The sequence below is a fragment of the Flavobacterium sp. CR10 genome (assembly GCF_055814415.1).
This window is the reverse complement of the sequence record NZ_CP185985.1, coordinates 689,837-747,507: the sequence shown is the minus strand read 5'-3', so window position 1 is coordinate 747,507 and position 57,671 is coordinate 689,837. Positions and strand designations below refer to the sequence as shown.

General features: G+C 34.4%; 51 protein-coding genes (2 of these 51 running past the window's edge). 30 read left to right on the top strand and 21 right to left on the bottom strand.

Annotated features, from left to right (window positions below; translation table 11 throughout):
- The 3 genes from lepA to ACNRYB_RS03540 form a co-directional block, all read right to left on the bottom strand.
- Positions 1 to 1,473 carry the 5' portion of a translation elongation factor 4 gene (gene lepA, locus ACNRYB_RS03550; RefSeq protein WP_473729251.1) on the bottom strand. It extends 324 nt beyond the left edge of the window, so 1,473 of the gene's 1,797 nt are visible here — the first part of the coding sequence; it begins with the start codon at positions 1,471 to 1,473; its stop codon lies beyond the left edge, outside the window.
- A 163-nt stretch (positions 1,474 to 1,636) separates the two neighbouring features.
- Positions 1,637 to 2,338 carry an NUDIX hydrolase gene (locus ACNRYB_RS03545; protein WP_473729250.1) on the bottom strand — a complete coding sequence of 234 codons (702 nt, stop codon included), beginning with the start codon at positions 2,336 to 2,338 and terminating at the stop codon, positions 1,637 to 1,639.
- A gap of 33 nt (positions 2,339 to 2,371) precedes the next feature.
- Positions 2,372 to 3,088 (bottom strand): NUDIX hydrolase, encoded by a 717-nt coding sequence (locus ACNRYB_RS03540; protein ID WP_473729249.1) that lies wholly within the window; start codon positions 3,086 to 3,088, stop codon positions 2,372 to 2,374.
- A gap of 387 nt (positions 3,089 to 3,475) precedes the next feature.
- Here ACNRYB_RS03540 and ACNRYB_RS03535 point away from each other — a divergent pair, with 387 nt between their 5' ends.
- The 12 genes from ACNRYB_RS03535 (at position 3,476) to ACNRYB_RS03480 (ending at position 27,108) form a co-directional block, all read left to right on the top strand.
- Entirely contained in the window at positions 3,476 to 3,721 is a 246-nt protein-coding gene (locus tag ACNRYB_RS03535; RefSeq protein ID WP_129746706.1) for a hypothetical protein, read from the top strand.
- Complete coding sequence (locus tag ACNRYB_RS03530) at positions 3,699 to 6,827, top strand: SusC/RagA family TonB-linked outer membrane protein (protein WP_129746705.1); 3,129 nt, start codon at positions 3,699 to 3,701, stop codon at positions 6,825 to 6,827. Before ACNRYB_RS03535 ends, ACNRYB_RS03530 begins: the two co-directional genes overlap by 23 nt.
- Before the next feature lie 11 nt (positions 6,828 to 6,838).
- Positions 6,839 to 8,413, top strand: coding sequence for a RagB/SusD family nutrient uptake outer membrane protein (locus ACNRYB_RS03525; RefSeq protein WP_473729248.1), 1,575 nt, complete (start codon positions 6,839 to 6,841; stop codon positions 8,411 to 8,413).
- 22 nt (positions 8,414 to 8,435) lie between these two features.
- Complete coding sequence (locus ACNRYB_RS03520; RefSeq protein ID WP_129746703.1) at positions 8,436 to 9,308, top strand: hypothetical protein; 873 nt, start codon at positions 8,436 to 8,438, stop codon at positions 9,306 to 9,308.
- Positions 9,309 to 9,441: 133 nt separating this feature from the next.
- Positions 9,442 to 11,928 (top strand): glycoside hydrolase family 2 TIM barrel-domain containing protein, encoded by a 2,487-nt coding sequence (locus ACNRYB_RS03515; protein ID WP_473729247.1) that lies wholly within the window; start codon positions 9,442 to 9,444, stop codon positions 11,926 to 11,928.
- 129 nt (positions 11,929 to 12,057) lie between these two features.
- Complete coding sequence (locus tag ACNRYB_RS03510) at positions 12,058 to 14,457, top strand: glycoside hydrolase family 31 protein (protein WP_473729246.1); 2,400 nt, start codon at positions 12,058 to 12,060, stop codon at positions 14,455 to 14,457.
- A 319-nt stretch (positions 14,458 to 14,776) separates the two neighbouring features.
- Positions 14,777 to 16,783, top strand: a complete 2,007-nt coding sequence (locus ACNRYB_RS03505; protein ID WP_473729245.1) for a glycoside hydrolase family 97 protein — start codon at positions 14,777 to 14,779, stop codon at positions 16,781 to 16,783.
- A gap of 132 nt (positions 16,784 to 16,915) precedes the next feature.
- Positions 16,916 to 18,481 carry a GH39 family glycosyl hydrolase gene (locus ACNRYB_RS03500; protein ID WP_473729244.1) on the top strand — a complete coding sequence of 522 codons (1,566 nt, stop codon included), beginning with the start codon at positions 16,916 to 16,918 and terminating at the stop codon, positions 18,479 to 18,481.
- 87 nt (positions 18,482 to 18,568) lie between these two features.
- Positions 18,569 to 20,806: a glycoside hydrolase family 3 C-terminal domain-containing protein gene (locus ACNRYB_RS03495; RefSeq protein WP_473729243.1), complete on the top strand. Its 2,238-nt coding sequence runs from the start codon at positions 18,569 to 18,571 to the stop codon at positions 20,804 to 20,806.
- Positions 20,807 to 20,901: 95 nt separating this feature from the next.
- A complete protein-coding gene (locus ACNRYB_RS03490; RefSeq protein ID WP_473729242.1) occupies positions 20,902 to 22,392 on the top strand; it encodes a cellulase family glycosylhydrolase in 1,491 nt (496 codons plus the stop codon).
- 114 nt (positions 22,393 to 22,506) lie between these two features.
- Complete coding sequence (locus ACNRYB_RS03485; protein ID WP_473729241.1) at positions 22,507 to 24,453, top strand: sialate O-acetylesterase; 1,947 nt, start codon at positions 22,507 to 22,509, stop codon at positions 24,451 to 24,453.
- A gap of 258 nt (positions 24,454 to 24,711) precedes the next feature.
- Entirely contained in the window at positions 24,712 to 27,108 is a 2,397-nt protein-coding gene (locus tag ACNRYB_RS03480; RefSeq protein WP_473729240.1) for a glycoside hydrolase family 95 protein, read from the top strand.
- Between the two features lie 249 nt (positions 27,109 to 27,357).
- Here the strand turns inward: ACNRYB_RS03480 and ACNRYB_RS03475 are convergent, their stop codons facing one another.
- Positions 27,358 to 27,903 carry a CvpA family protein gene (locus ACNRYB_RS03475; RefSeq protein WP_473729239.1) on the bottom strand — a complete coding sequence of 182 codons (546 nt, stop codon included), beginning with the start codon at positions 27,901 to 27,903 and terminating at the stop codon, positions 27,358 to 27,360.
- Between the two features lie 243 nt (positions 27,904 to 28,146).
- Here ACNRYB_RS03475 and ACNRYB_RS03470 point away from each other — a divergent pair, with 243 nt between their 5' ends.
- The 4 genes from ACNRYB_RS03470 (at position 28,147) to ACNRYB_RS03455 (ending at position 30,708) form a co-directional block, all read left to right on the top strand.
- Entirely contained in the window at positions 28,147 to 28,503 is a 357-nt protein-coding gene (locus tag ACNRYB_RS03470) for a hypothetical protein (RefSeq protein ID WP_091494339.1), read from the top strand.
- A 146-nt stretch (positions 28,504 to 28,649) separates the two neighbouring features.
- Complete coding sequence (locus ACNRYB_RS03465) at positions 28,650 to 29,099, top strand: hypothetical protein (RefSeq protein ID WP_473729238.1); 450 nt, start codon at positions 28,650 to 28,652, stop codon at positions 29,097 to 29,099.
- Between the two features lie 84 nt (positions 29,100 to 29,183).
- Positions 29,184 to 30,203: a phenylalanine--tRNA ligase subunit alpha gene (gene pheS, locus ACNRYB_RS03460; RefSeq protein WP_091129601.1), complete on the top strand. Its 1,020-nt coding sequence runs from the start codon at positions 29,184 to 29,186 to the stop codon at positions 30,201 to 30,203.
- 97 nt (positions 30,204 to 30,300) lie between these two features.
- Positions 30,301 to 30,708, top strand: coding sequence for a hypothetical protein (locus tag ACNRYB_RS03455; protein WP_111365565.1), 408 nt, complete (start codon positions 30,301 to 30,303; stop codon positions 30,706 to 30,708).
- Between the two features lie 152 nt (positions 30,709 to 30,860).
- Here ACNRYB_RS03455 and ACNRYB_RS03450 read toward each other — a convergent pair whose 3' ends face one another.
- The 3 genes from ACNRYB_RS03450 to ACNRYB_RS03440 all read right to left on the bottom strand — a co-directional run bounded on the left by ACNRYB_RS03450 (position 30,861) and on the right by ACNRYB_RS03440 (position 34,535).
- Positions 30,861 to 31,856, bottom strand: coding sequence for an NAD(P)H-dependent glycerol-3-phosphate dehydrogenase (locus ACNRYB_RS03450; protein ID WP_066033327.1), 996 nt, complete (start codon positions 31,854 to 31,856; stop codon positions 30,861 to 30,863).
- 356 nt (positions 31,857 to 32,212) lie between these two features.
- A complete protein-coding gene (locus ACNRYB_RS03445) occupies positions 32,213 to 33,370 on the bottom strand; it encodes an iron-containing alcohol dehydrogenase (protein ID WP_473729237.1) in 1,158 nt (385 codons plus the stop codon).
- Positions 33,371 to 33,764: 394 nt separating this feature from the next.
- Positions 33,765 to 34,535, bottom strand: coding sequence for a type 1 glutamine amidotransferase domain-containing protein (locus ACNRYB_RS03440; RefSeq protein WP_473729236.1), 771 nt, complete (start codon positions 34,533 to 34,535; stop codon positions 33,765 to 33,767).
- 85 nt (positions 34,536 to 34,620) lie between these two features.
- Here ACNRYB_RS03440 and ACNRYB_RS03435 point away from each other — a divergent pair, with 85 nt between their 5' ends.
- From ACNRYB_RS03435 to ACNRYB_RS03380, 12 genes are all read left to right on the top strand, one after another.
- Positions 34,621 to 35,526, top strand: a complete 906-nt coding sequence (locus ACNRYB_RS03435; protein ID WP_111365571.1) for a LysR family transcriptional regulator — start codon at positions 34,621 to 34,623, stop codon at positions 35,524 to 35,526.
- A 104-nt stretch (positions 35,527 to 35,630) separates the two neighbouring features.
- Entirely contained in the window at positions 35,631 to 35,987 is a 357-nt protein-coding gene (locus ACNRYB_RS03430) for a PKD domain-containing protein (RefSeq protein WP_119793342.1), read from the top strand.
- Between the two features lie 110 nt (positions 35,988 to 36,097).
- Positions 36,098 to 36,790, top strand: a complete 693-nt coding sequence (locus ACNRYB_RS03425) for an NUDIX hydrolase (protein WP_473729235.1) — start codon at positions 36,098 to 36,100, stop codon at positions 36,788 to 36,790.
- A 74-nt stretch (positions 36,791 to 36,864) separates the two neighbouring features.
- Positions 36,865 to 37,698: a ribose-phosphate diphosphokinase gene (prs, locus tag ACNRYB_RS03420; protein WP_473729234.1), complete on the top strand. Its 834-nt coding sequence runs from the start codon at positions 36,865 to 36,867 to the stop codon at positions 37,696 to 37,698.
- A gap of 107 nt (positions 37,699 to 37,805) precedes the next feature.
- The gene (locus ACNRYB_RS03415) at positions 37,806 to 38,333 is read left to right on the top strand and encodes an NADAR family protein (protein WP_473729233.1); all 528 of its coding nucleotides are present in this window, start codon (positions 37,806 to 37,808) and stop codon (positions 38,331 to 38,333) included.
- Between the two features lie 10 nt (positions 38,334 to 38,343).
- Positions 38,344 to 38,868 (top strand): O-acetyl-ADP-ribose deacetylase, encoded by a 525-nt coding sequence (locus ACNRYB_RS03410; RefSeq protein ID WP_473729232.1) that lies wholly within the window; start codon positions 38,344 to 38,346, stop codon positions 38,866 to 38,868.
- 33 nt (positions 38,869 to 38,901) lie between these two features.
- Positions 38,902 to 39,450 (top strand): RNA 2'-phosphotransferase, encoded by a 549-nt coding sequence (locus ACNRYB_RS03405; RefSeq protein ID WP_473729231.1) that lies wholly within the window; start codon positions 38,902 to 38,904, stop codon positions 39,448 to 39,450.
- A gap of 19 nt (positions 39,451 to 39,469) precedes the next feature.
- Positions 39,470 to 40,309, top strand: a complete 840-nt coding sequence (locus ACNRYB_RS03400; protein WP_473729230.1) for an ADP-ribosylglycohydrolase family protein — start codon at positions 39,470 to 39,472, stop codon at positions 40,307 to 40,309.
- A 40-nt stretch (positions 40,310 to 40,349) separates the two neighbouring features.
- Complete coding sequence (locus ACNRYB_RS03395; RefSeq protein WP_473729229.1) at positions 40,350 to 40,913, top strand: 2OG-Fe(II) oxygenase; 564 nt, start codon at positions 40,350 to 40,352, stop codon at positions 40,911 to 40,913.
- Positions 40,913 to 41,644, top strand: coding sequence for a metallophosphoesterase family protein (locus ACNRYB_RS03390; protein WP_473729228.1), 732 nt, complete (start codon positions 40,913 to 40,915; stop codon positions 41,642 to 41,644). Before ACNRYB_RS03395 ends, ACNRYB_RS03390 begins: the two co-directional genes overlap by 1 nt.
- A 2-nt stretch (positions 41,645 to 41,646) precedes the next feature.
- Entirely contained in the window at positions 41,647 to 42,099 is a 453-nt protein-coding gene (locus tag ACNRYB_RS03385) for a nucleoside 2-deoxyribosyltransferase domain-containing protein (protein ID WP_473729227.1), read from the top strand.
- A gap of 6 nt (positions 42,100 to 42,105) precedes the next feature.
- The gene (locus ACNRYB_RS03380; protein ID WP_473729226.1) at positions 42,106 to 43,575 is read left to right on the top strand and encodes a nicotinate phosphoribosyltransferase; all 1,470 of its coding nucleotides are present in this window, start codon (positions 42,106 to 42,108) and stop codon (positions 43,573 to 43,575) included.
- A 248-nt stretch (positions 43,576 to 43,823) separates the two neighbouring features.
- Here ACNRYB_RS03380 and nadD read toward each other — a convergent pair whose 3' ends face one another.
- The 4 genes from nadD to ACNRYB_RS03360 form a co-directional block, all read right to left on the bottom strand.
- Positions 43,824 to 44,405: a nicotinate (nicotinamide) nucleotide adenylyltransferase gene (nadD, locus tag ACNRYB_RS03375; RefSeq protein ID WP_473729225.1), complete on the bottom strand. Its 582-nt coding sequence runs from the start codon at positions 44,403 to 44,405 to the stop codon at positions 43,824 to 43,826.
- 108 nt (positions 44,406 to 44,513) lie between these two features.
- A complete protein-coding gene (gene gmk, locus ACNRYB_RS03370; protein WP_008465369.1) occupies positions 44,514 to 45,086 on the bottom strand; it encodes a guanylate kinase in 573 nt (190 codons plus the stop codon).
- A 68-nt stretch (positions 45,087 to 45,154) separates the two neighbouring features.
- Positions 45,155 to 46,015 carry a YicC/YloC family endoribonuclease gene (locus ACNRYB_RS03365; RefSeq protein WP_473729224.1) on the bottom strand — a complete coding sequence of 287 codons (861 nt, stop codon included), beginning with the start codon at positions 46,013 to 46,015 and terminating at the stop codon, positions 45,155 to 45,157.
- 104 nt (positions 46,016 to 46,119) lie between these two features.
- On the bottom strand, positions 46,120 to 46,467 hold the full coding sequence (locus ACNRYB_RS03360; RefSeq protein WP_129746680.1) for an arsenate reductase family protein: 348 nt from the start codon (positions 46,465 to 46,467) through the stop codon (positions 46,120 to 46,122).
- 79 nt (positions 46,468 to 46,546) lie between these two features.
- Here ACNRYB_RS03360 and ACNRYB_RS03355 point away from each other — a divergent pair, with 79 nt between their 5' ends.
- Positions 46,547 to 47,002 (top strand): DinB family protein, encoded by a 456-nt coding sequence (locus tag ACNRYB_RS03355; protein ID WP_354590875.1) that lies wholly within the window; start codon positions 46,547 to 46,549, stop codon positions 47,000 to 47,002.
- A 31-nt stretch (positions 47,003 to 47,033) separates the two neighbouring features.
- On the opposite strand, the gene ACNRYB_RS03350 is transcribed toward ACNRYB_RS03355, so the two are convergent.
- From ACNRYB_RS03350 to ACNRYB_RS03325, 6 genes are all read right to left on the bottom strand, one after another.
- Entirely contained in the window at positions 47,034 to 47,522 is a 489-nt protein-coding gene (locus tag ACNRYB_RS03350) for a septal ring lytic transglycosylase RlpA family protein (RefSeq protein ID WP_129746678.1), read from the bottom strand.
- A 91-nt stretch (positions 47,523 to 47,613) separates the two neighbouring features.
- A complete protein-coding gene (locus ACNRYB_RS03345; protein WP_129746677.1) occupies positions 47,614 to 48,036 on the bottom strand; it encodes a hypothetical protein in 423 nt (140 codons plus the stop codon).
- A gap of 107 nt (positions 48,037 to 48,143) precedes the next feature.
- Positions 48,144 to 50,801, bottom strand: a complete 2,658-nt coding sequence (locus tag ACNRYB_RS03340; protein ID WP_473729223.1) for a TonB-dependent receptor — start codon at positions 50,799 to 50,801, stop codon at positions 48,144 to 48,146.
- 330 nt (positions 50,802 to 51,131) lie between these two features.
- A complete protein-coding gene (gene pgi / locus ACNRYB_RS03335) occupies positions 51,132 to 52,775 on the bottom strand; it encodes a glucose-6-phosphate isomerase (protein WP_473729222.1) in 1,644 nt (547 codons plus the stop codon).
- Positions 52,776 to 52,892: 117 nt separating this feature from the next.
- Positions 52,893 to 53,378: a lipocalin-like domain-containing protein gene (locus tag ACNRYB_RS03330; protein WP_473729221.1), complete on the bottom strand. Its 486-nt coding sequence runs from the start codon at positions 53,376 to 53,378 to the stop codon at positions 52,893 to 52,895.
- A gap of 11 nt (positions 53,379 to 53,389) precedes the next feature.
- Positions 53,390 to 53,950, bottom strand: coding sequence for a short chain dehydrogenase (locus tag ACNRYB_RS03325; RefSeq protein ID WP_129746673.1), 561 nt, complete (start codon positions 53,948 to 53,950; stop codon positions 53,390 to 53,392).
- A 95-nt stretch (positions 53,951 to 54,045) separates the two neighbouring features.
- On the opposite strand from ACNRYB_RS03325, the gene ACNRYB_RS03320 reads away from it, so the two are divergent.
- Entirely contained in the window at positions 54,046 to 54,888 is an 843-nt protein-coding gene (locus ACNRYB_RS03320) for an AraC family transcriptional regulator (protein WP_473729220.1), read from the top strand.
- Between the two features lie 16 nt (positions 54,889 to 54,904).
- Here the strand turns inward: ACNRYB_RS03320 and ACNRYB_RS03315 are convergent, their stop codons facing one another.
- The 4 genes in view from ACNRYB_RS03315 to ACNRYB_RS03300 are tightly spaced (at most 48 nt apart) and all read right to left on the bottom strand, a layout consistent with a single transcriptional unit that may run on beyond the window.
- Entirely contained in the window at positions 54,905 to 55,525 is a 621-nt protein-coding gene (locus tag ACNRYB_RS03315) for a hypothetical protein (protein ID WP_129746671.1), read from the bottom strand.
- Positions 55,526 to 55,534: 9 nt separating this feature from the next.
- Positions 55,535 to 56,143: a hypothetical protein gene (locus tag ACNRYB_RS03310; protein ID WP_473729219.1), complete on the bottom strand. Its 609-nt coding sequence runs from the start codon at positions 56,141 to 56,143 to the stop codon at positions 55,535 to 55,537.
- A gap of 48 nt (positions 56,144 to 56,191) precedes the next feature.
- On the bottom strand, positions 56,192 to 57,412 hold the full coding sequence (locus ACNRYB_RS03305; RefSeq protein WP_473729218.1) for a peptidoglycan DD-metalloendopeptidase family protein: 1,221 nt from the start codon (positions 57,410 to 57,412) through the stop codon (positions 56,192 to 56,194).
- Between the two features lie 25 nt (positions 57,413 to 57,437).
- Positions 57,438 to 57,671 carry the 3' portion of a tryptophan 2,3-dioxygenase family protein gene (locus ACNRYB_RS03300; protein WP_129746668.1) on the bottom strand. 708 nt of this gene lie beyond the right edge of the window, so only the last 234 of its 942 coding nucleotides appear in the window; its start codon lies off the right edge, out of view; it ends in the stop codon at positions 57,438 to 57,440.

The window sequence follows — 57,671 nt, the reverse complement described above, 5'->3', positions numbered from 1 at the left end:
TGCATTCAAAAGAACGTCAAGCTTAACTAATTTCGAAGTTCTCATTCCGATTGGAGAATAATCGAAAGAAGCGTAACCTTTAGAAACTGTTTTTAAACGATCGTAAAAATCGAATACAATTTCGGCCAATGGCATGTCAAAGTTTAATTCAACACGTTCAGTTGTTAAGTAAGTTTGGTTGGTAATTAAACCACGCTTTTCGATACATAAACTCATTACGTTTCCAACAAAGTCAGATTTTGTAATGATCGTAGCTTTAATAAAAGGCTCTTCAACTCTGTCCAGTTTTGAAGGCTCTGGTAAATCTGAAGGGTTGTTTACAACGATTGGAGTTTCTGGATGTTTTTTAGTATAAGCTAAGTACGAAACGTTAGGAACCGTAGTAATTACAGTCATGTCAAACTCACGCTCTAAACGCTCTTGGATAATTTCCATGTGAAGCATCCCTAAGAATCCGCAACGGAAACCAAATCCTAATGCCGCAGAACTTTCTGGAGTAAATACTAAAGAAGCATCATTTAACTGTAATTTTTCCATTGAAGAACGTAAATCCTCGTAATCTTCTGTATCAACAGGATAAATACCAGCAAATACCATTGGTTTTACATCCTCAAAACCAGCAACCATATTCGTTGTCGGAACTTTTGCATCTGTAATCGTATCACCAACTTTTACTTCACGAGCTTCTTTAATTCCAGAAATCAAATAGCCAACATCTCCTGCTGAAACCACATTTTTAGGAACTTGATTTAATTTTAAAGTTCCGATTTCATCAGCAAAATATTCGTTGTCTGTAGCCATGAATTTAATTTTCTGACCTTTTTTGATTTCACCATTTACAACTCTAAAGATTACCTCAATTCCACGAAATGGATTGTAAACCGAGTCAAAAATTAAAGCTTGTAATGGCTCTTGTGGATCACCTTTCGGAGCAGGAATTTTTTCGATAATGGCTGCAAGAATGTTCTCAACACCAAAACCAGTTTTTCCTGAAGCATGAATAATATCTTCCAATTTACAACCAAGTAAATCGATAATATCATCACTAACTTCTTCAGGGTTTGCACTTGGTAAATCGACTTTATTTAAAACCGGAATGATTTCTAAGTCGTTTTCAAGTGCTAAATATAAATTTGAAATTGTTTGTGCTTGAATACTTTGCGCCGCATCAACAATCAATAAAGCTCCTTCGCAGGCAGCGATAGATCTAGAAACTTCATAAGAAAAGTCAACGTGACCAGGAGTATCAATTAAGTTTAAGATATATTCCTCGCCTTTGTATTTGTATTCCATCTGAATGGCATGACTCTTAATGGTAATTCCACGCTCGCGTTCCAAGTCCATGTTGTCCAGCAATTGCGCTTTTTCTTCACGGGCTGTAACGGTTTGTGTAGCACTTAGTAATCGGTCTGCTAATGTACTTTTACCGTGGTCAATGTGTGCAATAATGCAAAAATTACGTATCTTCTTCATTTTAATATATCGGTTCTCTAATCGATTTTAAGTCTTTTTTTGGAAATAATCTGCGTCAAAGCAATTGCTTTAAAGCATGTTATTAAGGCGCAAAGATAGCGCAAAGTTTTGGATTCTGGAATGCAGATTTTAGATAGTTGAAAGATGTGAATTAAAATTGGCGTTAAAATTCAAAATTAAACCCTTTTTCAGTTAATTTTTTGTACATCTCATCATCAAATTTATAAAGTTTGGCAGCTCTGTGCGAAACGTCTTTTTGTTTTTCGTCTAATGCTGTAAGCAGTTTCATGTGAAGAATTTTTCGTCTGAAATTAGATTTGTCCAATTCGATTCCAAGAATTTCTTCATACAAATGCATGAGCTGCAATAAAGTAAATTTTTCTGGAAGAAGATTAAAACCAATTGGAGCCTGACGCACACGGTTTCTGAGCTGTAATAAACTGAAATTTAAAATTTCATTGTGGTCAAAGATCAACTCAGGAATATCTTTTATTTTATACCATTTGGCTTCGATAACTCTCAAACTGGCTTTAATATTATAATCTTCACGATTCACCAAAGTGTAATAGCCAATCGTTACAACACGTCTTTCTGGAACACGTTTTGGATTTGTGAATGCTTTTAGCTGTTCCAGATAAATATTTTCAAGTCCTGTAAGTTCTTGCAAAATACGTTGCGCAGCATCATCGGCACTTTCATCCAGCTGAAGCCATCCGCCAAGAAGTCCCCATTTGCCTTTACTTTCACCTTGAGCGTGCTGAACCAAGAGAACTTCGAGGCTCTCTTTGTTAAATCCGAAGAAAACACAGTCAATTGTGATTCCCTCTACGGCGGGTTTGTGATGATGATTAATTATTTCTGCCAATGTATTGTTGTCGTAATTATTGTTTATTGAAAATTAGAATACAAAATTAAATCCCTTTTCAGTTAATTGATCATAAATTTCTGGATCAAACTTATAGAGTTGAGCTGCTCTATGAGAAACATCTTGTTGTTTTTCGTCTAATGCAACCAACAATTTCATGTGAAGAATTTTTCTCCTAAAGTTGGGTTTATCCATTTCGATTCCTAAAATTTCTTCATACAACTGCATTAATTGCAATAAAGTAAATTTTTCAGGAAGAAGATTAAATCCAATTGGTGCTTGACGAACTCTGTTTCGAAGGTGTTTTAAACTGTAATCTAAAATCTCATTATGGTCGTAAATCAAATCTGGAATTTCATTGATTTTATACCATTGGGCATCAGAAGCGGTAAAACCTGCTTTAATATTATAATCTTCTCTTTTTACAAGAGCATAATAACCAATTGTAATAACACGTCTCAGCGGAAAACGATCTGGATCTCCAAATGCTTTAAGCTGCTCCAGATAAATATTATCAAGACCTGTCAGCTCGTTCAATAAACGATGAGCGGCATTGTCTGTACTTTCTTTTTTATAAATCCATCCTCCTGGAAGTCCCCATTTTCCTTTACTGATACCTTCAGCATGCTGCACTAAAAGAACTTCAAGACTGCCCTTATCAAAACCAAAAATAACACAGTCAATCGTGATGGCATTCATCGCGCTGTTTTCATTTTTATGAGCGGTTTTGTCGTCTACATTTTCAATCATATATGAGATAAATTTTGACAAATTAAATAAATAAAATCATTATTAGCCTTTTTGAAGGCCTTATATTTTTTTTAACGAAACAAAAAATTGACAATCAGTTGTTTAAAAGGCCATAAAAAAAGTGTACCTATTAGGTGAAATCTTAAACGACTGATTGTCAATTTTATAAAACGATGGTTTTATTTCAATTTTTGTTTCGATTCTTGTTTAAATTTTATGGCATTAATAAAAAGAAGTTAGGATTAATCAGAATCGAAAAAAAATAACCCTAATATTTTGTTAATACAGAAAATTTGTTTTACACTTGTAGTCAAATTTACCATAAGATAAATTCAAATTGACTATAAGTAAAAAAACAAAACTACACTTAACTTAAACTTACCACAAATGTATTTTTTAGGAATTGATTTTAATCGCTTTTTGATGAGATTACCATCATCAAATTCTGCCGAAAGAATCGATTTTGAAGTTGCTTATAGTCTACAAGCACTAAATGTTAGAAATGAGATTCAGGCCCTCATTTCTGACATGACCTGCTTGGGAAGTTTTTTTCAGATTTCTCTTAGGGTAGAAAACACTAACTATAACTTAAACTTAATCAATTCTTATTATGAAAAGCAAAAATTGTATTAAAACAACAAAGCTTCCATATTTTATGGCGGTGCTGCTTAGCGTATTTATGATGCAGTTTGGATTTGCTCAAGAATCTAAAACTGTAAGTGGGACCATTACCTCTTCTGAAGACGGATTTGGGGTTCCGGGAGCGACTGTACTTGTACAGGGAACAAAATCGAGTACGGTTACCGATTTTGATGGAAAATATAAAGTAGAGGCTAAAGCAGGCGATGTTTTAGTGATCACTTTTGTAGGTTTTAAAACAGAGAAAATTACGGTTGGAAGTCAAAAAACAGTAAATGTAGTTTTGCAGCCAGAAGCTGCAGAGCTTAAAGAAATCGTAGTAATTGGATATGGCTCACAAAAGAAAACTCTTGTGACTAATGCTGTTACGCAGGTTAGTGGAGAGAGCCTTGCTAAAACAAATACGACAAATGCTCTACAAGCACTTCAAGGACAGGCAGCTGGTCTTCAGGTTACATCAACTTCAGGACAACCTGGGGAGGGTTTAAATGTGGTGATCAGAGGAGCTGGTTCTACAGGTGGAACTTCTCCTTTATATGTTGTAGACGGAATATTGACAAGTGATATTTCTTATTTAAGTAACTCTGATATTGAATCTATTTCTGTTTTAAAAGATGCTGCTTCGGCTGCAATCTATGGATCTCAGGCTTCAAACGGGGTTATTTTAGTAACAACAAAAAAAGGAAAACGTGGAGCGAGTGGTCAAATTACATTTGATCAATATTACGGCGTGCAATCTGTAGCAAGAAAAATGGATATGCTAAATGCAACAGAATATGCTACGATATTAAATGAAGCAGCGGTAAATTCTGGGAAAGCTCCTTATTTTACAAGTGCTCAAATTGCTCAATTAGGAGCAGGAACCAACTGGATGGATAAAGTGATTACGGATAATGCCGCTACTAAAAATTTCGCTTTTGGTGCATCAGGAGGTTCTGACTCGTCAGTTTACTCAACTTCATTATCATACCTAGGGCAAGAAGGAGTTGTAGGCGGAGCAGATTTGTCTAACTATGAACGTTATAATTTTAGATTTAATTCAGAACATAAGCTTTACAAAGATGTGGTAACATTGGGAGAAAACTTAAGTTTTGCATACATTAATAAAAACGGAATTGGTGTTGGGAATCAATACAACAATTCTTTGAGAAGTGCTTTCCAGACTTCGCCATTATTGCCAATGTATGATGACAAGGGGAATTATTACGATACTACAAATGATACAGAACCGTGGTTGGCAGGTCAGGCAAATCCATATGCAATGATGGTTTACAACAATCAAAATGAAAGCAACAACCAGAAATTGCTTGGAAATGTGTATTTGCAAATTGAGCCAATCAAAAACTTAACATTCAAAACTACGCTTGGTCTTGATTATTATGCAGGTGAGGGGCATTCTTATTCTCCTATTTATCGCTTGTCAATTTATGCAAATAGTACCGTTAACTCAGTTAACCAAAGTATGAACAAAGGAAAAACACTTACTTGGGATAACTTATTGACATATAAATTTAATGTGGCTAATAATCATCATTTCGAAGCCATGGCGGGTACATCATCTATTAATTATGACGGAACTTCAATTGGTGCAACCAATGCAGATATCATTTTTAATGATTTGCAGCATGCCTGGTTAGATAATGCTACCAATAAAGACGGAGCCAAAATGTCAATGAATGGTCAAAGAAGTGAGACCAAAAGAATGTCTTATTATGGAAGATTAAACTACAATTACAAAGAAAAGTATTTGATAAATGCCACTTATAGAATAGACGGATCTTCTGTTTTTTCTCCAGAAAACCAATGGGGTTATTTCCCATCAATATCTGGAGGTTGGGTAGTGTCAAATGAAGAATTCTTGAAAGATAAATCAGCACTTAGCTTTTTAAAATTAAGAGCAAGCTGGGGACAAGTTGGAAATCAAAATGCAAGGCCTTTCCAATATTTGTCAACTATAAAATCAAATAATACCAATTATACTTTTGGTGACAAAGAAGGTGTTCTTACTCCTGGAGCTTATCCTGACAGATTATCTAATTTGGATTTAAAATGGGAAACATCAGAGCAAATCGATCTTGGTTTTGATGCCAGATTTTTAGACAACGCGCTTAGTGTAACTTTTGATGCGTACAAAAAAACAAATAAAGACTGGTTGATTTTGGCTCCAGTATTAGCAACAGCGGGTGCCGATGCCCCATATATTAATGGTGGTGATGTAGTTAACCGAGGATTAGAGCTTTCATTGCAATATCAAAATAAAATAGGCGACTTTAATTATAGTATTAGTGCAAACGGTGCCTATAATGAAAATAAAGTGGGACAAATACCTACTTCAGATGGTATTATCCATGGTTTAACTAATGAGCTTTATGCTAATGCTGGTGAATTTTATAGAGCAGAAAACGGACAGCCATTAGGTTATTTCTGGGGGTATAAAACAGCAGGTGTTTTTCAAAACCAAGCTCAAATTGACAATTACAAGTCGGCAAGCGGTATTGTATTGCAACCTAATGCAACTCCAGGAGATGTTATCTATGTAAATACTAACGGAGATGATAAAATAAACGCCGATGATAAAACCAAAATAGGGAAACCAAATCCTGACTTTACTTATGGATTCTCATTATCTGCAAATTATAAGGCTTTTGATTTCTATCTTAATGCAAATGGTGTAGCAGGAAATGAAATCGTACAATCTTATAGAGATCAATCTGGAGCTTATGGCAATTATAATTCTTCAATCTTAGATCGTTGGCACGGAGAAGGAACTTCAAACACTACTCCAAAAGTAACAGAAGACAACAGAAACTTTACGCAATTTTCAGATTTATACCTACAGAATGGAGATTTCTTAAGAATAAGTACAGTTACATTAGGATTTGATTTGGCAAAAATGAAACAATCAAAACCATTCTTTGCAAGCCAGTTTAGACTTTACTTCTCGGTATTGAATCTTTACACTTTTACTAAATATAATGGGATGGATCCAGAAATTGGATTTGGTTCTTCAAACAATGATCAGAAATTTTCTTCAGGTGTGGATATAGGTTACTACCCAAGACCAAGAACATTTATGATGGGATTAAATATTAAACTTTAATAATTAAAAAAATGAAAAATATCTATTTATATATTTTCTGTTTGAGTTTATTATCTCTTGGTTCTTGCAGTTTAGATACAGAACCTTTGACTCAAAAAACAGACACGAATTTTTATAAAACTACAGATGATGCTTTTTCAGCATTAGTAGGTTGTTATGACGGTTTACAAGTTGCAACTGGCGCTGGCGGTAGAGGAATTCCTGTAATGAGCGAAGTAATGTCTGATGACTGTTTTGGCGGAGGTGGTGCTTCTGATGGTTACGATTTGGCAGCTGTAGATGAGTTTGATATCAGCCGTTCTCCAGCAGATGTAGATTTATATAACAGCAACTGGATTGCTTATTATAAAGCGATTTATCGTTGTAATGTTTTCTTGTCTAAAATGGATCAGATTGACTGGAAAGGTGATACAGTTCTTAGAAATACTTACGAATCGGAAACTAAATTTATTAGAGCATATATTTATTTTGAAATGGTGCGTTTGTGGGGTAACATCCCATTATTAACAGCTCCGTCTTCTGAAAATATTCCGCAGGCAAATCCAGATGAGGTTTATAAAGTTATAGCAGAAGATTTAGTATTTGCTGCAAACAATTTGCCAGCAGTTGGATATAGTGCTACAACAAGCGGACATGTTACTAAGTGGGCAGCAAAATCTTTATTAGGCCGTGTGTTTTTATATTATACAGGATACTACGGAAAAACTGATTTAGTAGGAGTGGTTACAAAAGCCCAAGCTTTAGCTCATTTAGAAGATGTTATCGCAGGAAGTGGACATGGTTTAGTTGATGATTTTTCTGCTTTGTGGCCAGCAGCATCAGTTGATAAATATGCAGGAGAAGATAATAGAGAAACAGTATTTGCTATAAAGTACACCTATACTAGTGATTACAATGGAAATACAGATGGTAATGCTTGGTTAGTAATGTTCGGAATGAGAGAGTTCTCCTCTTACCCTTACGGACATGGATGGGGAGTTACTGTAAATTCAAAATTATGGAATATTTACGATGCTAATGATACAAGACGAGACGCAAGTATAATTGGAATCGCTGAAGAAAATATTCCATTTGACAAATTGAATAGCCAAAGAGAGTATACTGGATATTATAATAAAAAATATACTCCAATGGTTGATGAGAACGGATTAGAACTTCCTATTAAATTGGGTAGCAAATTCTGGGATATAAGTCAATTTCAAGATTATGTGGTTATAAGATATGCAGATGTATTATTGATGGCTGCCGAATTAGAAAGCGGAAATTCTCAGGCTTATTTCGATCAAGTGAGACAAAGAGCTTATAAAGCCAATTTTACATCGTTACCAGTAAGTAAAGATAATATACTGAAAGAAAGACATTTAGAATTTGCTCTAGAAGGTGTTAGATATTGGGACTTATTGCGTCAAGGAATTGGAACGGCTTCTTCAACTATCGCAGAAACTACAACTTTGCTAAGCGGCGGTGTGGCTGGAACAAAAACAATCTCAGCGGCTAAAATTCAAGCTACAAAAGGATTGCAACAAATTCCTAATACACAAATAACGTTATCTGGTGGAGTTTTAAAACAAAATGCGGGTTGGTAATATTAACTAAAAAATGAAAAAAATGAAAAAGACTAAATTAGTAATTACATCATTTTTGATGTTAGTGGTACTATTTCTTATACCATCTTGTTCTCCTGAATCTTATTCTTTAGATAGTATAATGGATAAATCGGATGTAAAGTTTGAGGTTACTCAGGATCTTGTAGCAAAACCGGGCGGAAATGTAGTAAAATTAAAGAACTTGACTCCAGGAATTATTCCTTATTTTAGTTATACAGATAGTAAAGGCAATGCATTAGGACATAGTAATTTGAACGAAACTACGATTTCACTGCCATTCTCAGGCACTTACAACATTAGCCTTACTGCCTTTGGACAAGGAGGTTCAGTAAGTTCGACAAAAACAGTAACCGTTACAGAAAATGATACGAGTTTATTTAGTGATCCAAGATGGGATTTACTAACTAATGGAGTTGAAGGCAAAACATGGGTATTGTACATGACTGCACCTCTTGAATTTATCGGCAAACCAGCATCTTATCAGAATATTGCCGTAAGCGGTCATGGTTGGTGGCCAAATTTATCTGATATTTCTTGGGCAGGTCTGGAAAATAAAGATTGGGGAGAAATTACATTTGATCTTAATGGAGGTTATAATGTTTCTGTAAAACAAACTAATTCAGCGCTAGGCAATACTACGCAGCAAACTAAAATCGGAACTTTTAATTTTAGCCTGACGCCAGGTTCAACAAATGATAGACTTGGTTTTAACGGAGGAACAGAAATGCTACATCCAATGGTTGCGAGCTATTATAGTTCTGCTTTTAGTTTTACTAATGTGCAAATTGTAGAACTTACCGAAACAACATTGGCTTTTATAGCGATCAGGGCAGATGGTGATTACTTAATTTATCACTTGGTGGCAAAACAATAATAGTTTAATTTAGTAAGTCTCAGCTTTTTAAAATAGGTGCTATTTTTTAAAACTGAGACTTACTACTTGTTTTAAGCGGTGGAGAAAATATAATTTTAGTTCTAACTTAATTTTCAAACAAAAAACAATGCTCATGAATAAAAGAAAAAGTTTTAGGAACAGATTGTCCTTACTAATGTTAGTAGGAATCACAGTATTCAGTTCTTGTAACAAAAAACAAGATGCATTTGTAAACCGAAAAGTTTCTTTTAATGCCAACTGGAGCTTTCACCTTAATGATAGTATAGTCGATAAAGACACGATTGGAGTTTCAACAAAATGGAGAACTTTAGACGTTCCTCACGATTGGAGCATTGAAGGAAAATTTGATGAAAAAAGCCCTGCTGGTTATGGAGGAGGATCTCTTAGCGGAGGTTTAGGCTGGTACAAAAAAATATTTAAAGTCGCTGCAGAAGACAGTACAAAAATAACTTCAATCACTTTTGATGGCGTTTACAGAAACAGTGAAGTCTGGATAAATGGCCATTATTTGGGAAAACGTCCAAACGGATATATTGGTTTTCAATATGAAATTTCTCCATACTTAAATTACGGAGACAAAAACAACGAAATAATTGTTAAGGTTGACAATTCAAAACAACCTAATTCACGCTGGTATTCGGGTTCAGGAATTTTTAGAAATGTCTGGATCGAAACCACAGATAAACTTCACGTTGGACAATGGGGGACGTACATTACAACTCCAAAAGTTACCGCTGAAAAAGCTTCGGTAAATATTGAAACAACAATCAAAAATCAATACAAAGAAGGTAAAAAGGCAACGGTAACGACTACTATTTTTAAAGAAGATACCAAAGTAACATCGGTTACTCAAAATATAACAATTGGTGCGAATGACAATCAAACTATAAAGCAATCTGCAGAAGTTGAAAATCCGATTTTATGGTCAGATGAAAAACCGGAATTGTACACAGCTGTTACCGAAATTTCGCTTGACGATAAAATAATAGATCAATACAAAACTACTTTCGGAATCAGAGATTTTAAATTTGACTTGAACAAAGGTTTTGTTTTGAATGGAAAGCAAGTCAAAATAAAAGGAGTCTGCATGCATCACGATTTAGGACCGCTGGGTTCTGCAATCAATACAAGAGCAATCCAACGACAGTTAGAGATTTTGAAAGAAATGGGCGTAAACGGAATCAGAACTTCACACAATCCTCCAGCTCCAGAACTGTTACAGCTTTGCGACAAAATGGGTTTCATTGTAATGGATGAAGCTTTTGATATGTGGAAAACGAATAAGACAAAATACGATTATGCCAATGATTGGGAAAAATGGCATAAAAAAGATTTGACAGATCAATTGCTTCGTGACCGTAATCATGCCAGTATTTTTATTTGGAGCATTGGAAATGAAATTCCAGATCAATGGAGCGAAACCGGAGTGCAAATTGCCAAAGAATTAGCTGGAATTGTACGCCAATATGATAAAACACGTCCAATTACTGCAGCGATGAATCCGCCAGTCAATATGAATATTAACGAGGTAACGTTGCAATTTGAGAAGAAAAATGTTCAAATTAATCCAATTGCTGCTTCTGGAGTTTTAGATTTAATAGGATACAATTATGCGCATCAAACCTATTCGCATCATCAGGAAAATTTCCCGAAAACACCTTTTATCGCAACCGAAACTACTTCAGGTTTGCAGACAAGAGGATATTATGATGCTGTTTCTGATACAATAAAAAAATGGCCAGTAAGATGGGATCTTAAATTTACCGAAGGAAATCCAGGGAATACTGTTTCAGCTTACGATCAGGTTCAAGCGCCTTGGGGTTCTACGCACGAAGCGACTTGGAAAGTGATTAAAAAACACGATTACCTTTCAGGAATGTACATTTGGACTGGCTTCGATTACATTGGAGAACCAACTCCATACGAATGGCCATCGGTAAGTTCGTATTTCGGAATTGTAGATTTGGCAGGTTTCCCGAAAGACGTTTATTATATGTACCAAAGTGAATGGACAGATAAAACGGTTCTTCATATTTTCCCACATTGGAACTGGAAAGCTGGACAAACGGTTGATGTTTGGGCATACTACAATAAAGCCGATGAGGTGGAACTTTTCGTAAACGGAAAATCAGTTGGAAAAAGAAGCAAAAAAGGAGATGATTTACATGTAATGTGGCGAATTCCTTTTGAAGCAGGAACTCTAAAAGCCATTTCGCGAAAAGATGGAAAAGTAGTTTTAGAAAAAGAAATCAAAACGTCTGGAAATCCTTCGCAATTAAAATTAACTGCGGACAGAAGCACCATCAAAGCGGATAAAAATGATTTGTCATTTATTACAGTTGATATTTTAGATGATAAAGGAACTTTAGCACCAAATGCAAATAACGAAATTAATTTCTCTTTAAAAGGAAACGGAAAAATCGTAGGCGTTTGCAGTGGAGATCCAGTTAGTCATGAACCGTACAAAGGAACTAAACATACGGCTTTGGCAGGAAAATGTTTGGTGATTGTACAATCTGGAGATACATCAGGTAGATTGGAATTGACCGCTAAAGCGAATGGCTTAAAACAAGCTACAATTGTAATAACAACAGAATAATAAGTTACGCTATCCTAACAGGTTTCCAAAACCTGTTAGGTATCAATAGATTTTTATTAAGATATAAATAAAATACCTAACAGGTTTTGGAAACCTGTTAGGATAAACTAACATCTAGATTATTAACCAATGAAAAACTCAAAACTAACCGCATTGTTTTCTGCCTTAATGTTTGGATTTTTAGCAGTTCCAAATGCAACTGCTCAAATCCAAAATGCAGATGTATTAAATGCTCCAATAGATATCAGTAAAGATTTTCAGAACTATCTGAATACTTTTTATTTCGCAGACGAATTGGCTTCTTTTGATCCTGCAACTGCAAAGGGAACGATAAAATATTTGAGATATAATTATAAAACACGTCAGGCTTTCAACAACATGATGATGAAACCTGATGTGGAAAAAGCAAACGAATTTCCAACAACAGAATATGAAGCTTCGCCAGTTTTGCCATTCGAAATTCAGTTTGTTTCAGACAGAACCCTTCGTATCAAAACAACTTCTGGACCGCAATTTCATCAGCAAAAAGAATCTCTAATGTTGGTTGATGGCGTTGCTCCAAATCATCCAGAATTATGGAAATATGCTAAAATCGAAGGCGGTCATAGTTACACCAGTAAACACGGAAAAGTGGAGATTTTGACAAAACCGTGGCACGTAAAAATCTACGATGAAAAAGGGAAATTGCTGACAAGTACACTTCATGATACTGATTTTAAAAACACCTATACACCAACACTTCCGTTTTCTTACGTTCGCAGAAACAGCGATTATTCAAGAAGTATGGGCGCGGCTTTCAGTTTGGAACCAGACGAAAAAATATTTGGTTGCGGTGAATCATTCACACAATTCAACAAACGCGGTTCAAAAGTAGTTTTGTGGGCAGATGATGCAAACGGAATCCAAAATGAAACGATGTATAAACCAATTCCGTTTTACATGAGCAGTCGTGGATACGGAGTTTTTATGCATCATTCCACACCAATTACAGTTGACTTCGGAAAATACTTTTCAAGTGCTAACGAAATGTACATTGGAGACGACGAAGCCGATTTGTTTTTCTTTATCGGAGAACCAAAAGACATCTTAGATCAATACACAAATCTGACTGGAAAAGCTGCTATGCCGCCACTTTGGTCTTTCGGTTTCTGGATGAGCCGTATTACGTATTTCTCTGAAAAAGAGGGAAGAGATGTAGCAAGAGATTTGCGTAAATACAAAATTCCAACCGATGTTATTCACTTTGACACAGGCTGGTTTGATGTAGATTGGAGAAACAACTACGAGTTTGCAAAATCTCGTTTCCCAGATGCTGTAAAAATGATGTCTGATTTAAAGAAAGATGGTTTCCAAGTTTGTCTTTGGCAGTTGCCTTATTTCACGCCAAAGAATACTTTGTTTCCAGAAATCATGGATAAAAATTTAGCCGTAAGAGACAGAAAAGGAAATCTTCCTTATGAAGATGCTGTTTTAGACTTCTCGAATCCAGAAACTATTTCTTGGTACCAAGGAAAATTGAAAAAATTGTTTGATGATGGGGTCGCGGTTTTTAAGGTTGATTTTGGAGAAGCAGCACCGCCAGACGGAATTTACCATTCTGGAAGAACAGGTTTCTACGAGCATAATTTATATCCATTAAGATACAATAAAGCAGTTGCAGAAATTACTCAAAAAGAAAAAGGATATACTTTAATCTGGGCTAGAAGTACTTGGGCAGGATCGCAGCGTTATCCTTTGCATTGGGGTGGAGATGCTGAAACTTCAAACGGCGCAATGTCGGCAGAATTACGCGGTGGACTTTCATTAGGTCTTAGCGGATTCAGTTTCTGGAGTCATGATGTTGGAGGTTTCGCAACCAAATCGCCTGAAAACATTTACAGACGATGGACGCCATTCGGAATGTTTACTTCACACGTAAGAAGCCACGGAGAACCGCCTCGCGAACCTTGGTTATACAGCAAAGAATTCTTAGAAGGATTTAGAAAAGCAGATAATATGCGTTATGAATTAATGCCATATATCTACGCTCAGGCAAAAGAAAGTTCGCAAAAAGGATTGCCAATGATGCGTGCTCTTTTTGTAGAATATCCAAACGATCCAGGAGCTTGGTTAGTGGACAATGAATATTTATTTGGTTCAAGTATGTTGGTGGCACCACTTTTTGAAGAGGTTGAAGAAAGAGATGTTTACCTTCCAGAAGGAACTTGGATTGATTATCAAACTAAAAAAGTGTACCAATCGGGCTGGCATAAAATCAAAGCGGGTGAAGTGCCAATCGTAGTTTTAGTAAAAGATGGAACTGCAATTCCACACATCGGTTTAGCGCAGTCTACAAAAGATATGGATTGGAGCAAATTGACATTAAAAGTATTCGCAAGCGATAAAACGACTTCGGCAACAGCCAAAGTATTTTTACCAGAAGGTGATGCTGTTCAGGAAATAAAAGTGAACAAAAGCGGAAACAATTTCGACGTAGCAGCAAATCCGTTAAACGGAAAAACCACTTTTAAAACGGAGTGGGCAAAATAAATAATAGTTTGCCACGAATTGCACCAATTTCCACGAATTGAATTTGTGATAATTTGTGGAATTTGTGGTGAAAAAATAAAAATATTTAAACACATAGAAACATAGGTTTCATATTTGTGAATAAAGAAATTGGAAAGAAACTAGTTTCTAACACATAGAAAACTATGTGAATTTAAACAAGTGAAACGCCTTTTTTTAAAGACTCCAATGAGCTATATTTCTATGTGTTAAAAAAATGCAACCACAAATTGCACAAATTATCACAAATTCAATTCGTGGAAATTAGTGAAATTCGTGGCAAAAAATAATTCCAAAAAACATGAAAAATTATCTAATTCTCCCAGCCGTTTTGTTTTCAATAACAATAGGCTACAGTCAAAAAACTAAGAATGCTTACGAATTGGCATCGCCAAACGGAAAGAATACCATCAAATTTGAGTTAGTAAAGAATGCTCCAAAATATGCAGTTTCTCACGGAAAGACAGAAGTCATTTCTCCGTCAGATATGGGATTTGTATTGAAAGGAAACGAAGACTTAAGTTCAAATTTTGAAATTAAAGGAGCAAAAGCTTCTACGTTTGATGAAACTTGGGAACAAGTTTGGGGAGAGAAGAAAAACATCAGAAATCACTACAATCAATTGGTAGTTGATTTACAGCAAAAGACTGGAAACAAAAGAAAATTACAAATTCAGTTTCGTGCTTTTGATGATGGAGTAGCTTTTAGATATGTTTATCCAAAACAAAATGTAAAAGATAGTATTTTCATCATGGATGAGAAAACTACTTTCAACTTAAAAGAAGACGGAAAAGCATGGTGGATTCCTGCAAACCGACCAGACCGTGACGAATATTTATTTAAAGATGCGCCAGTAAGCACTTTGGATACCGTTTTAACTCCATTAACAGTCGAAAGCAAAAGCGGATTATCGTTAAGTTTCCATGAAGCAAACTTGTATGATTTTGCAAGTATGACTTTGGTAAACACAAAAGGAACAGAATTAAAATCAGATCTTGTGCCTTGGGCTGATGGAATTAAAGTTCGTGTGAAAGATTCGTTTACATCTTCTTGGAGAACGATTCAAATAGGAGAAAATCCAGGAGAATTAATTACTTCTTATTTGGTTTTAAACTTGAATGAGCCAAACAAATTAAAGAATACAAATAGCTATTTCAAACCGTATAAATATTTAGGAATTTGGTGGGGAATGCACATCGGGAAATATACTTTCTGGGAAAGCGACAAACAAGGAGCAACTACAAAACACGCTGAAGAATATATTGATTTTACAGCAAAAGAAGGTTTCAACCATTTATTGATTGAAGGTTGGAACAAAGGCTGGACACCAGCTTGGTATGAAAATAGAATGCATATGTTCAGCTTCACGAAAAGCGCTGACAATTTCGATTTAGAAAAAGTAGTGGAGTACGGAAAGAAAAAGAACATCGAATTAATCGGATATCACGAAACGGGTTCAAACTTGATTAACTACCTAAAAGAAGTTGACGAAGGTTTTGCTTTATACAAAAAATTAGGAATTCATACCGTAAAAATTGGTCACGTAGGTTCTAAACTGAACATGAAACAAATGCACTTCGGGCAGTTTGGAGTAAATTATTTTAGATACATTTTAGAAAAAGCGGCACAATATGATTTAGCCGTTTTATACCACGAATCAATTAAAGATACTGGAGAAAGAAGAACATATCCAAATATGGTTTCGAGAGAAGCGGCTCGCGGACAAGAATATAACGCTTGGAGCGAAGGAAATCCGCCAAATCATTTAAGTATTATTCCGTTTACAAGATTACTTTCTGGTCCAATGGATTTTACACCTGGAATTTTTGACGTTGAGGTAAAACAAGGTTATCCAGGAAAAAGAATTCAGGGAACAGTTGGACAGCAATTGGCATTGTACGTTACGATTTATTCTCCAATTCAAATGTTAGCCGATCTTCCAGAAAATTACGAAGGAAAACCAGCATTGCAATTCTTAAAAGATGTTCCAACAGATTGGGAAGACACTAAAATCTTAGAAGGAAAAATTGGTGAATATATTACAACAGCAAGAAAAGATAGAAACAGTGCTGATTGGTATTTAGGAACTTTAACAAATGAAAAGCCTAGAAATGTTGAGGTTTCATTATCATTCTTAGATCCAAACGCCACTTACGAAGCACAAATTTATGTAGATGCTGAAGGAACAGATCAAACGCATAATCCAGAAGCAGTGGCAATTTCGAAAAAAACAGTAAAAGCTTCAGATAAATTACAATTGAAATTAGGCGGAGCTGGCGGTGGAGCTGTGAGATTTAAGAAATTATAATTTTAAGTATCCTAACAGGTTTCCAAAACCTGTTAGGTATTTAATTTAAGTAGTTTGAAAAATATATTAGGATCGTAAGAGATACCTAACAGGTTTTCAAAACCTGTTAGGATAACAAAAAACCACTTTCAGATGAAAAAACTTTTAATCATAGCTACATTTTTATTTAGTTCAATCTATTCGTTTGGACAAAGTGAAAGCCGAATCATAAAAGTTGATTATAAAAAAGAAGCAGGAAAATTAAACACCATGTTTAAAGAATGCATTGGTGCAGGAAGAGCAAATGAAGGTCTTCGTGCAGATTGGCAACAACAATTAGCAATGGTAAAAAAGGAATGCGATTTTAAATACATCCGTTTTCATGGTTTATTGACCGATGATATGGCCGTTTATCGCGAAGACGAAAAAGGAAATCCAGAATACAACTATCAATATGTTGATGTTTTGTTCGATTTTATTGTAAGTCTGAAAATGAAACCTTTCGTCGAATTAGGTTTTATGCCGAATGCTTTGGCAAGCGGAAAAGAAACCATTTTTTGGTGGAAAGGAAACGTAACGCCACCGAAAGATTATAAAAAATGGGAAGATTTAATTAGAAATTTAACCCAACATTTCAAAGAACGTTACGGAGACGAAGAAGTAAAAACTTGGTATTTTGAAGTTTGGAACGAACCGAATTTATCGCCAGGATTTTGGAGCAGCACTCAGGAAGAATATTATAAATTATACGATTACGCAGCTCGTGGTGTAAAAGCTGTGAATCCAGCTTATAAAGTTGGAGGACCTGCAACTGCCGGTGCAGCTTGGGTTCCTGAAACAATTGCTTTTTGTAATAAAAATAACGTTCCAATTGATTTTATCTCAACCCATACTTATGGTGTAAAACACGGATATTTGGACGAATTTGGAACTTCTGGAACAATCTTAAGTAAAGATGAATTTAGCGTAAGCGGAGAAGTTATAAATTCTCGCAAGCAAATTACAGAATCGGCTAAACCAAATTTAGAATTGCATTATACAGAATGGAGTGCGTCTTACACACCAGCAGATCCAATTCACGACAGTTATCATTCTGCAGCTTATATTTTGCAGAAATTAAAACAAGTTGGCAATGCTGCAAATTCTATGTCGTATTGGGTTTTTACCGATATTTTTGAAGAAGCAGGACCAAGATTTACGCCTTTTCATGGCGGTTTCGGATTGTTGAATACACAGGGAATTAAAAAGCCGGCTTATTTCTCTTATTATTTAATGAATAAATTAGGAGAAACAGAACTTCAAAATTCTGATAAAGCTTCTTGGACTTCTAAAAATGCAAAAGGAGATGTGCAGGTTTTATTATGGGATTTTACGAATACGCATCCTGGTGATAAAGAGCTGAATCAGACGTATTACATAAAAGACCTCCCATCAAAAGAAAAAGGAAAAGTCAAAATTGAAGTTGACGGAATGCAGAAAGGAAAATATCTTTTAGAAATTTACAAAGTAGGTTATAAAGTGAATGACGCTTACGCGGATTATCTCGCGATGAATAAACCAAGTCAGTTAACACGTGAGCAAGTCAATTCGATAAAAGAGAAAAATAACGGCGCGCCAATTTCGACAGAAAAAATTACAATTGACGCAAAAGGAACTTTCAGCAAGGAATTTAAAATCAATGAAAATGATGTTATTTTTCTTAATTTGATCAAGCAATAAAGTAAAAACCACAAACATATAATATTAACGGTATTTAAAGAACATGTGTGAGGCTCAGAATCTTTAAATCAAAACACCTAACTATCTATGAAAAACAAAATGATATTCCTTTCATCAGCTTTGGTTTTTGCATTCTTTACATCTTGTAAAAATGATGCACAGACTTTAGCTTCAAATTCGGCACAAACCGAAGAATACGTTGGAAAAGAAATAAGCACAGACCATGACGCCGAAATTGACAAATTGATTTCGCAGATGACATTGGAAGAAAAAATCGGAATGCTTCACGGAAATAGCATGTTTGCAAACGCAGGCGTAAAACGTTTAGGAATTCCAGAATTAAAAATGGCCGATGGTCCGTTGGGAGTTCGTGAAGAAATTTCAAGAGACAATTGGGCTCCAGCGGGATGGACAAACGATTTTGCAACTTATTATCCAGCGGGTGGCGCTTTGGCGGCAACTTGGAATGCAGAAATGGCACATACTTTCGGAACTAGTTTAGGAGAAGAATTACGTGCAAGAGACAAAGACATGTTACTTTCGCCAGCAATCAATATGGTGAGAACACCGCTTGGAGGAAGAACGTACGAATACATGTCTGAAGATCCGTTTTTGAATAAAAAAATCGCCGTGCCTTTGATTGTAGGTTTACAGGAAAAAGATGTAATGGCATGTGTAAAACATTACGCAGCAAACAATCAGGAAACAAATCGCGATTTTGTTGACGTACAAATTGATGAGCGTACACTTCGCGAAATTTATCTTCCTGCATTCGAAGCTTCGGTAAAAGAAGCAAAAGCGTATAGTATCATGGGCGCTTACAATAAATTTAGAGGAGAATATTTATGTGAGAACGATTATATGCTGAATAAAATCCTTCGTGACGAATGGGGATTCAAAGGTGTAGTAGTTTCAGATTGGGCTGCGGTACATTCAACAGCAAAATCTTTGAAAAATGGTTTAGATATTGAAATGGGAACACCAAAACCGTTCAACGAATTTTTCTTAGCGGATAAATTAATTGCCGCAGTTAAATCTGGTGAAGTTTCTGAGAAAGAAATTGATCTGCATGTAAAACGTATTTTAAGAGTTTTATTCCAAGTGAAAGCAATGGGCGGAGGGGAGCGCGCAAAAGGAAGCATCGCAACCGAAGCGCATTACCAAGACGCTTACAAAATTGCTGCTGAAGCAATCGTATTGTTGAAAAACGAAAATAATGCGCTTCCGCTAAAAGCAGACGGAATTAAATCTATTGCCGTAATTGGAAATAATGCAACAAAGAAAAATGCTCTTGGCGGATTTGGAGCGGGAGTTAAAACAAAAAGAGAAGTTACGCCTTTAGAAGGTCTTAAAAATAGATTACCTTCATCAGTTAAAATCAATTATGCGGAAGGATATTTAGAGCGTTACGATAAGAAAAATAGAGGAAACTTAGGAAATATTACGGCTAATGGTCCGGTTACAATTGACGAACTAGATCCAGCAAAAGTTCAAGAAGCGGTTGATGCAGCTAAAAACTCAGATGTTGCGATCATTTTTGCGGGTTCAAACCGTGATTACGAAACAGAAGCCTCTGATCGTAGAGATTTGCACTTGCCTTTTGGACAAGAAGAATTAATCAAAAAAGTATTGGCTGTAAATCCAAAAACAATTGTAGTTTTTGTTGCTGGTGCTCCATTTGATATTAATGAAATAAGCAAAAAATCACAAGCTGTAGTTTGGTCTTGGTTTAATGGATCAGAAGGTGGAAATGCTTTAGCCGATGTTATTTTAGGAAAAGTAAACCCGTCAGGAAAATTACCTTGGACAATGCCAGTTGCTATAAAAGATTCTCCTGCGCATGCGACAAACAGTTTCCCTGGAGATAAAACCGTAAATTATGCAGAAGGACTTTTGATTGGATACCGTTGGTTTGATACTAAAAATGTGGCGCCATTATATCCTTTCGGTTACGGATTATCATACACGACTTTCGCCCTTGATAATGCTAAAACAAATAAAGATTCATACGCCCAAAATGACGTAATCGAAGTTTCTGTTGACGTTAAAAACACAGGAAAAGTAGACGGAAAAGAAGTAGTTCAGTTATATACTTCAAAATCTGATTCTAAAATTACCCGTGCAGCACAAGAATTAAAAGGATTCAAAAAAGCGGATGTAAAAGCTGGAAGTTCAGAAAAAGTGACTATCAAAGTGCCAGTAAAAGAATTGGCTTACTACGATGTTGCTGCTAAAAAATGGACGGTTGAGCCAGGAAAATACACTATCAAACTTGGAACTTCTTCTAGAGATATTAAAAAAGAAATTCAGGTAACAGTTAAATAAATTGTTATTGCTATAAAATAACCAAACTATCAACGCCAGCCCATTAAAAGCTGGCGTTGATTTTAAAAACTTACACTTAACTTAAACCAAACCAAATGAAAAAAACAATCAAAGATTACTTCTTGAGTTTTATTTTATGTTTTGTTTTTCTAGGAGTTTCAGCTTGCAGCTCAGATAAAGAAGAAAATCCGCCAGCTATAAAAACGCTTTCTTCTACTACAAGCAAAATTGATTTTGAAAGCAAAGAAAATACAATTGAAATAACGATTAATTCTAATGGTGTCACTTGGACTTTGAGTAATTCTGCTAGTTGGATAAAATTAAGTCAGACTACTGGAACATCGGGACAAACTGTGGTAAAAATTACTGCTTTAGAAAATACGACTACAGATCTTCGAAATGCAGTGATTACGTTAAGTGGAGGTGAACTTGCCTCAGAAGCAATTTTAGTTTCACAGGCAGCAGGAAGTTTATACCCAAGTTACAACACTAACCCAATTGCGGCTGATGCATCTGGAATGGGAAGTTCGGCGGTTGAATTGGCAGCAAAAATTAAATTAGGCTGGAATATTGGAAATACATTAGAAGCAACTGGAGGCGAAACCTCATGGGGAAATCCAAAAGTGACTAAAGCTTTAATTGATGCTGTAAAAGCAAACGGATTTAATGCAATTAGAATTCCGTGTTCTTGGAATCAGAATTTAGAAAATACTGCAACAGCAAAAATCAAAGTGGATTGGTTAAACCGAGTGAAAGAAGTGGTTCAATATTGCGTTGATAACGATATGTATGTCGTAGTAAACATCCACTGGGACGGCGGTTGGCTGGAAAACAATATTACCGAAGCCAAAAAAGTAGAAAACAATGCCAAACAAAAAGCGTTTTGGGAACAAATTGCAACACATTTAAGAGGTTTCGACGAACATTTACTTTTCGCGAGCGCCAACGAACCTGCGGTTGAAGATGCTACGCAAATGGCAGTTTTAACTTCGTATCACCAAACTTTTATTGATGCAGTTCGTTCAACTGGAGGAAAAAATGCAACGCGTGTTTTGGTTGTTCAAGGTCCAACAACAGATATTGAAAAAACAAACAAATTAATGACTACATTGCCAGTAGATAAAGTAACGGGCAGAATGATGGTCGAAGTTCATTATTATTCTCCTTGGAATTTTGCTGGTTTAACCAAAGACGAAACTTGGGGTAAAATGTTCTATTATTGGGGTGCAGGATTTCATTCTACAACCGATACAGAACGAAATGCAACTTGGGGAGAAGAAGCCGATTTAGAGAAAAGCTTTAAATTAATGAAAACTCAATTTGTAGATAAAGGAATTCCCGTTTTATTGGGAGAATTTGGTGCAATCCGTAGAACAACTTTAACGGGAGATGCGCTTACATTACATTTAAATTCAAGAGCGTATTATTTAAAAACGGTCGTAAAAACAGCAAAAGCAAACGGATTATTACCATTTTATTGGGATGAAGGAAGCTTAGGAAACAATGGTTTCGGAATCATGAATAGAGCTAATAATTCCGTCTTCGACACACAAGCTTTAAACGCTTTAATAGACGGATTAAAGTGAAAAAATTAGTTTAAACCATATAAGTGATATAAGATATTTTAAGTTTTTACTTAGAGATGTACTTAATTTTACTTATATCACTTATATGGTTCAAAAAATATTTAAATTAAAAAAATGAAAAAGAGTGTAATATTTATTTTTCTGTTAATTAGCGTTTTATCTAATGCTAATGTGCGAATGCCTATACTATTCTCTGAAGGAATGGTGCTCCAAAGAGACAAGCAAATTCCGATTTGGGGTTTTGCTGATGCGAATGAAACTGTAGAAGTTCATTTCAACAAACAAATTAAGAAAACAACAGCCGATAAAAACGGAAAATGGACAGTAAATTTAAATGCTGAAAAAGCTGGCGGACCTTTCGAATTAGTCATTATCGGAAAAAATAAAATCACCATCAAAAATGTTTTGGTTGGAGAAGTTTGGATTTGCAGCGGACAATCGAATATGGAATTTCAGGTTTTCAAAACTATGAATGCTGAAAAAGAAATTGCAGATGCAAATTACCCAATGATTCGTCATTTTGGTGTCGTACAAGATTTAAGCGGAACTCCAAAAGACGATTTAAAAGAAGGAAAATGGGAAGTGGCTAACAAAGAAAATGTTGGGAACTTTACAGCAGTTGGGTATTATTTTGCCAGAAAATTATATTCAGAATTAAAAATCCCAATCGGAATCATCAATACTTCTTGGGGCGGAACGAATGTAGAAACCTGGACAAGCCGCGAAGCTTTCGAAAAAAGCAATGAATTCAAAAACATGATTGCCGATGTTCCGAGTTTGAATGTTGACTCTATTTCAAAACTATATGCCAGAAAAATGAAAGAAAGAGTCGAAAAAATTCAGGGAACTCCCGTTAGCAATGACAATGAGAAATCATTTAAAGAACTTTCTTTTAATGATAATTCTTGGGGTGAATTAAACACGCCAGGTTTATGGGAAAATCAGCCGCTTGGCGATTTAGATGGTGTAGTTTGGATGCGAAAAACCATTACACTTTCGGCAGAAGACATTAAAAATAAAGCTACATTAAGTTTAGCAAAAATCGACGACGAAGATATTACATATGTAAACGGAATCGAAGTGGGCCGAAATACACAATGGGATGCGAGACGTATTTATCAGATACCCGAAAATGTATTAAAAGAAGGGAAAAATGTAATTGCTGTTAGAATTGTCGATAACAGCGGAGGCGGCGGTATCTATGGAGAATCTCAAGATTTGAAATTAACAATAGGAAGTAAAGTTATTCCGCTTGACGGAAAATGGAAATTCAGAGTTATTGTTGTAAAAACAGCTTTATCACCAAACAGTTATCCGTCATTATTGTACAATGCCATGGTAAATCCGTTGGTTCCTTATGGAATTCAGGGCGTTTTATGGTATCAAGGAGAAGCGAATGTTTGGAGAGCGGAAGAATATAAAAAGTCATTTCCATTAATGATTACTGATTGGAGAACAAAATTCAACCAAGGAAATTTTCCTTTTTACTTCGTTCAATTGTCCACTTTTGATGAATTTGGAGGAAACAGCCAAAAAGGAAGCCGTTGGGCAGAACTTCGCGAAGCACAATCTGAAACTTTAAAATTGCCAAACACCGGAATGGCCGTGACAACCGATATTGGAAATGCGAAAGACATTCACCCAACCAACAAGCAAGACATTGGTTTGCGTTTGGCCGCAATCGCCATGAATAATATTTACGGCAAAAAACAAGTTTACAGCGGACCAACTTATAAATCTCAGGAAATAAAAGGAAACCAAATCATTCTCACTTTCGATAACATCGGCAGCGGATTATCAACGCCAAATAACGATGAATTAAAAGGTTTTGAAATCGCTGGTTCAGACAAAGTTTTTCATTCCGCGAAAGCGATCATAAAAGACAACAAAATAATCGTTTCAAGCGATAAAGTTCAAAATCCCGTAGCAGTACATTACGGCTGGGCAGATGATGACACACAAATCAATCTTTTCAATAAAGAGAAATTACCTGCATCGCCATTTAGAACTGATAATTGGGAAATGCTAACGGCGAATGAGAAGTATAAAGTGAGTAAATAGTTATTAGTAAAGAGCCAATAAAACGTAACAAAAGATGTTCCGTTAGGAACATTTCATCGGTAGCAACGGATGAAATCCGTTGATGAAAAAATAAGCGTCCCATAATAATGTTCCGTAGGAACATCTGATTGATTATAGGTTTTTATCCTAACAGGTTTCTAAAACCTGTTAGGTATCACATAGATTTTTTATTAGTTTTAGAATTCAATAAATACCTAACAGGTTTTGGAAACCTGTTAGGATATAAGATAACACAATATGATAAAAAAAATATTTTTCATCTTACTTCTCACGTCTTGTTACACAAACATTTCGGCGCAATCCAAAAATGTTTTATGGTACAAACAACCCGCAGAATTCTTTGAGGAAAGCTTGGTTTTAGGAAATGGAAAAATGGGAGCCACCGTTTTTGGAGGCGCCAACTCAGATAAAATTTATCTGAACGATATTACGCTTTGGTCGGGTGAACCCGTAAATGCGAATATGAGCCCAGAAGCGTACAAAAATATTCCAGCCATTCGTGAAGCGTTAAAAAACGAAAACTACAAATTGGCAGAGGAACTCAATAAAAAAGTTCAGGGAAAAAACTCCGAATCTTATGCGCCTTTAGGAACATTAGAAATCAATAACTCAGAAAAGGGCAAAGCAGTAAACTACCATCGTGAATTGGATCTTTCGAATGCCATTTCTAAAGTAAGTTACGAAATGGCGGGCATAAAATATACGCGAGAATATTTCGTTTCGGCTCCAGATAAAGTGATGATTATCAAATTGACAGCCGATCAAAAAGGAGCTTTGAATTTCGATATTAATCTAAAAAGTCTTTTGCAGTCAAATGTTGAAGTTCGAAATAATATTTTGGTATTAAGAGGTTCTGCGCCAATTCATGAAAATGCTGGATATAATGTTCCTCAAAAATATTTAAGTTTAAAAGAAAGAGGTACAAGATTTACAGGTTTAGTACAAATCAAAAAAACCGACGGGAAGATCACGAGTTCAAGAGAATCGTTGACTTTAACAGATGCAACTGAAGCGATTATTTTTGTTTCTGTTGCGACAAGTTTTAATGGTTTCGACAAAAATCCGGCGTCAGAAGGTTTAGATGACGTTTCAATTGCTTTGCAGAATTTGAATAATGCTTACGCAAAAGCATTCGATAAATTAAAAGAATCTCACATTGTCGATTATCAAAAATTCTTCAATCGCGTCAATTTAGATTTAGGAAAAACAACCGCTCCAGATTTGCCAACAGACGAACGTTTATTGCGTTATGCGGACGGAAAAGAAGATAAAAATCTAGAAATTTTATATTTCAATTTCGGACGATATTTATTAATCAGTTCATCAAGAACTTTGGGCGTTCCAGCCAATTTGCAAGGACTTTGGAATCCGTATGTGAATCCGCCTTGGAGCAGTAATTATACGATGAATATCAATCTGGAAGAAAATTACTGGCTGGCAGAAAATACCAATCTTTCTGAAATGCATTCGTCCCTTTTGAGTTTCATTAAAAACCTTTCGGTAACAGGAAAAGTTACTGCCAAAACTTTTTACGGAGTAGATAAAGGCTGGGCTGCGGCGCACAATTCCGATATTTGGGCAATGACCAATCCGGTTGGGCAGTTTGGAAAAGAAGATCCAATGTGGGCATGCTGGCCAATGGCGCAAGCGTGGTTGAGCACTCATATTTGGGAACATTATACTTTTACACAAGATTTATCCTATTTGAAAAAAGAAGGTTATCCGTTAATGAAAGGCGCAGCCGAATTTTGTTTAGGCTGGTTGATAACCGATAAAAACGGAAGTTTAATTACTTCACCATCAACTTCTCCAGAAAATCAATATAAACTAGCTGATGGTTTTGTGGGTGCAACATTATACGGAGGAACGGCAGATTTAGCCATGATTCGCGAATGTTTTGACAAAACCATAAAGGCTTCAAAAGTTTTGAATACAGATGCTGATTTTAGAAAAAAGCTAGAAACAGCACTTTCGAAAATACACACGTATCAAATTGGAAAAAAAGGAAATCTGCAGGAATGGTATTTTGATTGGGAAGATAACGATCCTAAACATCGTCATCAATCGCACTTATTCGGACTTTTCCCTGGCGATCATATTACGCCTTTAAAAACTCCTGATTTAGCGGAAGCTTCAAAGAAAACATTAGAAATAAAAGGTGATGAAACTACTGGCTGGTCAAAAGGCTGGAGAATCAATCTATGGGCAAGACTTTGGGACGGAAATCGTGCTTATAAAATGTATCGTGAATTGCTTCGTTACGTTGATCCGGACGGAAAGAAAACTGAAAAGCCAAGAAGAGGAGGAGGAACGTATCCGAATTTATTCGATGCCCATCCGCCATTTCAAATTGATGGGAATTTTGGAGGCGCAGCAGCCGTTGCCGAAATGTTGGTTCAATCAGACGAAAACGAAATCCGATTAATTCCAGCTTTACCAGACGCTTGGTCAGAAGGTTCTGTAAAAGGAATTTGTGCCAGAGGAGGCTTTGAAATCGAAATGACTTGGAATAATAAAAATCTATCTCATGCTGTAATTTCTTCTAAAACAGGAGGAAAAACAACTTTAGTTTTCGGTAATTATAAAAAAGAAATTATTTTGAAAAAAGGAGAAAGTATAGAAATTGATATTTAAAAACAATATTTTAATTATAGTTAGGTAAGCTTCGGAGAAGCGAAAAATTTATAGAAAAATAGACATTTACAATATAGAGCTCCAGCGGAGCGACATATAGTTTTTCGCAATCTTATATGTTGCTCCGCTGGAGCTTTTTTACATTTGCGTGATTTAATTTCTATAAATATTTAGCTTCTCTGAAGCTTTTAATAACAAACCCGACAGGTTTCAAAAACCTGTCGGGTTTAATTCTAAACGATCTAGCTATTAATTCTCTGTCTGTTCTTTTTCTTCTTCTGGTTTCTCAGAATGTTCCTTTTTAAAAGTCTCGTACCATTTTTCAATGGACGGATAAACAAAAGCAGCCACTTTTTTGACAGGATTATAAAAAATAAAATTATCTAAAGTTTCTTTTTTAGCGAATGTATTATTGAAATTGATTTTTTCAAAAAGAGCGATAAAAATACTCAGAATCAGAATAGTTTTTAAAACCCTGAAAAAACCGCCTCCGAGTTTGTTCATCCAGCCTAACATGGCAAAATCGGCAATTCCGGTTAAAATTTTCGCTAAGAAATAAACGCCAATAACGACCAGAATAAAAGTCAAAATAAAAGCTGTAATTTGAATATTGGTTGGATTCCAAGAAACGTGTTTTGAAATCATTCCTGTCATTAATGAAGAAAATTTAATGGCAAGATAAATTCCCAATAATAGGGAAATAAAAGAGGCAACTTCTACAAAAAGTCCGTTTTTAATGCCTTTATACAGACTGTATCCTAAAAGTGTGGCTACAATAATATCAAAAAAACTCATGATTTACGGGTGTTTAATAAAGGCGCAAAGATATGTTTTTTTTAAGGTTCAAAGGCGCAGAGAGGCAAAGGTTCAGAGGTTTTTTGTAGTGCTCTTTTGGTATGTGTTTATTTTTTTAGGTGTAATGTATTGAACTCTGTATCTTTGCAATTCAAAATTTAGAGTTAGATTGCGATTCTGCCCCCTCAGAATTGATTTTTTACATCAGTAATCTAAAATCTACAATCAAAAATCATAAATTAAATGTCTAGAGATATACAGTTAAAAGAGCGATGGGAAAAGCTCGTCGATATGCTTTCAAATCAGTTTTCGCAAGGTGAAGACTTAGATTTGGATGCCATAATTTACCTAATTGGAGTTCAGGAACTCGGAAAAGTGCATCGTCAATTTAAGAAAGACGAAAAATTAAATCTAATGCATATTGCCATTTGCAGATTGTTAGAACCTTATGGTTATTACGAATTTGATTTTTTTGATAGCGAAGGCTGGCCACACTACAAAATAAAAGAGCAATTGCCACCGTTAAAAGCGGGTGAACAATCTGTTTTAATGAAAGAAGCAATTGTAAATTATTTTTTGGAAAGAAAACTTATTGAGTAGAGTCCAGTTTACAGTCTCAGTTTGCAATTTGGACTGCGACTGCGACTGAATACTGAAAACTAAATAAAATGTGCAGATACGCAATGACATCCTATAAACCTCATTATGCTTGTTTTAATTGTCGAAAGACTTTTAAAAGAAGATTGATGGTGGATATAAAAAAAGGAGAAGCATCAGTTTTTGAAGCCAAATGTCCGCAATGTGGAGAATTAATGGCCAATATGGGACTGGATTTTGAATCGCCTAAAAAAGACGATGTCAAAAAGTGGGAACATATTAAAAGTTTATTTTCTGTTGGTATTACATTTCATTCTTGCGGATGTAGCGGGCCAGGTTATATTCCGAATTCAAAAGAAAAATTAATTGAATATTTTGAAGGCATAAAAAAGACCTATTTTAAAAATATGGATTTTTGGCGCACCAGAGTTGAACCTGCTACAAAACAGGAAAAAGAAAGGGATTCGAATAAAAACTGGCATGAATTAAATCGAATTTCTTCGAATTTTAGAAAGGAAACAGTAACCAATCAGGAAGGTTTAGATTATTGGCATCTAAAGATTAAACAAGTTGAAGAAAAGTTAAATCTGATAAAATAATTTGCAGAAAACCTAAAACTGCGACTGAGACCGCACACTTTCAACTAAAAACACTAAATTTGTACTCTCAATTATCGAAGGAAAATGATAGATAAGATAAAACAGCACATAGAGGAAGCTAAAGCCTTTAATGAGAAAAATAAAGAATCGTTAGAACAATTCCGTATTAAATATTTAGGAAGTAAAGGTTTGCTTAAAGAACTTTTTACTGAATTTAAAAATATTCCAAACGACCAGAAAAAAGATTTTGGACAAGTAATCAATACTTTAAAAGCGGTTGCTGAAGAAAAAGTAAAGCAAATTCAGGAAGAGCTTGAAAGCAAAGAAGAGTCTAAAGGAGTTTTTGGAGATTTAACGCGTGCTGCAGAACCAGTAATTATTGGTTCGCGCCACCCAATTTCTATCGTTAAAAATCAGATTATAGATATTTTTGCTAATATCGGATTCAACGTTTCTGAAGGTCCAGAAATTGAAGACGATTGGCATAACTTTACAGCATTGAACTTGCCAGAATATCACCCAGCGCGTGATATGCAAGATACGTTTTTCATTCAAACTAATCCTGATGTGTTATTGCGTACGCATACATCATCTGTTCAGGTGCGTTATATGGAAAATCATAAACCGCCAATCCGTACGATTTCTCCGGGACGTGTTTTCCGTAACGAAGCGATTTCATCTCGTTCGCACTGTATTTTCCATCAAGTGGAAGGATTGTACATTGACAAAGATGTTTCTTTCGCTGATTTGAAGCAGACATTACTTTATTTCACAAAAGAAATGTTCGGAAAATCTAAGATTCGTCTTCGTCCGTCATATTTCCCATTTACAGAGCCAAGTGCTGAAATTGATATTTATTGGGGACTAAAAACAGAAACTGATTACAGAATCACAAAAGGAACAGGCTGGTTAGAAATTGGAGGCTGCGGAATGGTAGATCCAAATGTTCTTAAAAACTGCGATATCAATCCAGATGAATACAACGGATTTGCTTTCGGAATGGGAGTAGAGCGTATTGCAATGCTTTTATACCAAATTGGAGATATTCGTATGTTCTACGAAAATGATGTTCGTTTCTTAGAGCAGTTTAAAGCAAATATATAATTTAAGTCATAAAGTCGTAAAGTCGAAAGTTGAAAGTCACAATAAAGGCTTTTAGCTTTCGACTTTATGACTTTCGACTTTTAAACTTTTGACTAATATGAAAAAAGATATAATAATTCCAGAAGTAGAAAACGTGTTTCTTGCCGCAGTGCAGGAATGGAGTGACGATTTTATGGAAAAAGTGTGGTACGCTTACTTAGTAAATGATAGTGATTTTAACTTAGACAGCGTTATGGTCGTTTCAAAAGCATTTGGAACGATTGATGGAGAAATGAAAAAAACATCAATTCTGCGTCATGCATTTGTTGAGGTTCCTTCGGTTTCTGTGGTAAAGATAGAATTGGTAGAAAAAAGCCTTTTAGCGCTAAATAATGAGTTTATGGTAACTTTCTTCATCGGAAATACTTTGTACGATAAGAAGTTTATTTTTAAGGCTAATTCGCTTGACGAAAACAATACGGAAGAAGTGCCGATTTTGTTTGTTGAAGGGATTATGGTGAAGTAGAGTTTTAAAAGAGGAAAGAAGCAATCAAGACTTTTAGAAAATAGAATAAAGAAGAAAGAGCCAAGACTGAAATTCAGTTTGGCTCTTTTTTTATTTTTAAGATAAGTCTTTCTTCTTGCTTCTTACTTCTTACTTCTTTTCACTCTAAAAATCTAATCCAAAGACTCAGTCAATTTCTTGAAAACCGTTTTGGCATCCTTTCCTTCATATAAAACCGCATAAACAGCGTCTATAATTGGTGTTTTTGCTCCGTAACCTTGATTTAGTTTATAAGCACTTTTTGTAGCGTAATAACCTTCTGCAACCATGCTCATTTCCATCATGGCACTTTTTACGGTGTAGCCTTTTCCAATCATATTTCCGAACATTCTATTTCTCGAGAAAACTGAATATCCTGTAACCAACAAATCGCCCAAATAAGCCGAATCGTTAATGTTGCGTTTCATTTTATGCACTTTTCTAATGAATTTCTTCATTTCGCGAATAGCGTTACTCATTAAAACCGACTGGAAGTTATCGCCATAACCTAAACCGTGGGCAATTCCGGCAGCAATAGAGTAAATGTTTTTAAGCATTGCAGCATATTCAGTTCCGATAATATCGTCTGAAATTTTGGCTTTGATATAATTTCCAGAAAGTGATTTTGCTACAATACAAGCTTTTTCTGGATCACCGCACGCAATTGTTAAGTAAGAAAGTCTTTCTAAGGCAACTTCCTCTGCGTGACAAGGCCCTGTAATAACTCCAATATTGTAATAAGGAATGTCGTATTGAATGTGGAAATGTTCGCCGACGATTAAACTCGTTTCGGGAACAATTCCTTTAATAGCAGAAAAAATGATTTTATCGGCTAGAGAAACCGTCATATTTTTTAATTCGGCATCTAAGAAAGCTGATGGAATGGCAAAAATGATGTAATCTGCATATTCAATCGCTTCGTTTATATTGCTTGTCAGTTTAAGTTTGTTGGTGTCAAATTCAACAGAACTTAAATAGTTGGGATTGTGTTTGTATTTCTGAAGATGTTCAATTGCAGACTCATTACGCATATACCACGCAATTTCCGAAAGATTCACACATAACATTTTGGCAATTGCCGTTGCCCAACTTCCTCCTCCAATTACTGCAAATTTTAACTTTTCGCTCATTATTTTATTAATTTGAAACAAAAGTACTTAATAATGTGCTAATAAAGCAAAATCTGCTTTAAGAAATTTAAAAAAGCCCTTTAATTATAATGACTTTCAAGAGGTTTTAGCTTAAAATTTTTTTTTGCAATGCAATACAATAAAATCAAAACGGTATCGTTATAAAAGTTTATAAATTAGAATTTTAATGAATTTAAAAAAAATTGAGTTAGTTAGTTTTGTTTTAGTATTTTAAAAAGGCGTTCCTAAACTTGTTAAGAACGCCTTTTTTATTTAAATCTCAATTCTAAAATTCCAAATTCCAATTGGGTAACCTCAAAAGATTTGGAATTTGGAATTTTCAAATTGGAATTTCATTAATAAGAAAGCTCAACAATTGATTTTACTTTGTCTAAAGTTACCAATTGGTTTTCTCCTAAACCTTTCCAGCCTCTTTCGTCGAAACGTTTTACAATAAAATCTGCTGTGTTAGAATAGTCTTCTGTGTATTGAGAAAGTTTAGTGTCCATTCCCATTGTATGGAAAAATTCAACCGTTTTGTTAATAGCTTCTTTAGCTACTTCTTCGTCAGAACCTGTTAAGTTGAAGATTCTTCTTCCGTATTGTGCTAATTTTGCTTTTTTAGTTTCAAACATTACATGGTACAAACTTGGTCCAATTATCGCCAAAGTTCTAGCATGATCAATTTCGTAAAGTGCTGTCAATTCGTGACCAATCATATGCGTTGCCCAATCGCTTGGAACACCTTTTTGAATCAATCCGTTTAAAGCCATTGTACAGCTCCACATAAAATTGGAAGCCAAAGTATAATCGGTTGGGTTTTGTACAACGCCAGGACCAACTTCGATTAACGTCTGTAAAATTCCTTCGGCAATTCTATCTTGAAGAAAAGCATCAGTAGGATACGTTAAATATTGCTCCATTACGTGTGTGTAAGCATCTACAACACCATTTTCGATTTGTCTTTTTGGTAAAGAAGAAATCACAGTTGGATCACAAATAGAGAATTTCGGAAACAAAGCGCTTCCGCCAGAAGATAATTTTTCTTGAGTTGCTTCAATTGTTACCACATATCCAGAATTCATTTCGCTTCCTGTTGCTGGAAGGGTTAAAACAGTTCCAAACGGCATTGCGTTTTCTTTAATTAAAATTCTTTTTTGAAGAATGTCAATTGGATTTCCTTCAAAATGAACAGCGCCCGAAATAAATTTCACGCCATCAATTACAGATCCGCCTCCAACAGCCAAAATAAAATCGATTTTTTCTGCTTTTATAACATCAACAGCTTTCATCAGAGTTTCAAATCTCGGATTTGGTTCGATTCCGCCAAATTCTACAATTTCAAAACCTTTTAAATTGTTGATTACTTGATCGTAAATTCCGTTTTTAAAAATACTTCCGCCGCCATAAGCCAATAATATTTTGGCATTTTTTGGAACTAAAGTCGAAAGTTTTTCAATTTGTCCTTTTCCGAAAACTAAGTTCGTCGGATTATATAATTCAAAGTTGAGCATGATTTTTAAGGTTGTAAGATGCTAAGGTTCTGAGGGACTAAGTTTTTTTACTTATTCACCAACCTTAGCATCGTTGTTATCTAATTTTTAGTGATTAATTATTTTGAAAGAATCAAAGATTACTGTTTTGCACAATTTCGATTATTGTTTTGCAATTTGAATATTGTTTCAATTTAATATACTCCAGTATATTTTCTTTAGGATTTTCGGTAATCCAAAGCTCTATACTATCAGAGAGATTATGATAATTTGTGTCATGAAGTTCTTCGTACAAATCTATCATTTTGAATATTGCAGATTCTTCATTTGTTGAAAATTCTAATTCGCAATTTTCTAATGTTTTATTTAATTTATTATAATATGTAATTTCCTTTTCTTTCAAAATAGATTATAATTATTTTTTGCGGTTTAATTCTATCAGCAATTTCCCTGCCACCAATTTAGACGACGCTGGATTTTGTCCCGTTATTAAAAGTCCGTCTTCAACAGCGTACGGTTGCCAGTTTGGTCCTTTAGAAAAAATTCCTCCGTTTGATGCCAAAGCATCTTCCAATAAAAACGGAACTACTTTTGTCAAACCAACGGCTTCCTCTTCTTCATTGGTAAAACCGGTAATTTTTTTACCTTTTACTAAATATTGTCCATCTACTTTTACATTTTTCAAAACTGCTGGAGCATGACAAACAAAAGCTACGGGTTTGTTATGAGTATAGAAAGATTCTATCAAAGCGATTGAATTTCTGTCTTCAACCAAATCCCAAAGCGGACCGTGACCTCCTGGATAAAATACAGCGTCGTAATCTTTTTGGTTAACTGTCGAAAGTTTTAAAGTGTGTTTTAATTTTTCCTGTAAAACTTTATCGGCATCAAAGCGTTTTGTGTCTTCAGTTGCTGAAGCTGGATCGGCACTTTTTGGATCAATTGGAGGCTGACCTCCAAGTGGAGATGCAATTGTGATTTCTACTCCTTGATCTAATAATTCATAATATGGTGCAGCAAATTCTTCTGACCAGAATCCTGTTTTTTCTCCTGTATTGCCCAGTTTATCATTGCTGGTTACAACAAATAATACTTTTTTCATACTCTTCTTGTTTGATTTTTGAGCTTCAGCTGAAATGCTTACAGCTGTAAATGCAGTTATTGCGAATAGTGCTATTTTCTTCATAATATTAAATTTTGAACAAATTTACGGCGAATGTGATATCAGTAAAAATAAAATAAACTATGTTTGTTATAAATAAATTTATGTCATGGTAAATCTAGAATGGTACAGAACTTTTAAGGCAGTTTACAAAAACGGTAATTTTTCAGTGGCTGCGAAGGAATTATTTATGAGTCAGCCTGCGGTTAGTCAGCAGATTTCAATGCTTGAGGCGCACGTCGGAAATAAATTATTTAACCGAAAATCAAAAGGCGTAGAACCAACCGAATATGCTAAGTTACTGAATAATTTGATTATAGACGCTCTTGACAGGTTAGAAAGTGTCGAAACTAGTTTCAGGGCTAAAGCCGAAGATGCAAATCGATTGATTTCTGTTGGAATCTCAAAACATCTTTTTGACTGTGTTGGCAATCTCTTAATTTCAAAGTTTGATTTAATTGATTTTACTTTTGCAGAAAACGACGAACTTTTTGCTTTAGTCGATGCTAAAAAACTTGATTTTGCGATTACAACCAAAAGATTTGACACTTTTGATACGACTTACGAAATTGTTGGAAAAATTAAATTGATATTGGTTGCTCCAACAAGTTTGGATATAACAGAGTTTCGCCAAAGGTTAAAAGCAGATAATTACACCGAAATTGAACAATGGCTGAATGCGCAAAAATGGTACAGTCATGATGCTAGAATTCCGCATATAAAATTATTCTGGCTACATGCCTTCAATAAAAAAAGACCGTCGATGGTTCCCAATTACATTATTCCTTCAGAATCTGAAATGTTGAGGCTTTTAGCTAAAAATGAAGGAATTGCGGCAACTTGGAATTGTAATGCTAGAAATTATATTAAAGAAAATAAATTGCAACTAGTTTGGAATAGTTTTCACGTGCCAGAAGAGTTTGTGTATTTATTAGCTCCAAAAAATAATAACGTAAAGTCATTTTTTGATATTATCGAGAAAGAACTAAAGTTATTTTTTGGTAATAGACTATAGAAATATCTAAATGTGAAATAGATGAAAATTCTTGTATTTCACTTTGATAATGTCTTTTAAAAAGGATATTTTTGATATATATAAACCACTAAAAATTTCCGATTATGAAAAAGATTGCGGCTATTTTGATGTTTTCGATGGTGTTTTTTGGAATCAATTCTTGCAGTAAACACGATGATGAAGTAATTATTGATTGTCTTGCAGAATCACTTTACGTGAAAATGCATAATTCTACTGATGCCACTAATCCTAAATTGATGAATTACTCAGTGACATATGACGGAACCGGAACTTTGGTTTCTGTAAAATGGACATTTGGAGACGGGACGACAGGAACTGGTGCGGTGGTAACACATACTTATGCTGCGGCTGGAACGTATGAAGCTAAAGCTGAAGTTACAGTTAAAAAAGATGGTCAAGAATGTACATCTGTGCCTAAAAGAACTGTTACAGTAAATTAGAAAAGAAATTAAGAGATCATATTTGAGAGCCAATTTTATAATTTAAGCTTTTGCATTAGATTATAAAATTGGCTCTCATTCGTTATATTTGTTTGATATGATTTAGGATTATGGAAAAATTGCAAAATATTAGAATTGCCGTAGATGCAATTGTTTTCGGATATAAAAACAACGGTTTATATGCATTGTTGATCGAACAGCAGTTTGGCACTTCAGAAAAATACTGGGCTTTGCCAGGTGGTTTGGTTCAGAGTGATGAATCTTTGAGCGATGCTGTCATTCGCGAATTGCACGAAGAAACCAATGTACAACTCACTTTTCTGGAACAATTGTACACTTTTGGAGATGATATTTACAGAGATTCTAGAAACCGAGTTATTTCAGTAGCGTATTACGCTTTAGTAGATGCTTCGAATTTAGAAATTAAAGCAGATACAGATGCCGAAAGAGTGCAATGGTTTAAAATAGATGAAATTCCGCCTTTAGCCTTTGACCATAATTTAATCTTAAAAAAAGGAATAGAAAGGCTTAAAGCCAAATTGACATATGAACCAATTGGTTTCGATTTACTTCCAGAAGAATTCTTGTTTTCAGATCTTGAAAACCTTTACTGCACCATTTTAGAAAAAGAAATCGACCGTCGAAATTTTAGAAAAAAAATACTGAGCTACGGTATTTTAGAAGAAACTGAAAAATTTTCACCTATTAAAACAGGTCGTCCAGCAAAACTTTTTAAGTTCAATAAGTTGAAATATAATGAGTTAGTCCAAAATGGATTTCACTTCGAAATAAAGTTTGCGTAATTTTTACACAAAATAAATTGTTTATTCAAAATTAAATTCTACATTTGCGTATAATTAACGCAAACTAAAAAGCTATGATACTAAATCTCGACCCAAAATTCGCTCCATTTCAAAATCAGGAAGAAATCGAATTTCAAAGTTTTACATTTTCTGGAGGTGAGCCACACATTAAAATTACACCAGATTTTGATGCTAATAGAAAAGTAACTGTTACACATAGATTAAATTCATTCAATGATTTAGGTTTATTGTGCGTTACCATTGATGCGTTACGTAGAATGGATGTTAAGATTATAGATCTTTTTATTCCGTATTTTCCAGCTGCAAGACAAGATCGTGTTATGATTCCTGGCGAACCATTATCTGTAAAAGTATATGCTGATATTATTAATTCGATGCAATTGAACAAAGTTTTTGTTTTTGATGCGCATTCAGAAGTAACTCCTGCTTTGTTGAATAATAGCACTGTAATTCCGAATTATACTTTTATAAAAGCAGTTTTAGAAAACATAGGAAATGATGTAAAACTAATTTCTCCAGACGGTGGCGCTTTAAAGAAAATCTATAAAGTGTCTGAGTTTTTAGGTGGTGTTGAGGTTGTAGAATGCAGCAAAAGCCGTGATGTAAAAACTGGAAAACTATCTGGTTTTAAAGTTTATGAAGATGATTTACAAGGAATGGATTGTTTAATTGTAGATGATATCTGCGATGGAGGAGGAACTTTCGTAGGATTAGCAGAAGAATTGAAAAAGAAAAATGCTGGTAAATTATTCTTAGCCGTAAGCCACGGAATTTTCAATAAAGGTTTTGAAGTTTTAAACTGTTTCGACGGAATTTTCACCACAAACTCTTTTAAAGATTTTGAAGGTGAAAGCGTTAAGGTAATTGGATTGGATCAATTAGTTTAAATGTTTCAAGTTTCAGGTTTCAAGTTCTCTGTGTAACGTAAATTTGAAACGAAAAAATGCTAACTGTTTCAAGTTGAGCGAAAAACCTGAAACAAAAAACAGAAAAAATGAAATACAATATAGATGACATAGCTCCAGAAAGTAAGTTTTTATTTTTCTGGGGACATCAGCCAAGCAAAGACGGAACGGTTACTAAAACTTGCTTTAGCCAATGGTGGTTAAGTTCTTTTGAAGTGGAAGGTGTGACTTACAAAACAGCCGAACATTGGATGATGGCAAAAAAGGCTGAATTGTTTAAGGATCAGGAAATTTTAGAAAAAATCATAAAATGTAATTCACCTGCTGAAGCCAAAAAATTAGGCCGTAAAGTGAGAAATTATAATGATACAATCTGGTTAGAAAACCGATTTGAAATCGTAAAAGAAGGGAACCTTCACAAGTTTAGTCAAAATCCAGATTTGAAAACTTTTCTGTTAAACACAAATGATAGAGTCATTGTTGAGGCAAGCCCCGTAGATCCGATTTGGGGAATCGGAATGGCAAGCGATCATACAGAGGCGCTAAATCCTAAAAAGTGGAAAGGCTTGAATCTTTTAGGTTTTGCTTTGATGGAGGTTAGGGATGAATTGAGATAAACTTTGAAAGATGAAAATAGAACTTCTAAAAGCAGATATAACAGAAATTGAGGTTGATGCGATTGTCAATGCGGCCAATACTTCTTTATTGGGTGGAGGTGGAGTTGATGGGGCGATTCATAGAAAAGGAGGAAAAGCAATTTTAGAGGAATGTATTCAGATTCGTAATAAGCAAGGCGGATGTAAAACTGGCGAAGCGGTTATAACGACAGCAGGAAATCTACCTTCAAAATATATTATTCATACAGTCGGACCAGTTTGGAATGGTGATAAAGAAGAGAAATCTAAATTACTAGCGGATTGTTATAAAAATAGCTTGAATCTTGCTGTTCGAAACGGAATTAAATCCATTGCTTTTCCAAATATCAGTACTGGAATTTATCATTTTCCAAAAGATAAAGCAGCAGAAATTGCTGTAAAAACCATAAAAGATTTTGAAAAATCGTCTGAAATAGAGAAAGTAATATTTATCTGTTTCGATGATGAAAATTATAAGATTTACAAAAGTCTTTTGCAGATCGAAGATGTTCCGTAGGAACATTTCATCGGTAGAAAAAAAATATTAATTATGAATGAAAATATAGCAAAGAGCGTCAGCAAGTTTTTAAGCCTGGTGCTTAGACATTCTCCAGAAAAAATCGGATTAAAATTAGATGAAAACGGCTGGGCAGATGTCAATGAATTAATAGAAAAATGTACTAAAAAAGGGAATCATCTCGACGCCGAACTTTTAGATTACGTAGTAGAAAATAACGATAAAAAGCGTTTTGCTTATAACGAAGATAAAACTAGAATCCGTGCAAGTCAGGGACATTCGATTTCGGTTGAATTAAATTTAGCAGAAACAGAACCTCTAGAATATCTGTATCACGGAACTGTTGGAAAATTCATGGAAAGTATTCAGAAAGAAGGCTTAAAGAAAATGAGCCGTCAGCATGTGCATCTTTCTAAAGACAAAGAAACGGCAACCAAAGTAGGAAGCAGAAGAGGAGTTCCGCAGATTTTAACCGTTAGAAGCGGTGCTATGTACAGAGACGGATTCAAATTTTATTTGTCTGAAAACAATGTTTGGTTGACAGATGAAGTTCCGCCAAAGTATATCGAATTTAAATCTTAAATAATCAAAAACAACAATTATGATTTTAGAAGCAGCAATAGGCGATGCATACGGTGCGGGTTTTGAATTTAGAGATTTAGATTTTATTTCTAAAAACAATAATTTGACTCAGTATGATAAACACGGAATGTACACAGAGATTTACAAAAAATATACTGATGATACTCAAATGGCAATTGCGATTTCGGAATTGCTGCTTGAAGATGATAATTGGAACGAGATTAAAGTTGCAGATAAGTTTGTTGAGGTATTTCACAGAGATAAAAGACGTGGTTATTCAGATCGAGTTTACAATGCTTTGGATGCCAGTAAAAATGGTTCAGATTTTATCAAAATAATTGATAATGGTAGCAGCGGAAATGGCTCTGCAATGAGAGCATATTCAATTGGACATTTAAAAGATATCAAACAAATACTTGAGTTTTGCGAGATTCAGGCGAAAACTTCCCATAATACAGTTGAAGGAATAAGTTGTGCTAAACGTATAGCGTTGGCTGTTCATTATTTCAAGTATAATCTGGGAGATGGATCTACTCTAATAGATTTTCTGAACGCGACTTTAAAAGAAAGTGAAAACTATAGAATTACTTCTCCAATCGATATGCACGGATATCCAACAACACAAGCTGTAATTAAAATGGTTTCCGAAGCTGTTTCTATGAAGGATTGCCTAAAAATAGGAATAGGTTATGGCGGAGATACTGATACAGTTGCAGCATTGTCTATGGCAATTTTAAGTCAGAAGCAAAATTGTGAGAAGACGTTGCCATCATTTCTTTACGAAGAATTAGAGAATGATACATTCGGAAAAGATTTTCTAATAAAATTGGACGTCACTTTGAATAATAAATTTAGTTAATCGTGAAAAGAACTTTTTAGTAATCATAAATGTATTTGTTATGCTAAATATTATTAATGAAGGATTGGAAATTTATACGATTGATAATTTTCTCACAGTTGAGGAATGTAATCAACTGATAGAACAAAGTGAACAAATGGGCTTTGAAGAAGCGGAAGTTAATGTTGACGGCGCACAAAAAATGATGAAAATGGTTCGAAATAACGAGCGTATTATGTACGAGGATCATGCGTATGCTTCTTTACTGTGGCAAAAATTAGAACCTTTTATCAAACCTGAAATAGAAAACAGTATAGCTTCGGGCTTAAATGAAATGTTTCGATTTTATAAATACAATCCTAGTCAGCGATTTAAAATGCATCGTGACGGCAGTTTTAAACGAAATGACTCAGAATCTAGCTATTATACTTTCATGATTTATTTGAATGAGGGATATGAAGGTGGAGAAACCAAATTTGCTTCAGGAGAAGTTATTACGCCTAGAACAGGAACAGCGCTTATTTTTGAACACAGTCAGCGTCATGAAGGAGCAGCTTTGATTTCGGGAATAAAGTATGTTTTAAGGAGTGATGTTATGTATAAACTGAAAGACAATAACAATTAATGAAAAGAACCTTAGTTTTTGGAGATATTCACGGCGGATTAAAAGCATTAATTCAGTTATTGGAAAGAATTGATTATACAGAAAATGATCGTTTTATTTTTCTAGGAGATTATGTCGACGGTTGGAGCGAATCTAAACAGCTGATTGATTTCCTTATGGATTTATCCCAAAAACAAGAATGTATTTTTATAAAAGGAAATCATGATACTTGGTGTCAGGAATGGCTAGAAAATGATATCATAAATGATATTTGGTTTTTGCATGGAGGGAAATCGACTATAGAAAGTTATAAGGAAATTGATTCTTCTAATAAAGAAAAGCACCGTAATTTTTTCAACTCAATGAAAGATTACTTTGTAGACGAAAACAATAATTTGTTCATCCACGCTGGATTTTCATCTATGCATGGTCCAGAAAAAGAACATTACAAAACCAATTATTCGTGGGATAGAACGTTGTGGGAAATGGCTTTGACAATGGACAAAAGAATCCAGAAAGATTCACTTTCATACCCAAAACGATTACTGCTTTTTAATGAAATTTATATTGGTCACACACCAACACTTCATTATAATGTCGAAATTCCGATGCAAGGATGTAATGTTTGGAATATTGATACTGGAGCAGGTTTTTATGGTAAATTAACTTGTCTGGATGTTGAAACGAAAGTTTTTTGGCAAAGTGATGCTGTACAAACATTTTATCCAAATGAAAAAGGAAGAAATAAATAGTCATGAAGAAAATTTATAAAGCACCAGAAGAAATTCCCTTGCAAATTGATTTAAAAACCATTTTCTTAGCAGGTTCTATAGAGATGGATAAAGCGGTTGATTGGCAGAAAAAATGCGAAGAATTACTGCAAGATCAATTTGTTGTTTTTAATCCAAGAAGAAATGAATGGGATAGCAGCTGGTCACAAACCATAGAAAATCCTAATTTTAAAGAGCAAGTCAATTGGGAACTTAATGCATTAGAAAAAGCAGATATAATTATTATGTTTTTTGCAGAGAATACAATGTCACCCATATCGTTACTAGAATTTGGACTTTATGCTCAAACTAATAAAATGAAAGTAGTTGTAGAGGAAAATTTTTGGAGAAAAGGAAACATCGATATTGTATGTGAGAGATATTCAGTAGAACAGTTTAAAACATTGGATGAACTAATTCAAAATTTATTAAAATAAAAATATATGAACCCACTATTATTAACCGATGGTTACAAAGTTGACCACAGAAGACAATATCCAAACGGAACAACATTAGTATATTCTAATTGGACGCCTCGTAAATCAAGAATTGAAGGATTGGATGAGGTTGTATTTTTCGGATTGCAGTATTTCATCAAAAAATATATTATTCATGATTTTGAAGAGTATTTCTTTAAAAAATCAAAAGAAGAAGTTGTGGCTAAATACGCTCGTAGAATCAATAATTATTTAGGTGAAAATCAAGTTGGAACTAAACATATCGAAGATTTACACGATTTGGGATATATTCCGATGGTCTTTAAAGCTTTGCCAGAAGGAGCAAGCGTGCCGTTGAGAGTGCCAATGTTTACAATGTATAATACAATTCCAGAATTTTTCTGGTTGACAAATTATTTCGAAACCTTACTTTCTGCAGTGATCTGGCTTCCTTGCAATTCTGCTACAATTGCAAAAGAATATAGAAAAGTCTTAGATAAATATGCAGACCAAACTTCATCTGTTCCAGAATTTGTAGACTGGCAGGCACACGATTTCTCAATGAGAGGAATGGGCGGAATTGAAGCGGCTTTAACTTCTGCAGCTGGACATTTGTTGAGCTTCACAGGATCTGATACAATTCCTGCGATTGATTTCTTAGAAGAATATTACAAAGCCGATTCAGATCAAGAATTAGTGGCGGGTTCAGTAGCTGCGACAGAGCATTCTGTAATGTGTATGGGAACGACAGAAGGTGAGTATGAAACTTTCAAAAGATTAATTACAGAAGTATATCCAAAAGGAATTGTTTCTATTGTTTCTGACACGTGGGATTTATGGAAAGTTTTAACTGATTATTTGCCAAGATTGAGAGAAGATATCGTTGCAAGAGAAGGCAAAGTAGTAATTCGTCCTGATAGCGGTGATCCAGTTGATATTATCTGCGGAAATCCAAACGGAAAAACAGAACAGGAGAAAAAAGGAGTTATCGAATTGCTTTGGGATGTTTTTGGCGGTACAACAAATGCTAAAGGATTCAAAGAATTGGTTCCGCAAATTGGAGCGATTTATGGAGATAGTATTACAGTAGCAAGAGCCACTCAAATCTGCGAAAGATTAAAAGAAAAAGGATTTGCTTCTACGAATGTGGTTTTAGGAATTGGATCTTTCACGTATCAATACAATACTAGAGATACTTTCGGATTTGCGATGAAAGCAACTTACGGAGAAGTAAACGGAGAGGGAAGAGCAATCTTCAAAGATCCGATTACAGATGACGGAACGAAAAAATCTGCCAAAGGATTGATGAAAATTGATTTAATCGACGGCAAGTATCATTTAACTGATAATGTTTCTTGGGAGGAAGAAAAACAAGGTGAATTGAAAGAAGTTTTTAGAGACGGAAAACTTTTAGTTGATCAATCACTGAGCGAAATCAGAACGAGAGTAAAAAGCGAAGTGAGCATAGAAGCTTAATTATAGCAAAAAGCCTGAATTTAAAATTCAGGCTTTTTTTATGATTTGAGTTTTTTGCGTTTTGTTTTGTCATTTCGACGAAGGAGAAATCTTCGCAAGAAACTCTACAAAGATTGGCGTTTTACTATATGGAGCTACTTGCGAAGATTTCTCCTTCGTCGAAATGACAAGATTGCGTAGGATTATTCTTTCGAGAATAACAAAAAACCTCCAGTTAAAACTGGAGGCAATTCAAATTTTTAAATTCTTTATTTCTTATAAAAATTATTATGATCTATATATTCCCAAACCTTCGGCGGTAATAAAGGCTGAATATTTTTACCTTCTTTAATGCTGTTTCGAATAAAAGTAGAAGAAATCTCTACTATCGGCGCATCGATTACATGAATTTTGGGATGCGATTTTAATTCGACATTTTCAGGTTCGTCAGAAATTCTTGGATATACATAGATATCATGATTTTCAAGAATCACTTCATAATTTCTCCATTTGTGAAGCGTTTTCAAATTGTCTTCACCCATTATTAAAGAAAATTCATGATTTGGATATTTCTCTTGTAAATGAGCGAGTGTAATCACTGTATAGCTTGGTTGAGGCAATTTAAATTCAATATCCGATGGTTTTATTTTCGGATAATCTTTTGTTGCCAGATAAACCATTTGAAGTCGTTGCTGGTCGTCTAACAAAGTCGCTTTCTTTTTTAACGGATTATGTGGCGTAACAACCATCCAGATCTGATCTAAATCGGCAAACTCAGCCATATGATTGGCAATGATCAAATGACCAACATGTATAGGATTATATGTTCCGAAGTAAAGACCTATTTTCATTTTTTATAGTTTCGCAGAGAGTCGCTAAGATAGCACAAAGATTCGCAAAGTTTAAAAAACCTTTTGCGAATCTCCGTGTTTGTCTTTGTGAATCTTTGCGTAATAAAATTACTTATTTACGAACTCTTTCACTAATTGATATGCTTCTTCTTTAGCAGTATCTAAATCGTAGTTTTTAATAATGGTATCAAATTGAGGAGCAGTTGCCAATTCAACTGAAGCTTTTGCAATACGCATATTAATTTTGTCTTCACTTTCTGTAGAACGTTGTTTTAATCGGCGTTTTAATTCGTCAACACTAGGAGGTTTAACAAAAACAGCTAAAGTTTCTTCTGGAAATTTATGTTTAATGCGAAGACCGCCAACCACGTCAATATCAAAAATGACATTTTTTCCCAAAGCCCAGATTCTTTCAATCTCCGATTTTAAAGTGCCATAGAAATTGTCGCGGTAAACTTCTTCCCATTCTAAGAAATCCTCAGCTTTAATGTGCTTTTTGAATTCTTCTAGCGAAATGAAATAATAATCCTTTCCGTGTACTTCTTCACCGCGTGGTGCACGCGATGCTGCCGAAATCGAAAATTCAAGATTTAAATCTTCTTGTCCTAATAAATGTTTTACGATAGTTGTTTTTCCTGAGCCTGAGGGTGCCGAAAAAACAATTAATTTTCCTTTGTTCATTGTGTATGCTTTAAGCTTTAGGCAGAAGGCCTTAGACTTTAATTGATTTTGTTTTTAGCTTATGGCTTTTACAGAACATTCAATACTTGCTCCTTGATTTTCTCTAATTCATCTTTCATCATCACGACCAATTTCTGCATTTGAGCATGATTAGATTTAGAACCCATAGTATTAATTTCACGACCCATTTCCTGAGTGATAAAACCAAGTTTTCTTCCGTTAGCTTCAGAACCATTTAAAGTTTCCAAGAAGTAATCTAAATGATTTCCTAAACGTACTTTTTCTTCTGTAATATCTAATTTTTCTAAATAATAGATTAATTCCTGCTCAAAACGATTTTCGTCAACATTAACTTGCAATTCTGAAATTGCAGTTTGCAAACGATCTTTTATAGCTTGTATACGCTCTGGATCAAGTGCCAATGTATCGTTCATATATTGGCGAATGTTTCCAATTCGGAAATTGAATTCTTTTTCAAGTGCTTCTCCTTCATCTTTTCTGAAATTTAAGATGTTTTGAAGTGCTTCGTCAATAATTACCTGAATTTGCTCCCAATCATTTTCATCAATTTCTTCGCGTTCTGTTTTTAATGTATCTGGCATACGCACGGCCATTTTCATTAATTCAGTTTCGTCAGCATCGGGATTTACTTCTTTTAATTGTGTAATATAATTTTTTACAACAGGTACATTTACTTTGGTTGAAGTCTGCTCTGCAGTGCTTTCTACATAAATTGCAAAATCGATTTTACCTCTTTCCAGTTTGGTCGAAATGAGAGTTCGTAAACCAAGTTCCAATTCACGGTAAACCGATGGCATTCTTACATTCAAATCTAAACCTTTACTGTTTAGGGATTTTACTTCAACGGTAATTTTTTTTGTAGGCAATTGCAAAGAAGCTTTGCCAAACCCTGTCATAGATTGTATCATATAATTGAGTATAAAGGCGCAAAGATAAATAAAAGTTTGCTCTATTTAGTTGGAAATTAGTGTTCAGTAGCAGTTTTCGGTTTAACAAGAAAAAAAATAGCTTTTTAACTCAGAGCATTTATCACTTCGGCTACATTTTTTTGGCTGTTGCCAATGTATATTTTGCCATCAATAATAAAAACTGGACGACTTAAGAAAGTGTAATGTTCCAGAATGTATTTTTTAAAATCCGCTTCTGTTAAAGCTTGGTCTTTAAGTCCCATTGACTTGTATAACTGTGCTTTTTTGCTAAATAATGCTTCGTAACTTCCTGCTAGTTTGTGCATTTCTTCCAATTGTTGTTCTGTAATTGGATCTTGTTTAATATCTTGAAAAACTAAATTGTTTTCAGGTAAACTTTTGATGATTTTTCTGCAGGTATCACAAGATGATAAATAATATATTTTGTTCATTTTTTTATGGATTTGTTAGAATGCAAAGAAAATCCATTTAAAACTTAAAAATGACTAATTTTAGAAAAAAAATAAAATTATGAGTTCAGTTTTTGATGTACAAAAAACAATTAGAGAAGTTCTATTGAAAATCTTAGATAGTCATTCATTAGAACAATTAAACAAAATTCCAGATGGTTTCAGCAATAATATTATTTGGAATATGGGCCATTGTATTTCTTCGCAACAGGTTTTGGTCTATAAATTATCTGGTCTTCCAACAATGGTTTCTGAAGATTTCGTTAACAAATATAAAAAAGGGACTAAACCCGAAGGGGATGTTTCTCAAGCTGAGGTTGATGAGATTAGAACGTTGCTTTCAACAACATTAGAAAAAACAAAAAATGATTTTGAAAGTGGTCTGTTTGTTAATTATCATGAATACACTACTAGTATCGGATTTACACTTCGCCATATTCAAGGTGCCTTAGATTTTAATAATTTTCATGAAGGGCTTCATACTGGAGTTATAATGTCAATAAAAAAATTCGTTTAAATAAAAATTCCCGCTTTAAGCGGGAATTTTTTTATTCTATTATGGTTTCGATGGTAACCTTCATTGCTCCGGCACCTTTGCTTTTGGTAATATCCATAAAAGCTCTTTTAGACAAATCGATTTCGCGGGTTTTTACAAATGGACCGCGGTCTGTAATTTTTACGATAACAAATTTGCCATTGGCTTCATTGGTTACTTTTACTCTAGTTCCAAAAGGAAGTTTTTTGTGAGCTGCTGTGTAGCTGTTGTTGTTGAATCGGCTTCCGTTAGCGGTTCTTTTTCCATTAAAACGATCTGCATAGTAGGAGGCATGAGCGTTTTTTTTGTATGGTCTAAGTTTTAAACCTTTGTCAGTAAAAACAGAATCCGGCAATGGGATAATTGTTGGCTTTACATTCTTAACAGTATCTTGAATAATTTTAGGTTCTGTTGTAGGTTTGGTCTGGCTTATCATGTAGGTAAAGCCGCTAATTAAGGTTAAAGCGATTGTGGCGAATAAAATTTTTGTTTTATTTCTCATGGGTTATTTTTTTTCAGACTTGGGGGGAGTTTGTACAAATAATATGCCGAGATAAAAAAAGCCCTGATGAAGGGCTTTTAATTGGTATTTTTTAGAACCAAAGGTTCCATGGAATTCTACTTAAAATAAGCAATAATCCTAATGTGTAAAAAATAGCAAAGGTTTTAAATTTAGCTTCGCTATTAACTAATTTTTTATGTTTAGACCATCCGATAGTGATTAGGATGATAGCAATAATGTTAATTAGAGGGTGCTCTAATGATGTTAATCTTAGTTCTGCATTAGACATTTGTCCAAAGGCTGCTTTTCCAAGCGGAGAAACAAAATATAAGATTAAACCAATCAATAATTGAGTGTGTGTGCCAATTAAAGCAAATAAAGCGATTTTACGATCTTTAGCTGTAAATTCTTTTTTTGAAGTTACTCCGATAATTGCGTTAACAACAGCTACTAGTAGAAGAAGCAATGCTAAGTATGCCCAGCCAGAGTGAAATTTTTGTAGAAAATTATACATAAGGGGTGTTTTTTGTTCAAAAACAAATATAACAAAAAAGGCTATAAAAAAACGGCATTAAACTTAAAAGTCAATGCCGTTTTTATTATTTATTTAGAATCTAAATATTAGAAGTTGTAACGTAAACTAAAGTTCCAAGTTCTTCCTAAACCAAAGAAACCAGTATTTGCAACATTGATTCCTTTATAATTTGTAGAAGTTGCTGTTGTAGCTGTAGCAGTAGTTAATTCAGATAAATAAACTTCATCAAATACGTTGTTAACATTTACTCTAAATCCGATAGAATCGTGTTTTCCTTTTCCAATAAACAATTTGTATGAGATACCTGAGTCAACTAAATCATAGCTTGGTAACTCTAAGTTGTTTTTTACAGCACCAACATTTGAGTATAATTTATCATAATATCTCCAATCAGCGTCGATAGAAAGGTTTTTAACGAATTCATATCTGAATCCTAAACCGTAAGTAACTTGAGCACCGTCTCCAACTTTTCCACCATCAACATCTTGTTGTGTCTGATCTAAAGTAGATAAGCTTTCGTCTCTTATTGTAGTTACTACATTGCCTTTATATTGCCAGTCTCCAATCGAAAGGAATCCTGTTAAATTAAGATTGTGAGTTGGTTTTGCTACGAAATCTAACTCTACACCAGTGTGAACTTGTTCAACACCTTCATTAGTTTTGTAGATTAAATCACCTAATTGTAACGAAGGATATTTGATAACGTCAGCAGCAAGTGCAGTTGTAGATGTTGTTGTAACTCTGTCTTTCCAAGAAGTTCTATAAGCATTAACACTTGCAGTTACTATTTTTGAAGAGAAAGTATATCCAGCTTCAAGACCAAATATTTTTTCGTTTTCTGTTAATGGATTAACAGCATTTGTAAAGTTCAAATAGATGTTATCGTGGTATGGTTGACGGCTGTAATAACCAGCATTTGCATAAACTGTGTGTTGTTCAGCAAATTTATAGCTAGTTCCTCCTTTTACGTTGTATCCTACGTTATTAACTTTTTTAGAGTCTTGGTTTTCTGGTAAGTAATCAAATCTGTCAACTCTACTATGAGATTGATTTGAAAGTGATCCTTGGAAGAAAGCAGAGAAGTTATTATTTGAATATTCTAACTGGCTAAATACACCACCGTAAGAAATAGTTTCTCCGTAGTCATAATCGATTCTTTGATCTTCTGCAATTGTGTTGAAAGTTGCTGGCCAAGGTAATGCTCTTCCAGTTTCTGTAACATAATTACTTTTCATAATACCAGTTGGGGTACTATTACCATCCTTAAGGTTTCTTGTATCAGTCCAGCTTGATAATCCCATGAAATCAGAAACTTGTCTAAAATGCGTTCCTTTGTAAGTTCTTAAGTCAAGACCAACATTTAAAGCTAAATTATCAGTAAGTTGGTTTTTTAAGTTAGATACTAATCCATACCAAGCGTGGTTGTTAACACTAGCTCTAATTACATAAGCACCGTTTGTACTTCTACCATCAGCGTTTCCTTTGCCGTCAACTATCCCTTCGTTACTAGCAACTATTCCATCAAAATTAATTTGACCTCCAGCAGGAGTTGGCGGTTTAGTACCGTAGCTTCCGGTTCCTCCACCTCTTCCCCATGATCCGTATAATACGGTAGAAAGTTGTGTTTTATCGCTAATATCATAATCCCAGTTTAAGTTAGCAACTGGTTTGTGGTAGTAGTTTGTTCTTTCAGATTTATATTCTCCGTTTTGAGTACCCCAGTTATTGTTATACTTTCTTCCGTATTTTAAATAACTGTCAATAGATTTTGTAAAGTTTTGATCATGCCATTGTGGAGCACCAGTTAACAAGAAGTTGAAACTGTGTTTGTCATTAGCTTTATATCCAACAGAAACGAAGTAAGTTTGACCTTCACCTCTTGTTCCGTCATTGTATCCGTCACCTTGCCAGTGAGTAAGCATTACGCTGGTTCCCCATCCGCTTTTGCTCATACCTGTGTTGTAGGCAGCTGTAGTTTTGAAGTAGTTATCGTTAGCAACTCCTAAAGAAACAAAACCGCCCTCGCTTTTTTCAGTAGCTTTTGTAATGAAGTTTACAGTACCTCCTACAGAAGAGATAGCTAATTTTGATGATCCTAAACCTCTTTGGATTTGAACTGCATTTGCAATATCAGATAACCCAGACCAGTTAGACCAGTATACTTTACCATCTTCCATTCCGTTGATTGGTTGACCGTTTAATAAGAATGCTGTGTTATCTTGAGCAAATCCACGAACACTAATTCTTGAATCTCCGTAACCTCCAGATTGACCAGCAACATAAACAGATGGAGTATTTACCATTGTTTGTGTAATGTCTGCAGTACCAATTTTAGCTTGAATTTCAGCTGCTTTAATTGTAGAAACTGCGATAGGAGTTTTTCTGTCTTTGGCTAAGTCGATAATTCCCTTACCCATTACTACAACTTCGCCTAATTCGTTTGAATTAGAAGCTACTAAAGTCATAGTTCCTAAGTCTGTAGTTCCCCCGTTTGATACGGTAAATTTTACAGTTTGGTTGTCATAACCTAAAAAAGAGATTACAATCTCTCCTGTGCTTGATGGTGTAGTAAGAGTAAATTTACCATCAAAGTCTGTTGAAGTTCCTGTAGTAGATCCTTTGATCACTACATTTGCTCCTGGTAATCCACCTGTTCCGTCGGTAATTTTACCAGTAACTTTTCCTTGAGAAAATACGGTCGAAACTATCATAAAAAATAGTCCAGTCAGTAACCAATTTTTCATTTTCTTCATTTTGTTATTGAGTTTATTGTTTTTGGCAAAATTATAACAAATAACTCAGATAATGTTATCGAAATGTTAAGAAAAAGCAGTTTTGTCTTTTGTGCTGCGCATTAAAATGAATTTTTCTTTTTTCTTTAAAAAAAATATTGTTTTCTTGAATTTATCGAGAGCTTTTTTGTTAAATATGTAATTATTTGAGTGATGCTGTAAGTAGAAACGGGCAAATTGGCGGATAATTCTGCTTTTTGTCGGTATTTTATGTAAAAAACGTCCTAATTTTACTAGAAATTAGGACGTTTCAAAAGTTAGAGAATATTTAAAAAAATGTTTCTATTTATTTTTTAAGAAATGATTTAACAAAAACGTAGTTGAGCTATCGTGATTCTTAACAGTCTTAGAATTGATTTCATCTAAGATAGAATTTGCCAACTGTTTACCCAATTCAACGCCCCATTGGTCAAAACTGAAAATGTTCCAGATAACGCCTTGAACAAAAATCTTATGCTCATATAATGCGATCAATGATCCTAAGCTTTTTGGAGTAAGTTTTTGAATCAAAATAGTATTCGTTGGTTTGTTTCCAGTGAAGACTTTAAAAGGTAATAAATATGATGCTTTTTCAGTCGCAAATCCTTGTTTGTCAAATTCTGCCTGAACCTGAGCTGGAGTTTTTCCGTTCATTAAAGCTTCAGTCTGAGCAAAAAAGTTTGACATCAATTTATCATGATGATCTTCGTTTCCGTAAAGCGGTTTTACAAAACCAACAAAATCAGTCGGGATCAATTTTGTTCCTTGGTGAATCAATTGGAAGAAAGCATGTTGAGAATTAGTTCCTGGTTCTCCCCAAATAATTGTTCCTGTTTGATAGTTTACAGGTTTTCCGTCACGACCAACACTTTTTCCGTTACTTTCCATAAATGCTTGTTGCAAATAAGGGGCAAGTTTGTGCAGATATTGCGTGTATGGAATCAAAGCTTCACTTTCTGCTCCAAAGAAATTATTATACCAAACGCTTAATAAAGCTAAAATAACAGGAATGTTTTCATCAAATTCTGCCGATTTGAAATGTTCATCCATTTCATATGCACCACTTAATAAATCATTATAATTGTCAAAACCAACTGCCAATGCAATGCTTAGACCAACTGCACTCCATAAAGAAAATCTTCCTCCAACCCAATCCCACATTGGGAAAACATTATTTGGGTTAATTCCAAACTCAGTTACTTTTTGAATGTTTGTAGAAACGGCAACAAAGTGTTTTGCAATATCTTCTTGAGTAGCCGATTTTAAGAACCATTCTTTAATAGTCTCAGAATTTGAAAGCGTTTCTTGGGTGGTAAAAGTTTTAGAAACAATTACAAAAAGTGTTGTTTCTGGATTTAGTTTTTTGATGACTTCATTTACGTGGTCACCGTCAACATTCGAAACGAAATGTGTACTCAAGTGGTTTTTGTAAAACTGCAAAGCTTCAACAGCCATAACAGGACCAAGGTCAGAACCGCCAATTCCAATATTTACAATATCAGTAAAAGCTTTTCCGGTATATCCTTTTCTTTCTCCAGAAATTACTTCTTGAGTAAAGTTTTTGATTTTATTTTTTACTTCGTAAACTTCAGGAATTACATTTTCTCCATCTACTTTAATAACTGCAGATTCTGGAGCGCGTAATGCTGTATGTAAAACGGCGCGATTTTCTGTTTGATTGATTAATTCTCCACCAAAATATTGTGCAATTGCATCTTTCAATCCAATCGAGTTTGCTAATTCTAATAATAGCGAAACCGTTTCCTGACTAATATTATTTTTTGAATAATCTACTAAAAAATCATTCCATTGCAAGTTGAATTTTTCAGCACGCGCACTATCTTGTTGAAACAATTCTTGTATTGTGGTTTCGTGAATTGCGTTATAGTGGTTTTGTAGATTTTTCCACGCTTCAGTCCCAGTTGGGTTTGTTGTGTTTAAAGCCATTTTTATCTATAATTGAGTTTGTTTTCTGAAACACAAAAATACTGAAATAACTTTTAAAAGGATGACGGTTTGCAATTATATAACAATTAGTTACGAAAACGTTTTATGAAATGTAAGTCATAACTTTTTCCAGACAACTTCGGCTGTTACCGATTTTCCGCCTTGGGTAGTATTGGTCACCGCATATTTAAGTTCATTGTTTGTAAAAGTGTAAGATCTCTTTTGAATCGTGCTTTCCCAATTTGGAAAAGATGCCGTTTTTATTTTAAAAGTTATAGTCTTATTTGTTTCGTCAATTTCATATTCGCCAAAATGCGAATTGCTTCCTTGTACAATTGCTGCGTTTTCTTCGGGAGTGCATTTATTTTTATCTCCAGAAGCAATTTTTGCCCTTTTATCTTTATAAATCTGAATGGCATAATTTCCTTTTTCATCAAAGAACAAAAAGCCCTTCGGATTTGTATCATACGGAAGCGTTTTGGTTCCGTCAGAATTGGTGTTTTCAACCGAAGCCAAAGTCCATGAACCCGAAAAATTAGATTTGTTTTGAGCATAAATTGAATTTAAAATCAAAAGCAGTAGAATCAAAATTGCGTTTTTCATCTTTTGAAAGTTTAATAGTTTACTTTAATAATTTCTCCATTTATAGTTTCTTCAATACTCTTCGCATAAGCATTTATTAGATCTTCTGTCGGAATATCCGAGACTTTTGCTGGACTAATGGCATTTATTCTGATTCCTCTTTCCAATTCCAACGAAGTTGCCAGAACAAAACTGTTGATTCCGCCATTTACAATAGCTTTGCTTATATTGTTTTTCACAGGTTTGTCGCCCATTTTTCCTGAAGTGAGTGTAAATGATCCATTATCGTTTAAGTATTTTTGGCCAATTAAAACCAGATTAATTTGTCCAAGCAATTTGTTCTGAATGCCGATGTTTAATTTTTTTTCGTCAAGCGAAAGCAAATTACCTGTGTAGCAATCGCCCGCAACACAAATACAAGCATCAATGTTTTTTACTTCTTCAAATAATTTTTCAATCGAATTTGAATCTGATAAATCGATTCTGAAATCTCCGCTGTTTCTTCCAGCCGAAATTATTTCATGTTTTTTTGCAAAAGCCGGATGTAGTATTTTACCAATTTCTCCATTTGCGCCAATTAAAAGTATTTTCATTTTGCAGATTTTTAGTTTGTTATCTGAAACAAAATTAGGAAGTTAACGCTCGCTGGAAATTGTACTTATTGGTACTAAAATTGTATTTTTACATAATGACAAACACAAATTTGTATCTTCCTTTCGAAGTTGATTTTAAAGAACTGGCGCAGTTTCCGAAAACAATTCGGAAAAACAATTTCTTTGAATTGATTTATATTGTTGATGGAACAGGAATTCAGGTAATTAATAACAATACATTTCAGTACCGAAAAGGGAATATGTTTTTGGTAACGCCACAAGATGTGCATTCATTTGAGATTATAACGCCAACAAAATTCTTTTTTCTTCGATTTAATGAATATTACGTAAAAGCGAATTCTCAAAATGGGCAATCTGAAGCCGTTTTGCGAATGGAATATATTCTTCAAAATGCAAGCCATCGCCCAGGGTGCATTTTGAAAAATCAAATTGATAAACCTTTAATCGCTTCGTTAATTGACAACATAATCGGTGAATTAAGCAACCAGCAGATTTACCATCAAAAGATTATTGAGCAGATTGTGAATACAATTATTACAATTGTTGCGAGAAATATTGCTTTGAAACTTCCGAAGAATATTAAAGAAAAAACCGGAGAAATGGTTCTCGAAATTTTGCATTATATTCAAGAGAACATTTACAATCCAAAAGAATTAAAATCAGAAAAAATAAGCGACCATTTTAATATCACGCTTAATTATTTGGGTAAATATTTTAAGAAGCAAACGGGTGAAACGCTGCAAGAATATATTGCAAACTATAAATTGAGATTAATTGAAGCCAGACTTTTAAATAGCGATATGCGAATTAATGAAATTGCAGACGAATTAAATTTTTCTGATGAAAGCCATTTAAATAAAGTCTTTAAAAAGCATAAAGGAATGAATCCTTCTGAATTTAGAAAAAGATATTCTTAATAATTAAAAAGTTTGCTTACCAAAATTTCCACCAAGGCTTTTTATTGATTTCTATGATTTTCTTCGAAACATCGACATCAATTCTTTTTGGAGATTCAGTTTTAATCTTAGAATCGTCAAAAAATAATTCACCATTATCACTCATTCCAATTGGAGATTTTGTTCTTTCTTTCCAATTTTCAGTTTGTAATTCTGGAATTAAGTCAATATCGATTTTTTCGCGAAAGCGTTTTTGAGCTTTTTCTATAATTTCTTCTTCTAAGTTTGAAGATGAATTTTTGAAAAGTGAAATCGAATTGTCTGGAATATTCAGAAGAAAAATTTGTGTTTTGTCACCAATTTTCTGAATGTCCAATACTTTAAAATAAGCAATCGAGTCTAAAAGATAATGACCAATTTTTGCCGAGTCAGGATTAAATTTTGACAAATCTTTGGCATGCGCGCTTGCAATCAAATATCTGAAATTTCCAGAAAGGCCTCCGCCAATCGAACTCATGTCGGTAAAACCTTTTTCTTGAATAATTTGACCTACTTTATAATTTAAAATTAAATTTTCAGGAAGATTTGTATCTCTATAAAATAATTTTAAACCAGAAAAAGTTTCATGATACATGGTTTTGAGGCGTTCATTTTTCATGACTGTTTCTTATTTGAATTGAATTGTAACTAAGAAATAATGCGGAATATTAAAATGTGTTCCAAGATTTTCTGGTTTAACGTTTGACTGAACTACTTCGCAGTAAGAAGCACTTCCGTCTGCATGTTTAGTTGGAGTAATAATAGCAAGGATTGGTGTTTCTTGATTGGCGTCAATATTCAATTCTGTTTTATTTCCAAAAAAATCTTTTAAGGTATAATCGTCAGAATCACTTTTTAGATTAAAGTACGATTTTTTACTTCCAAATCTTACACCTCTGATATAAGTCTTTAATTTTCCATCGGCTATCTTAAATAGAAAAGTAAGAGACTCTTTATTTGATTTTATTTTGAAATAATCAGTTTCTCTTCCGTCAAAAAGTAAAGATGTATTTACAAGTTTGCCATCTGAAAATTCTTGTAGATTGATAACATATTGTTTTCCTTTTAAATCTTTTCCTTCAAAATAGAACTGCTCAAGATATATTTTTTCAAAATCAAGTAAATTCTGAATTTCACTATTCTTACTTCCGTAAATGTTAGTTATTTTAATGTTGTTTTGGGCAAAAGAAAAATTTACTGCCAAAGTAAGAAGCAGAAGTAAGTTTTTGAATTTCATATAGAATTGCTTGTTGGTTTTATTTTTTGCTAAAATAAAGATTTATTCTTACAAATTTCCAATGCTATCCAATTCTCTTTTCAAAGGTTCAATCTGAGTCATAAAGCGAGTTCTGTCATTTCCTGTCAAAGATTCTCCTGTTGGTAGATTCAGACGAAGTGCATCAACTTGTACGCCGTTTTTCCAGAAACGATAGCAAACGTGCGGACCAGAAGCTAAACCTGTACTTCCAACCAAACCAATTGTCTGGCCTTGCGTAACACGTTGTCCGCGACGAACCAAAATTTTAGACATATGTAAATATTGGGTAGAGTAGGTTCCGTTGTGTTTTACTTTTACAAAGTTTCCGTTTCCTGCTGTATATCCAGTAGTTTCTACAACTCCCGATGCCGTAGTAGAAATTGGCGTTCCTGTTGGAGCCGCATAGTCAGTTCCTTTATGTGCTTTCCAAGTATGCTGTACTGGGTGAAATCTATTCATGGTGAATCGAGAAGTGATTCGGCTGAATTTGATTGGCGTTTTTAGGAAGAAGTTTTTAAGCGTTTTTCCTTGATCGTCATAATATTCAATCTTTCCAGAAGTAGTGTCTCTTTCAAAAGGAAAAGCATAAACGATTTTGCCTTTATATTCAAAAAATGCGGCTTCAAGATCTTCAACTCCGTCATACGTTTTTCCGTTAATGAAACGTTCTGTGAAAATTAATCCATAGCGATCTCCTTTTTTTAGTTTGAAGAAGTCAATAGACCAAGAAAATACTTTTGTAATTCTGCTTGCCAAAGCGGTTTCTACACTTTCATTTCCTAAAGTTTCGGATAATGAACTTTTTAAAACTCCGCCAATCATTTTTCGTTTTAAAGTGACAGGTTTTATTTTTTTATAAGCTTTTGCAATGCTGTCTCTTAAATCTATAACATAATAACTTAAAGCATCTGGCTGATAGATAAAAACCTGAAGATTATTGGTTTTGTTTTTAGAACGAAGTAAAGTAAATGGTTTGCCATAACGAATGCTTCTGACATTGAAAGAATCTTTTACCTGTTCAACAATCTCATTTACTTTTTTGTCTCCAATATTTTGGCTTTGAAGAATGGAGCCAAAAGAATCTCCTTTTGAAATAGTGTCATTAACAATATTAAAGTCTGCGTAATTAAAACCGAATTCTATTTTTTTGGTTGCTGGTTTAGTAATTTTTGCTTCTACTTTTTCTTCTTCTTTTTTACATGAAAAAATAGAAAACAAGACAATTAAAATTACGACTGCTTTTTTCAAACTTTATAAATTTTTTGTGGTGAAATTAGACATCAGTTTCATTTCCCCAATTGGACAATTCTTCTTCGGTCCACAATTTAGGAAAAAAGATGCGTCTTTGGTATTTTGGGTGCATATATTTTTGCCAATCGCTTCCGCCTGTAGCTTCGCCATTGCCTTTTCCGCTTTCTAAGATGTATTTTCTTGCAGTATTAAGGTGTTGCATTACCCAAGTAATATTTACTGTTTTGTCGTAATGGCGCATTGCAGCAATCAGTTC

Excerpts from the sequence above, each read along its gene's own strand:
- ACNRYB_RS03540 (WP_473729249.1), bottom strand. The coding sequence starts at position 3,088 with ATGATTGAAAATGTAGACGACAAAACCGCTCATAAAAATGAAAACAGC.
- ACNRYB_RS03535 (WP_129746706.1), top strand. The coding sequence starts at position 3,476 with ATGTATTTTTTAGGAATTGATTTTAATCGCTTTTTGATGAGATTACCA.
- ACNRYB_RS03530 (WP_129746705.1), top strand. The coding sequence starts at position 3,699 with ATGAAAAGCAAAAATTGTATTAAAACAACAAAGCTTCCATATTTTATG.
- ACNRYB_RS03525 (WP_473729248.1), top strand. The coding sequence starts at position 6,839 with ATGAAAAATATCTATTTATATATTTTCTGTTTGAGTTTATTATCTCTT.
- ACNRYB_RS03520 (WP_129746703.1), top strand. The coding sequence starts at position 8,436 with ATGAAAAAGACTAAATTAGTAATTACATCATTTTTGATGTTAGTGGTA.
- ACNRYB_RS03515 (WP_473729247.1), top strand. The coding sequence starts at position 9,442 with ATGAATAAAAGAAAAAGTTTTAGGAACAGATTGTCCTTACTAATGTTA.
- ACNRYB_RS03510 (WP_473729246.1), top strand. The coding sequence starts at position 12,058 with ATGAAAAACTCAAAACTAACCGCATTGTTTTCTGCCTTAATGTTTGGA.
- ACNRYB_RS03505 (WP_473729245.1), top strand. The coding sequence starts at position 14,777 with ATGAAAAATTATCTAATTCTCCCAGCCGTTTTGTTTTCAATAACAATA.
- ACNRYB_RS03500 (WP_473729244.1), top strand. The coding sequence starts at position 16,916 with ATGAAAAAACTTTTAATCATAGCTACATTTTTATTTAGTTCAATCTAT.
- ACNRYB_RS03495 (WP_473729243.1), top strand. The coding sequence starts at position 18,569 with ATGAAAAACAAAATGATATTCCTTTCATCAGCTTTGGTTTTTGCATTC.
- ACNRYB_RS03490 (WP_473729242.1), top strand. The coding sequence starts at position 20,902 with ATGAAAAAAACAATCAAAGATTACTTCTTGAGTTTTATTTTATGTTTT.
- ACNRYB_RS03485 (WP_473729241.1), top strand. The coding sequence starts at position 22,507 with ATGAAAAAGAGTGTAATATTTATTTTTCTGTTAATTAGCGTTTTATCT.
- ACNRYB_RS03480 (WP_473729240.1), top strand. The coding sequence starts at position 24,712 with ATGATAAAAAAAATATTTTTCATCTTACTTCTCACGTCTTGTTACACA.
- ACNRYB_RS03475 (WP_473729239.1), bottom strand. The coding sequence starts at position 27,903 with ATGAGTTTTTTTGATATTATTGTAGCCACACTTTTAGGATACAGTCTG.
- ACNRYB_RS03470 (WP_091494339.1), top strand. The coding sequence starts at position 28,147 with ATGTCTAGAGATATACAGTTAAAAGAGCGATGGGAAAAGCTCGTCGAT.
- ACNRYB_RS03465 (WP_473729238.1), top strand. The coding sequence starts at position 28,650 with ATGGTGGATATAAAAAAAGGAGAAGCATCAGTTTTTGAAGCCAAATGT.
- pheS (WP_091129601.1), top strand. The coding sequence starts at position 29,184 with ATGATAGATAAGATAAAACAGCACATAGAGGAAGCTAAAGCCTTTAAT.
- ACNRYB_RS03455 (WP_111365565.1), top strand. The coding sequence starts at position 30,301 with ATGAAAAAAGATATAATAATTCCAGAAGTAGAAAACGTGTTTCTTGCC.
- ACNRYB_RS03450 (WP_066033327.1), bottom strand. The coding sequence starts at position 31,856 with ATGAGCGAAAAGTTAAAATTTGCAGTAATTGGAGGAGGAAGTTGGGCA.
- ACNRYB_RS03445 (WP_473729237.1), bottom strand. The coding sequence starts at position 33,370 with ATGCTCAACTTTGAATTATATAATCCGACGAACTTAGTTTTCGGAAAA.
- ACNRYB_RS03440 (WP_473729236.1), bottom strand. The coding sequence starts at position 34,535 with ATGAAGAAAATAGCACTATTCGCAATAACTGCATTTACAGCTGTAAGC.
- ACNRYB_RS03435 (WP_111365571.1), top strand. The coding sequence starts at position 34,621 with ATGGTAAATCTAGAATGGTACAGAACTTTTAAGGCAGTTTACAAAAAC.
- ACNRYB_RS03430 (WP_119793342.1), top strand. The coding sequence starts at position 35,631 with ATGAAAAAGATTGCGGCTATTTTGATGTTTTCGATGGTGTTTTTTGGA.
- ACNRYB_RS03425 (WP_473729235.1), top strand. The coding sequence starts at position 36,098 with ATGGAAAAATTGCAAAATATTAGAATTGCCGTAGATGCAATTGTTTTC.
- prs (WP_473729234.1), top strand. The coding sequence starts at position 36,865 with ATGATACTAAATCTCGACCCAAAATTCGCTCCATTTCAAAATCAGGAA.
- ACNRYB_RS03415 (WP_473729233.1), top strand. The coding sequence starts at position 37,806 with ATGAAATACAATATAGATGACATAGCTCCAGAAAGTAAGTTTTTATTT.
- ACNRYB_RS03410 (WP_473729232.1), top strand. The coding sequence starts at position 38,344 with ATGAAAATAGAACTTCTAAAAGCAGATATAACAGAAATTGAGGTTGAT.
- ACNRYB_RS03405 (WP_473729231.1), top strand. The coding sequence starts at position 38,902 with ATGAATGAAAATATAGCAAAGAGCGTCAGCAAGTTTTTAAGCCTGGTG.
- ACNRYB_RS03400 (WP_473729230.1), top strand. The coding sequence starts at position 39,470 with ATGATTTTAGAAGCAGCAATAGGCGATGCATACGGTGCGGGTTTTGAA.
- ACNRYB_RS03395 (WP_473729229.1), top strand. The coding sequence starts at position 40,350 with ATGCTAAATATTATTAATGAAGGATTGGAAATTTATACGATTGATAAT.
- ACNRYB_RS03390 (WP_473729228.1), top strand. The coding sequence starts at position 40,913 with ATGAAAAGAACCTTAGTTTTTGGAGATATTCACGGCGGATTAAAAGCA.
- ACNRYB_RS03385 (WP_473729227.1), top strand. The coding sequence starts at position 41,647 with ATGAAGAAAATTTATAAAGCACCAGAAGAAATTCCCTTGCAAATTGAT.
- ACNRYB_RS03380 (WP_473729226.1), top strand. The coding sequence starts at position 42,106 with ATGAACCCACTATTATTAACCGATGGTTACAAAGTTGACCACAGAAGA.
- nadD (WP_473729225.1), bottom strand. The coding sequence starts at position 44,405 with ATGAAAATAGGTCTTTACTTCGGAACATATAATCCTATACATGTTGGT.
- gmk (WP_008465369.1), bottom strand. The coding sequence starts at position 45,086 with ATGAACAAAGGAAAATTAATTGTTTTTTCGGCACCCTCAGGCTCAGGA.
- ACNRYB_RS03365 (WP_473729224.1), bottom strand. The coding sequence starts at position 46,015 with ATGATACAATCTATGACAGGGTTTGGCAAAGCTTCTTTGCAATTGCCT.
- ACNRYB_RS03360 (WP_129746680.1), bottom strand. The coding sequence starts at position 46,467 with ATGAACAAAATATATTATTTATCATCTTGTGATACCTGCAGAAAAATC.
- ACNRYB_RS03355 (WP_354590875.1), top strand. The coding sequence starts at position 46,547 with ATGAGTTCAGTTTTTGATGTACAAAAAACAATTAGAGAAGTTCTATTG.
- ACNRYB_RS03350 (WP_129746678.1), bottom strand. The coding sequence starts at position 47,522 with ATGAGAAATAAAACAAAAATTTTATTCGCCACAATCGCTTTAACCTTA.
- ACNRYB_RS03345 (WP_129746677.1), bottom strand. The coding sequence starts at position 48,036 with ATGTATAATTTTCTACAAAAATTTCACTCTGGCTGGGCATACTTAGCA.
- ACNRYB_RS03340 (WP_473729223.1), bottom strand. The coding sequence starts at position 50,801 with ATGAAAAATTGGTTACTGACTGGACTATTTTTTATGATAGTTTCGACC.
- pgi (WP_473729222.1), bottom strand. The coding sequence starts at position 52,775 with ATGGCTTTAAACACAACAAACCCAACTGGGACTGAAGCGTGGAAAAAT.
- ACNRYB_RS03330 (WP_473729221.1), bottom strand. The coding sequence starts at position 53,378 with ATGAAAAACGCAATTTTGATTCTACTGCTTTTGATTTTAAATTCAATT.
- ACNRYB_RS03325 (WP_129746673.1), bottom strand. The coding sequence starts at position 53,950 with ATGAAAATACTTTTAATTGGCGCAAATGGAGAAATTGGTAAAATACTA.
- ACNRYB_RS03320 (WP_473729220.1), top strand. The coding sequence starts at position 54,046 with ATGACAAACACAAATTTGTATCTTCCTTTCGAAGTTGATTTTAAAGAA.
- ACNRYB_RS03315 (WP_129746671.1), bottom strand. The coding sequence starts at position 55,525 with ATGAAAAATGAACGCCTCAAAACCATGTATCATGAAACTTTTTCTGGT.
- ACNRYB_RS03310 (WP_473729219.1), bottom strand. The coding sequence starts at position 56,143 with ATGAAATTCAAAAACTTACTTCTGCTTCTTACTTTGGCAGTAAATTTT.